Below are 57,671 nucleotides of genomic sequence, written 5' to 3'. Positions count from 1 at the left end.
TCACATCTTTTATATTTAAGCGGCTTCATTTTGGTTCTTCCTTTACCACCTCTGTAACATCTTGCATCCATTGCTGTCGCTAAATCATTTGCTCTTCTAAATGCAGATATGAATAACGGAACTAATATAGGAATCATTGATTTTGCTCTTTTAATTATATTTCCATTATCAAACTCTGCACCTCTTGCTGTCTGTGCTTTAATAATCTTATCGGTTTCCTCCATCAAAACAGGAATAAATCGTAGTGCAATCGACATCATCATAGCTATTTCATGTACTGGAATTCTGATGATATTCATAAAACCTAACGACTTCTCTAAACCATCTGTCAGATTATTCGGTGTAGTAGTAAGTGTCAAAAGTGATGAGCCAATAATCAGTAATACAAAACGCATACCCATTAATGCCGCTTTGACCAGGCCCTCATACGTCATCTTTATGAAACCTAATTCGAAAATGACTCTTCCCGGTGTAAAAAACACATTAAAAAATACACTAATGAATAAAATTACAAATATACTTCGAAGTCCTCTGAATATAAAGCCAAACGGAATCTTTGATATAATAATCACACCTACAAGAATCAAGGCACAAATACCGTAAGTTAAAGGATTTCCACATATAAAAAGCATTAATATAAATGCAAATGTTGCAAATAATTTAGTCCTCGGATCTAACTTATGAATCTTAGAGTCCGTCTGATAATATTGTCCAATTGTAATATCTCTAAGCATTATATTATTCCTTTCATTTCATCTAATGCCTCTTTTACCGTCAATGCATTTCCACTTACATTATAGTTTCTTTCTTTAAGCACATTCATAGCTTTTGTAACTTCCGGAACATCGAGACCGATTTGCTCAAGCTGCCCAACATATTTGAAAACATTTTTCTTAATATCATCAAATACAACTCTGCCGTCATTCATAACTATAAGACGTTCAACGTAATTTGCCATATCCTCCATATTGTGAGATACAATTATTATCGTCTTTGCCTTGTCTGTCTGTAAGCGTTTCAACGAATTTAAGAGATTATTTCTAGACATCGGATCTAATCCAGCTGTTGGTTCATCCAGAATAATTATTTCAGGATTCATTGCAAGTACGCCTGCGATGGCGATTCTTCTTTTCTCACCACCTGACAATTCAAATGGCGAATCATTATAGTAATTTTCGCCTATACCAAGCATTTCAAGCGCATCTTTAGCAGCCTTTTTAGCTTCTTCTTCACTCATTCCTTTGTTAAGCGGACCAAACATAACGTCTTTAAGCACAGTTTCTTCAAAAAGCTGGCTCTCAGGATACTGAAACACTAATCCGACATCAAGATGCAACCTCTTTTTGTCAAAAGACTTGTCCTGAATATTTTCACCTTTATATGTTACCTCTCCACCATTTGCCTTGATTAGTCCATTCATAACCTGTACAAGACTTGATTTACCTGAACCCGTATGACCTATGATTCCTATAAATTCATCATTATATATGTCTAAGGAAATGTCATCTAATGCCTTAACCTCCATAGAAGTATTTTCTTCGTATTTTAGGCATACATTCTTAAGACTTAGAATTGGTTCTATGCTTTTATTTCTGGTATCTTCTGTATCTTCTGTATCTTTTGTATCTTCTGTATCTTTTGCATCTTCTTTATCTTTTGCATCTTCTTTATCTGCTATATCTTTATCATTTTGGTTATTACTTATTTTTTCTATCTCTTTTACAAATTCATCAATCGTAAGAATATCGTACCTGCCGAATTTACCGCATTTATATAATTCGTATGACAATTCCATAATCTGTGGCATATCTAATTTCAATTTCTTAATCTGTTCTACATTGCTAAAGACTTCTCTAGGTGTTCCCTGCAATGCAATTTTACCATCATCTATTACCACAACTTTTTTAGCCATAATCGCTTCGTTCATATGATGGGTTATAAGAATTACAGTTATATTCTCATTTTCATTCAGACTTTTTATTATATCCATAACTTCTTTTCTGCCTTGTGGATCTAACATAGCAGTCGGCTCATCTAATACGATACATTTAGGCTTCATTGCTAATGATGAAGCTATTGCAACTCGCTGTTTTTGCCCTCCTGATAAATGATTTGGCGATTTCTTTCTGTATTTATACATATCGACTTTTGTAAGTGAATCTTTTATTCTGTCCCAGATTTTCTCGGTTTTAACACCCAGATTTTCAGGGCCGAAGCCAACATCTTCTTCAACAGTCACACCTACTATCTGATTGTCAGGATTTTGGAATACCATTCCACATTTTTCACGAATCTTCCATAATTCTTCAACGCTTTTCGTATCATCTCCGTCTATATAAATGTTACCCTCATCTGGTAATAATAGTGCATTCAGATGCTTTGCAAATGTAGACTTTCCCGAACCGTTATGCCCTAATATCGCTATAAAGTCACCCGGCTCAACTTCTATATTAAGGTCATCAAGAATCTTCTTTTCTTCGATAACTTCATTGTTTTCATTTTTAATTCTAACTTTGTATTTAACATTTCTAGCTTTAATTATGCTCATAGACACCTCTAGAGTAAAATCTTTATTATAAATATAAAAAGTATTGTAAATTTAAAATAGAGGAAGAAAAGTGTTCTTTCCTTCCTCTACATATATATATCATTTATTATACTAATTCAAGTACAACCTGCATTGCTGCATCACCTTTACGCTGTCCGATTTTGATGATTCTTGTGTATCCACCATTTCTATCAGCATATTTTGGTGCAATTTCGTCAAATAACTTCTGTGTTAAATCAACAGTTTTTGTATTCTTCTTCTTTCCAGCTGCATCTGTAGGAACTTCTTTAACTGCGTAAAGAACCTTCTGCATTTTTCTTCTAGCATGGAGTCTTGAAGGATTGTCTTTTTTGATTGTCTTGTCAACAAAATCTACTTTGTCAACTTTCTTTCCATCAACAACTTCCTTTACTCTCTTGCCATCTTTATCTTTAACATATACTTTAGCTTTAACTGTAACTTCTTCGTAGTTATCTTTTTCTTTAACTGCCATGGCGATTAAACTTTCAACTACTTTACGAACTTCTTTAGCTCTTGTTTCAGTTGTTTCAATCTTTCCATTTTCGATTAAAGCTGTTGCAAGACTTCTAAGCATAGCTTTTCTCTGTGCTGAAGTTCTTCCAAGTTTTCTATATCCTGCCATTTCTAATCTTACCTCCTTTACTTAGGAACATTCTCTAGTTGTCACTATCTTTTAAATGTAAACCTAATTCTTTCAATTTAGCATACACCTCATCAAGTGACTTACGTCCAAGATTTCTAACTTTCATCATATCATCTGCTGTCTTGTTAGTTAATTCCTGAACTGTGTTAATACCAGCTCTCTTCAAACAATTGTATGAACGAACTGATAACTCTAATTCATCAATGTTCATTTCTAACACTTTAACTTTCTCATTAACAACAGGCTCAGCCATAATGTCAACATTCTTAGCTTTGTCTGAAAGGTTAATAAAGTAATTTAAGTGTTCACTTAAAACCTTAGCTGCCAAACTAACTGCTTCGTCTGGAGCAAGTGTTCCGTTTGTATATACATCTAATGTAAGTTTGTCAAAATCAGTAATCTGCCCAACACGTGTATTCTGAATCTGCATATTTACTCTTTCTACTGGTGTGTAGATAGAATCGATTGCAATTACACCAATTGGTAATTCGTCATTTTTATTCTTATCAGCACTTACATATCCTCTGCCTTTAGTAATAGTTAATTCTGCATAGAATCTGCTATCTTTTCCACCACTTAATGTAGCTATAACTAAATCTTTGTTAAGAATCTCGATATCAGAATCTACCTGAATATCTGCTGCTGTTACAACGCCATCACCAACTTTTTCAATATATCCAACTACAGGAGCATCGCTTTCGCTATTGCTCTTGATAGCAAGACTCTTGATGTTCATGATAATCTCTGTAACATCTTCCTTAACACCAGGGATTGAACTGAATTCATGCAAAACACCGTCAAATTTAACCTGACTAACAGCTGCTCCTGGTAATGAAGAAAGCATAATTCTTCTTAATGAATTACCAAGAGTTGTGCCGTAACCTCTTTCAAGAGGTTCTACAACAAATTTACCATATTTATTATCTTCTGAGATTTCTGCTATCTCAACGTTAGGTATTTGAAAATCGAACACTAAAAAGCCCCTCCTTTTTCTGTTTTAGGAATTGCCTAAGCCTATTTCGAATATAATTCGACGATAAGCATTTCGTCAACTGGTACATCTATGATTTCTCTTGTAGGTATTTCTTTAACAACACCGCTAAGATTCTCATGATCTGCTTCTAACCATTCTGGAACTAATCTTCCGTCAGTTACCTCAAGAATATCTTTATATCTCTGAGAAGCTTTATGTTTCTCTTTAATTTCGATTGTATCGCCAGCTTTTACTAAATATGAAGGAATATTAACCTGTTTACCATTAACTAATACATGTTTATGGTCAACAATCTGTCTTGCTTCTTTTCTAGTTCTAGCATATCCCATACGGAATAACACATTATCAAGTCTAAGCTCAAGTAAAATCATAAGATTTTCACCTGTCATGCCGTTCATCTTCTGTGCTTTCGCATAGTAATTTCTAAATGGTTTCTCTAATACACCATAGATGAATTTTGCTTTCTGTTTCTCTCTTAACTGAAGACCATACTCACTCATCTTCTTGTTTGCTCTATTTAACTGTCTTTTTGATTTTTTATCTATTCCTAAATATACTGGATCTAATCCAAGTGATCTACATCTCTTAAGAACAGGAACTCTATTTACTGCCATCTATTTGCACCTCCTATTAGACTCTTCTACGTTTTGGTGGGCGGCATCCATTATGAGGAACTGGAGTAACGTCCTTAATACTAGTAACTTCAAGACCACATGCCTGAAGAGCACGAATTGCTGCTTCACGTCCTGATCCCGGACCCTTAACCATAACATCTACTGATTTTAAGCCATGTACCAAAGCTGCCTTTGTAGCAGTTTCCGCTGCCATCTGAGCTGCATAAGGAGTAGATTTCTTTGAACCTCTAAATCCTAGACCACCTGCACTTGCCCATGAAAGAGCATTTCCTTCATTATCTGTTAATGTTACGATTGTATTATTAAAAGATGATTGAATGTGCGCTTGTCCGCGTTCAACGTTTTTCTTTACACGCTTTTTTGTCACTTTTTTTGTAACTTTAGCCATTTTAAACTAACCTCCCTTATGGGTTCTTTCTATAATTTTTATCGGAATACAATATAATTCCTTGTTGCTATTGTTTCATCGAACAATACTTTCAATAAGAAGCTTTTCTTCTCATTACAACTGTTCTATATTCGTACATATTTAAGAATGATTATTTCTTCTTATTTGCAACAGTACGCTTTGGACCTTTTCTTGTTCTTGCATTTGTCTTTGTCTTCTGACCACGAACTGGAAGTCCCTGTCTGTGACGTTTTCCTCTATAACATCCGATTTCCTGTAATCTCTTGATGTTCATAGCGATTTCTCTTCTTAAATCACCTTCAACAGTCTGACTAGCGTCAATAACTTCACTAATTCTCTTAACTTCATCGTCAGTTAAATCTCTAACACGAGTGTTAGGATCAACATTAGCCTCTGCAAGAATACGATTAGAACTTACTCTACCAATACCGTAGATATAAGTTAATCCGATTTCTACACGTTTTTCTCTTGGTAAGTCAACACCTGAAATACGAGCCATGTGTATTACACCTCCATCATTAAAATCTTAATAAGTATCTCACCATACGTAGCCCGTTATAAATAACGTCTGAAATGTTGTACGCAGGTTTATTTCTTATTTCTTGTTTAAATTTTATATTTTAAGTAATGATACAACTAAGCCTAGTGTTTCACTACTGCAGCCGCATAACAAAATTACATATCAATTTGATATGCATCACAAACTGTCAAGCCTTAATTAGCCTTGTCTCTGTTTGTGCTTTGGATTTTCACAGATTACTCTGATGCTTCCTTTTCTTTTAATTACTTTGCATTTTTCACAAATTGGTTTAACTGATGATCTTACTTTCACAGTAAATCCTCCTTTCAAAAAAAGTCCGACTATTACTATAACATATGTTTTGGCAATAATCAAGCAATTTTTTAACTATATTTTTATTTATCTCTCCAGACTATTCTGCCCTTTGACAAATCATATGGAGATAATTCAATAGTTACCTTGTCACCTGGAAGTATACGAATAAAATTCATTCTTAACTTTCCACTAATATGAGCTAATACCTTATGACCATTTTCAAGTTCAACCTGAAACATTGCATTTGGTAATTTTTCTAATACAGTTCCTTCGATTTCAATTACATCAGCTTTAGACATTTCTAACGACCTCCTATTTTCTGCTTATAGCTTTTGATAGCTCTCTTTATATCTTCATCACGTAGGATAAGATTTGTTTCTAATTTTCGCTGCAGTTCTTCATCAATCTGATTGATGACCTGGATATGTTTTATTTTCTTCTTCTTAGGCTTATCTAATATTCTTGACTTACCATCAACTAAATAAACATATTCCTCTTCTTTATTAATTATGATAAATATTTCTTCTTTATCATGTCCTGCTTTTGATTTTGCAAATTCTCCTATTTTACATGTCGCCATCAAATAACCAGCCTTTCTGATTTTAACGCATTAACCACGTTTTGTCACTTAATTTTATCTATGAATTTCGCAAGGTTAAAATTTCCGGTTCACCCTTTGTAATCAATATGGTGTTTTCATAATGTGCTGCGAGCGATCTGTCTTTAGTTACCACAGTCCAGTCATCATCTAACCATTCAACTTCATAAGTTCCTGCACTTATCATAGGCTCAATTGCCAGTGTCATTCCTGCCTGGAGTCTTATTCCTCTGTTACGTTGTTTAAAATTAGGTATCTGTGGATCTTCATGCAAATGCGTTCCAATTCCATGTCCTACCAAATCTCTGACAACTCCATATCCGAAGCTTTCCGCATATTCACCGATAGCTGCTGATATTTCATGCAGATGGCATCCTTCTTTTGCAAATTTGATACCTTCGAAAAAGCTCTGTTTAGTCACTTCGATAAGACGTTTAGCCTCATTGCTGACCTCTCCTACCATATGTGTTCTTGCTGCATCTGAATGATATCCTTTATAGATAAGTCCCGCATCAAGACTCACAATATCGCCTTCTTTAAGTATCTTCTTCTTGCTTGGAATACCGTGAACTACTTCTTCATTAACTGATACACAGATTGCTGCCGGAAAGCCGTTATAATTCTTAAAGTTTGGAATACATCCAAAGCTTTTAATCATATCCTCACCGATTTTGTTTATCTCATAAGTAGAGATTCCTGGTTTTATAGCTTTACCCATCTCATCGTGTACAATTGATAACAACCTGCATGATTCTCTCATTAACTCAATTTCTTTTTGAGATTTTATTGATACTGCCATTTTATTAAGCTCCTAAAATCTTAACAATGTCAGTAAATACATCATTCATATCCTTTGTTCCATCAACTTCTACTAAAACTTTCTTATCGTTATAGTAATCAATTAATGGCTGTGTCTGTTCATGATATACTGCCAATCTCTTCTTGACTGTTTCAGGCTTATCATCGTCTCTTAAAATAAGTTCGCTGCCACATCTGTCACAAATTCCCTCTACTTTAGTTGGGATATGAACGATATGATATGTTGCTCCACAAGCTACGCAGGCTCTTCTTCCTGACATTCTTCTTACAATATTCTCATCTGGAACTTCTACATTGATTGCATAGTCAACCTTAGAGCCAAGTTTCTCTAAAGCGGCATCAAGACTTTCTGCCTGTGGTATAGTTCTTGGAAAACCATCTAATACGTAACCATTAGAACAATCTGCCTGACCTACTCTGTCAACTACTAAGTCAACTACTAATTCATCAGGTACTAAAAGGCCCTGGTCCATATAAGTTTTAGCTTTTTTGCCAAGTTCTGTTCCGTTTTTAATATTTGCTCTGAAGATATCACCTGTGGAAATATGTGGAATTGAATATTTGTCAGCTATCATTTTAGCCTGTGTTCCTTTTCCTGCTCCAGGAGCACCTAACATAATTATTTTCATATATTTACCTGTCTCCGCAAATTATGCGAAACGCCCTTAAGTATGAAAGAATGGGCTGTTTCCTTTATATTATTTTCTTTCTTACTTTTTGATTTCTATTGATTTATTATAGGTTTCTTTATAAAGCAATTTTGACAATGGAACGCAACTTATGCTGCGTTCCATTGCCTATTTATTAGTCTAACAAAAATCCTTTGTAATTACGAACTACCATCTTAGATTCAATGCTCTTGAGTGTCTCAAGAACAACACCTACGATGATAATAAGTGATGTACCGCCAAATGATACTTTAGCACCAGCTATTCCTGCAAATGCAATTGGAATTGTAGCTACAATAAGTAAGCCTACAGCACCTATAAATACAATGTAGTTTAATATATTATTTAAGTAATCCTGTGTTGGTTTACCAGGTCTGATACCAGGAATAAAACCACCTTGTTTCTTCATATTATCAGCAACTTCAATAGGATTGAATGTTATTGATGTATAGAAGTAAGCAAATGCAATTACTAATACAACATATACTAAATAACCAATTGAATATATTGGTTTAGAGAAATTCCACCATCTGCTTGATTCAAGGAAATATGTCCATTTAGGAGTCTTTCCTGAAACTAACTGGCAAATAACTATTGGGAATGAGAATAATGACTGTGCAAAGATGATTGGAATAACACCTGCTGTGTTAACTTTAAGTGGAATATGAGTTGAAGCTCCTCCAACTAATTTTCTACCCTGCATCTTCTTAGAATATTGAACAGAGATTCTTCTCTCTCCATCCTGTAGAAATACTACAAATCCTACAATCACTACTACTACACCAACGATTATTACTGCCGCTAAGAGTGAACCACCAACTGAGCTGGCATTCTTAACAAACTGCTCGAATAAGCTTGAAAAGTCGTTTGGTATTCTGGCAACGATATTTATTAATAAAATGATTGATATACCATTACCAACACCTTTTTCAGTAATATTTTCGCCTACCCACATAAGGAATGCCGAACCGCCAGTTAAAGCTGCAACTGCTATGACGATAGCTATAGCATACTCACCTTTTGACATTGTATTAATATCACCGAATAATCCTTTGTTACCAAAACTGATAGATGTTGCAAGTGCCTGTACAAGTGCAAGTCCAACTGTAAGATAACGAGTAATACTTACTATTTTCTTACGTCCTTCTTCACCATCTCTTTGCATCTCCTCTAATTTAGGAATTGCAATTGTTAAAAGCTGGATAATAATTGAAGAAGTGATGTATGGTGTAATATTAAGTGCAAATATTGACATCTGCTCAAAAGAACCACCTGTCATGGCATCAAAAAAGCCGAATGCACCATTCCTAAACTGTCCCATTACCTGGGATATAGATTTTGCTGTAGTGCCAGGTAAAGGCAACTGACAGCCTATCCTGACAACTATAAGCATTAAAAATGTATAAAAAAGTCTCTCTCTTATCTCTTTGACTTTAAATGCATCTCTAACTGTTTTTAGCATTAAATCACCTCACAGGTTCCACCAAGAGCTTCAATCTTCTGCTTTGCACCTTCACTAAATGCATTAACTTTGACTGTAAGTTTCTTAGTAATTTTTCCGTATCCAAGAATTTTAACACCATCTCTTGGATTCTTAATGATTCCAGTTTCTAATAATGTTTCAACAGTTACTACTGCGCCATCTTCAAATACTTCAAGTGCACTTACGTTAATGCCAACGATATCTTTAGAATTTCTATTTGTAAATCCTCTTTTAGGGATTCTTCTGTATAAAGGCATCTGACCACCTTCAAAACCTGGTCTAGGGCTTCCTGAACGAGCTTTCTGTCCTTTATGACCCTTTCCGGCTGTTTTGCCATTTCCAGATCCGTGACCACGACCTCTTCTAAAATTATCGCTTTGTTTTGAACCTTCAGCAGGTCTTAAATTTGATAATTCCATTGTCGCACCTCCTTATCTAAAACTAAATTTCTTCTACTTTAACTAAATGTCTAACCTGATCAACCATACCTCTAACAGCTGCATTATCTGGCATCTCAACTGTTTTATTAACTTTTCTTAAACCTAAAGCTTCAACAGTTTTCTTATGCTTTGGTATTGCACCGATTGTAGATTTTACAAGTGTGATTTTTAACTTATCTGCCATTTTAACTTCCTCCTATTAGCCTAAGATTTCTTCTACAGATTTACCGCGAAGTCTAGCTACCTCTTCTGGAGTCTTTAATTCAGCCAAACCAGCAATTGTTGCAAGAACAACATTCTGCTTATTGTTTGAGCCTAATGACTTAGTACGGATATTCTTAATACCTGCAAGTTCAAGTACGTTACGCGCAGGACCACCTGCGATAACACCAGTACCTTCTGGAGCTCTCTTCAATAATACTGAAGCACTTCCGAATTTTCCGATTGTATCATGAGGAATACTTAAGTTTTCATCAATTGCTACTGTAACAAGTTTCTTAATAGCGTCTTCTTTTCCTTTACGAATAGCTTCAGGAATTTCAGCAGCTTTTCCAAGTCCAGCACCAACGTGTCCTTTGCCGTCACCAACAACTACTAAAGCTGCAAATCTCATGTTACGTCCACCTTTAACAACCTTAGTAACACGCTTAATTGATACTACTTTTTCTTCCAATTCTAATTGACTAGCATCAACGATTGTACGTTTCATGTGTTTTCCTCCTTATATGGAATCTATAAATATTTAATTAGAATTCTAAGCCTGCTTCTCTAGCAGCTTCTGCTAATGCTTTGATTTTTCCCTGATATATAAAGCCACCTCTGTCAAAGACAACTGTTGTAATACCTTTTTCAATAGCTTTCTTTGCAATAACTGTGCCTAAATATGCTGCTGCATCAACGTTATTAGTCTTTTCAAGTTCAGCCTTTACATCTTTCTGAAGAGTAGAAGCTGATACTAATGTATTTCCGACTGTATCGTCAATAATTTGAGCATACATATGATTATTACTTCTAAACACAGCTAAACGTGGTCTTTCTGCAGTACCAGCGAAACGATTACGTAATCTTCTATGTTTACTTAAACGAACTTCTGTTCTTGATTTTTTACTAACCATGCCTGTCACTCCTTCAATTATTTCTTACCAGTCTTACCAACTTTACGTCTAATAACTTCATCAGCATACTTGATACCTTTACCTTTATAAGGCTCTGGTCTTCTCTTATCTCTGATTTCAGCAGCGAACTGGCCAACTTTTTCTTTATCGATACCTTTAACTGTTATCTTGTTTGTTCCTTCGACAACTGTCTCAAGACCTTCTGGATCTTCCATCTCAACTGGATGAGAGTAACCAAGTGATAACACTAATTTCTTTCCTTGTTTCTGAGCTCTGTAACCAACACCGTTGATTTCAAGAACTTTTTCATAACCATCTGTAACACCTTTAACCATATTAGCTATAAGTGTTCTTGTAAGACCATGAAGTGATTTCATCTTCTTTAAGTCATTAGGTCTTGTAACTACTACTTCTGAACCTTCAACTTTGATTGTCATCTCTTCAGGTAACACTCTTTCAAGTGTTCCCTTAGGTCCTTTTACAGTCACTTTATTATTTTCTGCCACATCAACAGTTACACCTGCTGGAATGGCGATAGGCATTCTTCCTATACGTGACATGCCGTGCACCTCCTATTTGGGATTAATATATTTTATTGTTTAAACAAACGCTATAAAGCGTTTGTTTATTACCATACAAATGCTAAAACTTCTCCACCTACGTTGAGCTTTCTAGCTTCTTTATCTGTGATTACACCATTATTTGTTGAAATAATAGCTACACCTAAACCATTAAGTACTCTTGGAAGCTCATCTTTGCCTGCGTATACACGAAGACCTGGTTTAGAGATTCTCTTGAGCCCTGTGATGATTTTTTCATTTTTATCTTTACCGTATTTTAATGTTACACGGATTGATTTAAAGTTTCCATCTTCAACTACTTCATATTTTTTGATATAACCTTCATTAAAAAGGATTTCAGCAATTGCTAACTTCATTTTTGATGCAGGGATATCTACTGTATCATGTTTAGCAGTATTTGCGTTACGGATTCTTGTAAGCATATCTGCGATTGGATCGTTTGTTGTCATGTTATGTTGCCTCCTTTCTAATTCGTCCTACCAACTTGCCTTTTTAACACCAGGTATCTGTCCTTTGTATGCTAATTCACGGAAACATACTCTGCAGATGCCGTATTTTCTTAAATAAGCATGTGGACGACCACAAATTCTACAACGTGAATATTCCTGAGTAGAGAATTTTGCTTTACGCTGTTGTTTTACTTTCATAGCAGTCTTAGCCATGGTATTACCTCCTAACTATTTTTGAAATGGCATATTGAATAATGTCAATAATTCGCGTGCTTCTTCATCAGTATTGGCTGTTGTAACAAATATAACATCCATACCTCTTACTTTATCTACCTTATCATATTCGATTTCAGGGAAGATTAACTGTTCTTTGATACCAAGAGCATAATTTCCACGACCATCAAATGCATTAGGATTTACACCTCTAAAGTCACGTACACGAGGTAATGCAAGATTTATTAAACGGTCAACAAATTCATACATTCTTTCTCCTCTAAGAGTAACTTTACAGCCTATTGCCTGTCCTTCTCTGATTTTGAAGTTAGCTACTGAATTCTTTGCTCTTGTAACTACTGCTTTCTGACCTGTGATTGTCTCAAGATCTTTAATAGCTGCATCTAAGAGTTTAGCATTGTCTTTAGCTTCGCCAACGCCCATATTTATAACAACTTTATCAAGTTTTGGAACCTGCATAATATTTTTGTATCCAAATTTCTTTGTCATCGCATCAACGATTTCGTTATTGTAAGTATCTTTAAGTCTACTCAACGTCTTAGTCCTCCTCTCTCAATTAATCGATAACTTCGCCAGTTGCTTTTGCAATACGAACTTTTTTACCATCTTTTTCAGTAAAGCCGATTCTTGTAACTTTACCTTTAACAACGTACATAACGTTTGAAATATCGATAGGACCTTCCTGGTTAACTATTCCGCCGTTCTGGTTCTGTGCACTAGGTTTTGTATGCTTTGTAACCATGTTGATACCTTCAACGAGTACTGTATTATCTTTTTTATTAACTGAAAGAACTTTTCCTTCTTTGTCTTTGTCTTTACCAGCGATTACTCTAACTAAATCGCCTTTTTTAATTTTACTTGTTGCCATGCCTACACCTCCTATAATACTTCAGGTGCTAAAGAAACAATTTTCATAAACTGTTTATCTCTTAGCTCTCTGGCTACTGGTCCAAATATACGTGTTCCTCTTGGGTTTTTATCATCCTTGATGATTACAGCAGCATTTTCGTCAAATTTTATATATGAACCGTCTTTACGACGTGCGCCTTTAACTGAACGAACTACTACGGCTTTAACAACGTCACCTTTTTTAACAACACCGCCTGGTGTTGCATCTTTAACAGTAGCAACGATTACATCGCCGATATTAGCATATCTTCTAGTAGAACCGCCCATTACTCTGATACAAAGTAATTCTTTAGCGCCTGTGTTGTCAGCAACTTTAAGTCTACTTTCCTGTTGGATCATAATAATACTCCTTTCTACTATCTTGCTTTCTCGATGATTTCAACAAGTCTCCATCTCTTATCCTTAGATAATGGTCTTGTTTCCATTACTTTTACTTTATCTCCAATACCACATTCGTTATTCTCATCATGTGCCTTTAATTTATAAGTTCTCTTAACGATTTTCTTATATAAAGGATGTTTTACGTGATCTTCTACAGCAACAACGATTGTTTTATCCATTTTGTCACTAATAACTTTTCCAACTCTTGTTTTTCTCAAGTTTCTTTCTTCCACAACAAAGTCCTCCTTTCATAGATTCATGGAATTACGCATCATTTTATTAAATTAGTTAGCTTTCTGTGCTATTATTGTCTGAATTCTAGCAATATTTCTTCTAACTTCTTTAATTCTGCTTGTGTTCTCTAACTGGTTTGTTGCGTTTTGAAATCTTAAATTAAAAAGTTCCTTTTTAGCAGCTACTAATTCATCATTTAATTCTGTAGCTGATTTTGTATTTAAATCTTCTACATATTTACTAATTTTCACTGTTATCACCGCCTTCTAAATCTGCTTTCGAAACGATTTTACACTTAACTGGCAATTTATGCATAGCAAGTCTTAATGCTTCTCTCGCTGTTTCTTCTGGTACTCCTGCGATTTCGAACATTACACGTCCTGGTTTAACTACTGCTACCCAGTACTCTAATGTTCCTTTTCCGGAACCCATACGTGTTTCAGCTGGTTTTGCTGTAACTGGTTTATCAGGGAATATCTTAATCCAAACTTTACCACCACGCTTAATGTAACGTGTCATTGCAATACGGGCAGCTTCTATCTGGTTTGATTTAATCCATGCTGGCTCTAAAGCGACGATACCGTATTCACCATTTGAGATTGTGTTTCCTCTTAAGGCTTTACCTCTCATTGAACCACGGAACTGTTTACGACGCTTAACTCTTTTAGGCATTAACATTATTTATCGCTCCCTTCCTTAACTTCTTTTACTGGAAGAACTTCGCCTTTGTAAATCCATACTTTAACGCCAACTTTACCATAAGTTGTGTCTGCTTCAGCGAATCCATAATCTATATCAGCACGTAATGTCTGAAGTGGAATAGTTCCTTCACTGTAGAACTCTGTACGAGCCATATCAGCACCGCCAAGACGACCTGAACAGCTAGTCTTAATTCCTTTAGCACCACTCTTCATAGTTCTTGACATTGTAGATTTCATAGCTCTTCTGAATGATACACGGTTCTCTAACTGAAGTGCAATGTTTTCAGCAACAAGCTGTGCATCTTTATCTGGTCTCTTAACCTCTTTAATGTCAACTACTAATTTCTTAGTTGTGAATTTCTGTACTTCTGCTTTAAGTTTTTCAATTTCAGCACCACCCTTACCGATTACGATACCAGGTTTTGCTGTATGAATGATTACTTTTAATCTATCAGATGCTCTTTCGATTTCAATCTTTGAAACACCTGCACTATATAACTTCTCTTTAAGGTATGTTCTGATTTTGTGATCTTCTACTAAGTTATCTGCGAAATCAGCTTCTGCATACCACTTTGAGTCCCAGTCTTTAATTACTCCGACTCTAAGGCCATGAGGATTAACTTTCTGTCCCATGCTATATCTCCTTTCCAATTCGATGAAAACGCATATTCAGATTATTTATCGCGTTTTTCAGTACCCAGGGTTATTATGCTCTTTCGTTAAGCACGATTGTGATGTGGCTCATTCTCTTTTCGATTCTGTAAGCTCTACCCTGTGCTCTAGGTCTGATTCTCTTCATTGTTGGTCCTTTGTTTGCGTAACACTCTTCAATGTAAAGATTGTCTGCGCTCATACCGTTATTATTTTCAGCATTTGCAATTGCTGATTTTAATAATTTTTCTATTACTGAAGACGCATATCTAGGATTGTATGTTAAAATACCAAGTGCTGACTGAACATCCTTACCTCTGATAGCATCTAATACGAAACATGCTTTCTGAACTGAGACTCTAGCATAAGATAACTTAGCTGATGGTCTAGTATCTTTATTTGCATTTCTTGCTCTCTTTATCTGGGATCTATGTCCTTTTGCCATGGATTTGACCTCCTTTCAAAATCTTTCAATTAACGAGCTTTACTCTTCTTCTCGTCTTTTCCATGTCCTCTATAAGTTCTAGTAGCAACGAATTCTCCAAGTTTATGTCCAACCATATCTTCTGTAACATATACTGGAACGTGTTTTCTACCGTCGTGAACTGCTATTGTATGTCCAACCATCTGTGGGAATATTGTAGAACGACGTGACCAAGTCTTGATTACTGATTTGTCACCTGATGCGTTCATAGCGTCTACTTTCTTAAGTAAACTTTCATCTGCAAATGGTCCTTTTTTTAATGATCGAGCCATAGGTGGAACCTCCTTTATTTCATGTTTTTGCCGTCTCTTCTTCTTACAATCATCTTGTTAGAAGATTTGTTCTTCTTTCTTGTCTTTAAGCCAAGAGCTGGTTTACCCCAAGGTGTACATGGACCCGGACGACCGATTCCTGTCTTACCTTCACCACCACCATGTGGATGGTCATTAGGGTTCATAACAGAACCACGAACTGTAGGTCTGATACCCATGTTTCTCTTACGACCTGCTTTACCGATTTTAACAAGGTCATGTTCGATGTTACCAACTGTACCGATTGTAGCTCTACAAATGATTGGTACCATTCTCATCTCGCCTGATGGTAATCTAAGTGTTGCATATTTGCCTTCCTTAGCCATAAGCTGTGCTGCATTACCAGCTGCACGAACTAACTGTCCGCCCTTACCTGGATATAATTCAATGTTGTGTACTTCTGTACCAACTGGGATTTCTGAAAGTGGTAAGCAGTTACCTACTTTAACTTCAGCTTCAGCACCGCTCATTACTGTCATTCCAACCTTTAATCCATTAGGAGCAAGGATGTATGCTTTTTCACCATCTGCGTAGCTGATTAATGCGATGTTTGCTGTTCTGTTTGGATCGTATTCAATAGCAACAACGTTTGCTGGAATACCATCTTTCTTTCTCTTAAAATCTATAATTCTATATTTTCTTCTTGAACCACCGCCACGATGTCTAACAGTGATTTTACCCTGGTTATTACGACCTGAATTCTTCTTTAAAGAAACTACTAACGATTTCTCAGGAGTTGCTTTTGTTATTTCAGCATTATCAAGAGTTGTCATATTTCTTCTTGAAGGTGTATATGGCTTAAATGTCTTAATTCCCATTGTGTTATCTCCTTTCAGATGTTTGTTATCACGCTTTACTGCGTATATTTTGTTTATTAAGATTAGTTAATCTTATAAACCTTCAAAGATCTCGATATCTTTGCTGTCTTCTGTTAACTGAACGATAGCTTTCTTAGTCTTAGCTGTCTTACCAACTGTTGTGCCTCTTCTACGGCTCTTTCCATCTAAGTTCATTGTGTTAACACTTTTTACCTTAGTTCCTTCAAACATTTTTTCAACTGCATCTTTAATCATTGTCTTGTTTGCATCTACGTGAACTAAGAATGTATATTTCTTATTTGTCATTTCATTCATACTTTTTTCTGAAATAACTGGTTTGAGGATTACATCATAGTATTGTACATTTGCCATTATGCGTACACCTCCTCGATTGTTGCTACAGCTGCTTTATCAATTACAACTGTGTCATATTTCATAATATCATAAACATTGATTGTATTTGTTAATGCTGTCTTAACTGTTGGAATGTTTCTTGCTGATAATACAACGTTTGAATCATTCTCGTTTAAGATAACTAATGCTTTATTAACTTTTAAGTTTGATAATGTATTAGCAAATGTCTTTGTCTTAACTTCATCCATCTTTAATGCATCAACAACGATAAATTTATTATCCTGCACTCTTGATGCTAAAGCAGACTTAAGAGCTATTCTTCTTTCTTTCTTATTCAATCTAAATGAATAATCTCTTGGCTTTGGAGCGAATACAACGCCGCCGCCTGTCCATTGTGGAGATCTTGTAGAGCCCTGTCTTGCATGACCTGTTCCTTTCTGTCTCCATGGTTTTCTTCCACCGCCACTAACTTCAGAACGTGTTTTAGCACTCTGTGTTCCCTGACGATTATTTGCAAGCTGGCTAACTACTGCCATGTGTACTAAGTGTTCATTTACTTCAACACCAAATACGGCATCATTAAGTTCGATATCTCCAACTTGATTTCCTTCCATATTGTAAACAGATACTTTTGCCATCTGTGTGTTCCTCCTTCCTTAGAAAAACCTATTTAGCAGATTTTACTGTTTCTTTAATTGTTACTAATGCTTTCTTAGGTCCTGGTACAGCACCTTTAACTAAAAGCAAGTTATTTTCTGTATCTACTCTTACTACTTCAAGATTCTGGATTGTAATCTGTTTTGAACCCATATGTCCTGGCATTCTCTTTCCTTTGAATACCTTACTTGGATCAGAACAAGCACCGTTTGAACCTGCATGTCTGTGGTACTTAGAACCGTGAGCCATAGGTCCTCTTGACTGTCCATGTCTCTTGATAGCGCCCTGGAATCCTTTACCTTTTGATATTGCTGTTGCATCGATTTTATCACCTGCAGCAAAAACATCAACTTTGATTTCGTCTTTTACAGAATATTCTTCAGCATTTTCAAATCTGAATTCTCTTACAAATCTCTTGTAAGCAACTCCTGCTTTATCAAACATTCCTTTTAATGGTTTGTTAACTAACTTTTCTCTCTTGTCAACAAAGCCAACCTGTACTGCACTGTATCCATCATTTTCAACTGTTTTAACCTGTGTAACTACACATGGTCCAGCCTGAAGTACAGTAACTGGTGTTAATACACCGTCTTCATTGAAGATTTGAGTCATTCCGACTTTTGTTGCTAAAATAGCTTTCTTCATTCTTTTTACCTCCTGGTTAAATCTACAGCGGTTTAAAGCATTTTGCCTTAAACATCCTAGAACAGCCAAATATAAGTGGAACACTATATTTTCGGAGTGTTACTTCTATATCTAAACCCTTCAGGATTATTACCTAACTTAATAAGATTTGATGAATTATTTATTTTTCATCTTAACATCGATATATACACCTGCTGGCATCTCTAATCTTGTTAATGCATCAACTGTCTTAGGTGATGGTGCAATGATATCGATAAGTCTCTTATGAGTTCTCTGTTCGAACTGTTCTCTAGAGTCTTTGTACTTGTGTACTGCTCTAAGAATTGTAACAACTTCCTTTTTAGTAGGAAGAGGTACTGGACCGCTAACCTGGTCACCTGTCTTCTTAACAGTTTCGATGATTTTTCCAGCTGACTGATCAATTAATTTGTGATCATAAGCCTTCAATGTGATTCTCATTACTTGACTTGCCATAAAAAAAGTCGCCTCCTTTTCGTACTTTGAAAATCAGTACGACAAGCGGTGACTGTACACTCTTCCGTGTGTGTCCCTCAAATTAATTTCAAAATGAGTTTCATCATCACGTTGTTTCCATATTCATAATGGACGATTATTTTGTACAGTGACTTGCCGTCAGTTTCCTAACTTGACATTCGCTCCACGGAAAACTTGCAACTAAGTGCAACAACCTCACGCTTCATAGCTATCATGCCACAGCATCTATTACTATAAACCATACTTTCCAAAAAATCAAGTACTTTTTTAATATTTTTTCAGTATTTTTTTTAACATTTTCTGGTCTATTTCATTACATTTCAAATATCTTTCCGTATTATTTTATCATGTTCTGCATTTCCCTAAGCATCTCTATATCACTCTGTTTAAGTTTAATATTAGATGCAAGTTTATGTCCGTCAGGTCTTGTTACATTAATTTCAATAATCGCATCTTCTACAAGTCCTTGATTGTATACAGCATTAAGAAACATTGGAAACTTAGGATGATTTTCCACGAATTTATCCTTTAACTTCTTTATCTTCATTAACATAGCAGGATTAAGCATATTATTACCTCGCATTTCTGATTTTATAATTTCAAAACATTTCTACTATAACCATTATTTCAGAATTTCGCAACACATTTTTCATTTTTCGACTCTTGCGGGTTTCTTCCTATTATAGTATACTTACAGACATCAAAACAAATTTGCGATACAAAAAACATATTAATATAGAAGAAACAGAATGGAGAATTTTATGTGGATTGCTAATAATTGGAAAGATTACGAAGTCTTAGATTGTTCTAATGGTGAGAAACTTGAACGTTGGGGTGATTATATTCTTGTCCGTCCTGACCCACAGGTTATCTGGGATACGCCAAAGACTCTGAAAGGCTGGAAGAAAATGAACGGACATTATCACAGAAGTTCACGAGGCGGTGGTGAATGGGAATTCTTTAATCTTCCTGAGCAATGGACAATCAATTATAAATCATTAACTTTTAACTTAAAACCTTTTAGTTTCAAACATACCGGTCTGTTCCCTGAACAAGCAACAAACTGGGATTGGTTTTCTGATTTGATATCTAAGGAGAAAATCAAAAGAGGCAATGATAACCCGGTCAAGGTTCTCAATCTATTTGCATATACCGGCGGTGCTACCTTAGCTGCTGCAGCAGCCGGTGCAAATGTCACACATGTGGATGCATCTAAAGGAATGGTAAACTGGGCTAAAGAAAATGCAGTTTCTTCTGGTCTTAAAGATGCACCTATCAGATGGCTAGTTGACGATTGCGTAAAATTTGTCGAAAGAGAAATCCGTCGTGGTAATAAATATGATGCAATAATAATGGACCCTCCATCTTATGGTCGAGGCCCTAAGGGAGAAATCTGGAAGATAGAGGATTCAATTCACTCATTTGTTAAACTCTGTACACAGATATTATCAGATAAACCTCTATTTTTCTTAATTAATTCCTATACAACAGGACTTGCACCATCTGTCCTTACTTATATGATTGAAATAGAAGTAGGCAAGAAATTCGGTGGTCACGTAGAAGCACAGGAGATTGGCCTGCCAGTTTCATCAAACGGTCTGGTTCTGCCTTGTGGAGCAAGTGGTCGTTGGAGTAGATAAGTTTCTCAAGGTTAGTAAACAAAAAACTCTGCAAAGCATATCAGTTATGTCATTAAACATATTACTTTGCAGAGTTTTTCTTATTATATTTTATATATTTTTACTTTTTATAAATTATCTTTACTTTATTTTATTATCTGATTGCATCCATTCCACCCATATATGGTCTTAATACTTCAGGTATTCTTACACTTCCATCTTCCTGAAGATTATTCTCAAGAAATGCAATTAACATTCTTGGTGGTGCAACAACTGTATTGTTAAGCGTGTGCGCAAAATATTTGTTACCATTCTCATCTTTTACTCTTATCTTAAGTCTTCTTGCCTGTGCATCACCTAAGTTAGAGCAGCTTCCTACTTCAAAATATTTCTTCTGACGTGGTGACCATGCTTCAACGTCGATTGATTTAACCTTAAGATCTGCTAAATCTCCTGAACAACACTCAAGAGTTCTTACAGGAATATCCATTGAACGGAATAAATCAACTGTGTTCTTCCATAATTTATCAAACCATTCTTTGCTCTCTTCAGGTTTACATACAACTATCATTTCCTGTTTCTCGAACTGATGTATTCTATATACACCTCTTTCTTCAAGGCCATGAGCACCTTTTTCTTTTCTAAAGCAAGGAGAATAGCTTGTAAGCGTCTTAGGTAATTCTGATTCAGGAGTAATTGTGTCAATGAATTTACCAATCATTGAATGTTCGCTTGTACCGATAAGATAAAGGTCTTCTCCCTCAATCTTATACATCATAGCATCCATTTCTGCAAAACTCATGACACCTGTAACAACGTCACTTCTAATCATAAAAGGCGGTACACAATAAGTAAAACCTCTGTTAATCATAAAGTCTCTTGCATATGCAATAACTGCTGAATGAAGTCTTGCTATATCACCCATAAGATAATAGAAACCATTTCCTGCAACCCTTCTTGCGCTGTCTAAGTCAAGTCCGTTGAATTTCTCCATAATTTCTGCATGGTATGGAACTTCGAAATCAGGAACAACAGGTTCACCAAATTTCTCTATTTCAACATTTTCTGTGTCGTTTTTACCAATTGGAACGCTAGGATCAATAATGTTAGGAATTACCATCATTATCTTAGTAACTTTCTCATTTAATTCAGCCTCTTTAGCTTCTAATTTCGCTAAATATTCTGATTTCTCAGTTACCTGTTTCTTAACTTCTTCTGCTTCCTCTTTCTTGCCCTGTGCCATTAATGCACCAATCTGTTTAGAAATCTTATTTCTATCAGCTCTCAATCCGTCCGCTTCCTGTTTAACTGCACGCGCTTTAGCATCTAATTCTATAACTTCATCTACTAATGGTAATTTACTGTCCTGAAATTTATTCTTTATATTCTGTTTTACAATATCAGGATTTTCTCTGACAAATTTTAAATCTAACATTTAAGTCCTCCATTCCGAGGTGTGTAACACCAACGTATCATATTCTTTCTTCTATAATTGCATAGTTTATGCGTAACTGTGTCTATTGTAGACTATTTCTCTTTATTTTTCAAGACACAAAGCTCTAAAAATTGCTATATTAATACTATATCCATCAGAATATAGAATATCGCTTGCGACATTCTCCGCCTGCGGTGGGTTGCCATAGCAACATTTTCGCTCCGCCGCAGTGCGATCCTCGCAGAGTGTTTTTTACTTACCAGGACAATTTCAACAAAATTTCCTAGTAAAAAATAAAAAGCCATTTACACATTTGTATTATACTTATGATAGTACATTCTAAATACATTTGTATAAATAGCTCTGATATTATTGATATTTATCTGTTTTCAATATTCTGTTGGCATTTTCTACTCTTTCATCGCTTGGTGGTTCTACGCCGTCAAGCTTATATGGTATGCCTAATTCTTCCCATTTTTGTATACCTAATGTATGATACGGAAGAACCTCAACCCTTTTAACATTAGAAAGTGTATCAATGAACTTGGATAACTCTTCTAGCTGGCTGTCTCTATCACTATATGATAAATCTCCTGTTTGTAATGTATCAGGAACAAGTACGTGTCTTATCCACATATCTTTACCAATTTCATCTAAATATCTGGCGCAATCTAATATATTGTCAACAGGATGGCCTGTAAGCTGCTTATGTCCAACTTTGTCGATATTCTTAATGTCTAGCATTACTAGATCAGTATATTTCATAAGTTCATTAAATTTACTTATAAATGGCTCTTCTCTTGTAAATGGATTAGCTGACGTATCAAGCGTTGTATGAATATCTTTATCCTTACAAAGTTTAAAGAATTCAATAAGAAAATCTATCTGAAGTAATGGTTCTCCACCACTTACAGTAATTCCTCCATTGAGTTTTTCGCCTTTCATCCAATATGTTTTATATCTGTATGCTCTTGCAAATAAATCTTTTGCTGTCCAGACTTCTCCGCCATTCATATTCCATGTTTCAGGATTATGGCAGAACTTACATCTCATTCTACAGCCTTGCAAAAAGACAACATATCTGACTCCAGGTCCATCTACAAGTCCAAATGTTTCTAACGAATGAACTCTACCTTCCATATTAACCTCCATTTCTAAAATTCATTTATTAAAAAAAGAGGGTTTTGAACTGTAGGTTCAAAACCCCTTTTCATACTATATAGTATATCCTATTTTTTAAAGTCTAGCATGACATGTTCTTGCGATTACATCATCCTGCTGTTTCTTTGTAAGGCTGATGAACTTAACAGCATAACCAGATACACGAATTGTAAAGTTAGCATACTCTTCTTTCTCTGGATGAGCCTGTGCATCAAGTAACTTATCCTTTGTAAATACGTTTACATTAAGGTGATGAGCACCCTGATTGAAGTATCCATCCATTACCTGTACAAGGTTATTAACCTGTTCTTCTTCGCTATGTCCAAGAGCATCCGGGTTAATTGTCTGTGTATTAGAAATACCATCAAGTGACCAATGATATGGAATCTTAGCAACTGAGTTAAGTGAAGCAACAAGACCATTCTGTTCTGCACCATAGCTTGGTGATGCACCAGGGCTGAATGGAGTGAATGCTGCACGTCCGTCAGGCATAGCACCTGTAGCTTCTCCGTATACAACGTTAGATGTAATAGTAAGAAGTGATGTTGTAGGTTCTGAATCACGGTATGTGTGACGACGTTTAATCTTCTCTAAGAATGTCTTTAATACCCAGATACCGATATCATCAGCACGGTCATCATCATTACCATATTTAGGGAAATCACCTTCAACTTCAAAGTCTTTTGTAACTCCTTCTTCATCACGGATTACTTTAACCTTAGCATATTTGATAGCACTAAGTGAATCAATAACATGTGAGAATCCTGCAATACCTGTTGCAAATGTACGACGTACATCTGTATCGATTAATGCCATCTCAGCTGCTTCATAGTAATATTTATCATGCATATAATGGATGAGGTTGAGTACGTTAACATAAATATCTGCTAACCAGTCAAGCCAGATTTCATATGCATCACGAACCATCTTGTAATCTTCTTCACCGCTAAGTACTTCCTTATCGATCTTCTGAAGCTTTGGTCCACACTGGATACGATGTTTCTCATCAAATCCACCATTGAATGCGTAAAGTAATGTCTTACCAAGGTTAGCTCTTGCACCGAAGAACTGGATTTCCTTACCTGTCTGTGTAGCAGATACACAGCAGCAGATTGAATAATCATCGCCCCATACTGGTTTCATTACATCATCATTCTCATACTGGATTGAGCTTGTCTCAATTGAGATATGAGCTGCATATTTCTTGAACTGTTCTGGTAATGCACTTGAATATAATACTGTAAGGTTTGGTTCTGGTGAAGGTCCCATGTTCTCAAGTGTGTGTAAGAAACGGTAGTCTGTCTTAGTAACCATTGAACGACCATCCATTCCAATACCACCAACTTCAAGAGTAGCCCATGTTGGATCTCCTGAGAATAACTGATTGTATGATGGAATTCTTGCGAATTTAACCATACGGAATTTCATTGTCATATGATCAATGATTTCCTGAGCTTCTGACTCTGTAAGAACACCGTTCTTTAAGTCACGTTCAAAATAGATATCAAGGAATGTAGATACACGTCCTACTGACATTGCAGCACCGTTCTGTGTCTTAATAGCTGCAAGATATCCAAAGTATAACCACTGACAAGCTTCTTTAGCATTCTTAGCTGGAGCTGAAATATCATAGCCATAAATCTTAGCCATTTCTTTCATCTGCTTTAATGCTGTAATCTGCATTGCAATTTCTTCACGAAGACGGATAACGTCATCATACATATTTCCGCAACCACAGTTCTTCTTGTCTGCTTCTTTCTGTGCAATAAGGTAATCAATACCATATAAAGCTACTCTACGGTAATCGCCAACGATACGTCCACGTCCATATGTGTCTGGAAGACCTGTTACAACGTGTGTTTTACGAGCTAATTTCATCTCATCTGTGTAAGCTGCAAATACTGCATCGTTATGTGTTGTAATATAATCTTCAAATACATGTTTAAGTTCTGGATTAATTTCATATCCATAGCTTTCTGCTGCCTGCTCTGCCATTCTGATACCACCATATGGCATAAATGCACGTTTTAATGGCTTATCTGTCTGGAGACCAACAACCTGTTCAAGATCCTTTAAACTTTCGTCAATATATCCTGGTCCGTAAGATGTGAGTCCTGATACAACTTCTGTCTCGCAGTCAAGAACACCACCCTTTTCACGTTCTTCTTTCTGCAATTTCTGCAAAGCTCCCCAAAGCTTATTTGTTGCTTCTGTTGGGTCTGCTAAAAATGATTCATCTCCATCATATGGTTTGTAATTCTTCTGAATGAAGTCACGAACGTTAACTTCTTCTTTCCAAATTCTTCCTTCGAAGCCTTCCCACTGTTCAAACTCTTTCATCGTGTTTTCCCTTTCTTTCAACTTTTTTTACTTGTGTCACGGTCGCTATTTTTATGACCATCTTTATAATACTTATTTCTGACAAAAAAATCAAGACATTTCTTGCAAATGTTCTTGGTTTTATACAATAATTTTGTATAAATTTAAGGACAAGAACGTTTTCAATGTTCTTGTCCTCATTTTATCTTGATTTTTATTAATTCAAAACATTATTTTGCAATTTCACCTGTAGTATTGGTTGAAATCTTACAAGGATTAAGCTCATAAATATTGGATACTCCCTGTCTTAATTTTGCTGAAATTGTTGATGCAAGAATAATCTTGATTGCATCGCCAGGTAAAAATGGAAATACACAAAATCCTAATGATACCTTAAGTGGGTTACCCGAGAGGATCATAAACCAGATTGTTCCTAATACATAACATAATGCAACACCAACAACCATTGCAAGTGCTATCTGATAAATCTTTCCCTTTGTATATTTAACAATAATTCCTGTTACCCATGCGCATACGATATATCCAACAATATATCCACCTGTAGAACCTGTAATTGCTGCAAAACCACCTTTAAAGCCTGCAAATACAGGAACACCAACTGCGCCAAGCAATACATATACTATCATTGATAATGCACCATATGCAGCGCCTAAAACTGCTCCGGCAATACATACTGAAAATAATGCAAGATTGATAGGTATCTGTGGCAAAGGTATCTGTATCTGAGAACAAATTGCCGTAAGTGCTGCGAATAATGCGCACATTGTGATTTTTAATGTTTTCTTTTTACTGTCCATAATATCCTCCGAAATATGATTTTTTATTTGTATCCGAAGGTGATTATATATCGGCGTTCTTATATTGTCAACCATTTTATTTTCTTAAAGGTTTACATTATTGATTTTATTATCAGTTAATAAATTCAAACTTCGCACAAACATAATATAATTAAATCATCTGTATTAAGCAAATTTGAATATATAAATATCAAATTTACTTTAATAGATGAATATTGGCTGCAATATGTATGTGCGAAGTTTGAGTTAATTTATTTATATAATTATCAGTAATGTAAACTTTTAGAAGCCCTCTTTAAGACGTTGTTTTCTTAACTCACTTCTCTTCTTGCCGGCTTCCCATTCTGCCTGTTCACTTAATGAATCTACTATAAGTCTTGGAACTTTCTTTCCTTTTCCATTTTCATCCACTGATACAAGTGTGAGATATGCTCTGTTTACAGGATATCTCATACCATCAAGTCCCTCAACGTAGGTATCTACCCTTACTTCCATCGACGAATTGCCAACATATGTAACACGACCTATCAGAATAACTATCTCGTGCTTGTACACACCTCTTATGAATCTTAAATTATCAACGGACGCAGTAACAACATTGTTCTGTGCATATCTGAGTCCAACTATTCCAGCTACCTCGTCTATCCATTCCATTAATCTTCCACCAAAAAGTCTGTCAGCGCCATTTAAATCTTCTGGTCTGACCTCTCTCATCTGTTCTACTATGGAATCTTCAACTCTCTTTTCCATAATATTTACCTCTTTTCTTATTATTTTAAATAGTTTTTCTTTAATTTTTTAATGCATTTTATTTAACTTTTTTCATTTATGTCGTATAAATCTATATAATAATACCAATCAAAACCGATTTATTCAACAGGTATGGCAAATTTCGTCACAAAATTATTCGAATCATTCGTCATTCCATAATCAATCAACTTCTCCGATTTTAAATAGCTTTTTATTCTCCACAATCATCTCTCCGTATTTATATTCTGTGATGTAAATTGATTTTTCAACAGTTTATATGCTGCTAAACATATTACGACAGATAATATTGAGCCTACCGGTGCAGCAAGTCCCATTGGCAACAACGTGTCCTTAAAACATTTAGAAGTAAGATAAGAACCCGGTACCCTCACGCATACAATCGATATAATGTTATGTATAAAACCTATGTATGATTTACCATAAGCTGCAAAATATCCACTAAAGCTGAAATGTATTCCTGCAAATATTGTGTCCCAGATATATCCTTTCAAATACTGTACACCAAGTGTAATAACCATCGCATCCGATGTAAACATTCTCAAAACTGATGATGTACAAAGCTGAACTATAAGTACGACAAATACACCATATATGCTCGTAATAATTGTAGCATATTTAAGCGTCTTAGCAGCTCGTTCATGTTTGCCCGCACCAATATTCTGTGCCGATAACGCTGAAACTGTAGCAAGCATTGACGATGGCACGATAAATAATGCACTGATTACTTTTTCAACAATTCCTACTGCCGCTGCGTCATCAAGACCTCTTCTATTAGCAATAACCGTAATAATTATAAATGCTATCTGTATACAGCCATCCTGAATCGCTACCGGAAAACCTACTTTTAGTATTTCTCCTAATATATTCTTCTTAACCTTGAAATCTTCCTTGCATAATCTGATTCCTGTGTCACGTTTCTTTATTGCTATCAAAGCAATAATTACACTTATAGTCTGTGCCAATGTTGTTCCAAGTGCAGCACCATTAGCTCCCATATCGAAATATCCAATAAAAAGATAATCCAAGGCAATATTAGCTACACAGGCTGTCCCTATGAAATACATCGGGCTCTTAGAATCTCCAAGTCCCCTGAAAATAGAACTTATAATATTATAAGCTGTAATAAATGGTATTCCAATAAAGCATATCGCTAAATATCCGGTAGTACCCTTAACTGCTTCCTCTGGTACATTCATAATTCCGACGATGGGCTTAACAAGAATTAGCAATGCCCCTGTCATTACAAATGCCAATATCATAAATAATACGATTGTGTTACCGATTACTCCTGATGTCTGCTTATGATTTCTGCTTCCAACAGCTCTTCCAATCATAACCGTTGCCCCCATAGCCAGTCCCACAATAATAACTGTAAGCATATGCATAACCTGGCTTCCGTTCGAAACCGCCGTTATACTGTCTACTCCATCAAACTGCCCTATAATAAATAAATCTGCCATTCCATATAATGTCTGCATAAAATATGACAATAAATATGGTAATGCAAAATATACTATTGTTTTAAATACACTTCCTGTTGTTAAATTCTTTTCCATTGTACCTGTATCTGTAAAACCAGTTTTCCTCCTTTAGTGATAATTCTATACCAAGATATAATTGCAATGTATAGATTGTAAAATAAGATTTTCTCCTTTAGAGGTGATTCTAAACCTTATAACAGTTGTAGAGTCAATGTTTTAACTCTATTTTGATAGTAATTTATTGTTAACCTGGCTTTCCTTACTCTTTCTTATATTAGAATTTATTTTCAGAACTATCAAATATATTATCACAACACCTAATGCTATAATAGCCGGAATATACGATTCATACCATTCTGCTGATATTACATATTCTGATGGATTATCCGGATTATATTTTACCTTTACCTTTTTGCCTTATGCTTTTCAGATATGGTACAACCTACACCTTGTATCTGCTATATCATTTTCGCATCCACAATTTAAACACTTCATACTAATCTCCATTTCTAAGTAACCTGTCACAAGGTGGTGATGAGAAATTCGCATGAGCGATTTCCTATCCGCCATAAAAGCTGTTTGTTTTTACTGTATGATATTATACAATATTTTATATTTATTTAATACCATTAAATATAGAACTTAAGATATAGTAATGTGGTGATTATGTATAATTTTCTAATCTAAAACAATAAGGTCTGACTTTTCATACTTATTATGACCTTGTAATTGTTTCTTATATTTCCAACACCTAATCGCATCATCTAATGATTTTCCCTTATTATCTGCGAAAAAATCTCTTATATATGTATTATATTCAAATTGCTTATCAATTTTTGTTGTTCCCTTTTTTCTATTTTTAGTTTTTTCTACCAATCATTTTTCATAGTTAATTTATTAATATCCTAAATGTGTCGTAAACGAATATTTTATGATACAAACCTCCAGTTTGTCTTCTTAAAAATTAAAAAAGACTCCCGAGAAAAATCTCGGAAGTCTCTATTTATATGCTTAATCGCAAATTATTCAATGATTGTAGCAACTTTACCTGAACCTACTGTTCTACCACCTTCACGGATAGCGAAACCAAGACCCTGCTCCATAGCGATTGGGTGAATAAGTTCAACTGTCATTTCTACGTTATCACCAGGCATGCACATTTCTGTACCTTCTGGTAATTCACAAACACCAGTTACGTCAGTTGTTCTGAAGTAGAACTGTGGTCTGTAGTTGTTGAAGAATGGAGTATGACGTCCACCTTCGTCTTTTGTTAATACGTAAACCTGAGCTGTAAATTTCTTATGACATGTTACAGTACCTGGTTTAGCAATAACCTGTCCTCTTTCGATATCTGTTCTCTGAATACCACGAAGAAGAGCACCGATGTTATCACCAGCCTGAGCTTCATCAAGAAGTTTTCTGAACATTTCGATACCTGTTACAACAGTCTTACGAACGTCATCATGAATACCAAGGATTTCAACTTCATCATTGATATGAAGAACACCTCTCTCTACTCTACCTGTAGCAACTGTACCACGACCTGTGATTGTGAATACGTCTTCTACTGGCATTAAGAATGGCTTATCTGTATCTCTCTGAGGATCTGGAATCCAAGAATCAACTGCATCCATAAGTTCCATGATCTTGTCGCCCCATTCGCCGTTAGGATCTTCAAGAGCTTTAAGAGCTGAACCCTGGATAATAGGTGTTTCATCACCTGGGAATCCATATTCATTTAATAAGTCTCTGATGTCCATTTCTACTAATTCAAGTAATTCAGCATCGTCAACCATATCACATTTGTTCATGAATACAACGATGTAAGGAACACCAACCTGACGTGAAAGTAAGATATGCTCTTTTGTCTGAGCCATAACACCATCAGTAGCAGCAACAACGAGGATAGCACCATCCATCTGAGCAGCACCAGTGATCATATTCTTAACGTAGTCAGCATGTCCTGGACAGTCAACGTGAGCGTAATGTCTCTTCTCTGTTTCATATTCAACGTGAGCTGTAGAGATTGTGATACCTCTTTCTCTTTCTTCTGGAGCTTTATCGATGTTCTCGAAATCAACTGCAGAATTTCCTGCAACTCTTGCAGCAAGTGTCTTTGTGATAGCTGCTGTTAAAGTTGTTTTACCATGGTCAACGTGACCGATAGTACCAATATTAGCATGTGGTTTAGTTCTTTCAAATTTAGCTTTAGCCATTTTGCGTAAATCCTCCTTACAAATCTTAATTTTTGCCCTATCGGGCTAGGCTATTTAAAATTATATTGCATAATGCTTATAATTTCAAGCATTATTTTAGCAATTTACTATTATCTTCCTCTAGATGAAATAATAGTATCCTGAACATTCTTAGGAGCCTGTTCATATTTTTCAAAGAACATTGAGTAGTTACCACGTCCCTGTGTATCTGAACGAAGAACTGTAGCATATCCGAACATTTCTGCAAGTGGAACATATGCTTTAACCATCTTACCTCCACTGATGTCTTCCATACTCTCAATACGTCCACGACGTGAGTTAAGACCACCGATAACGTTACCCATATATTCTTCAGGTGTTGTAACCTCAACCTTCATAATAGGTTCAAGAATTACTGGTGCAGCTTTCTGCATAGCATCTTTGAATGCCATAGAACCTGCAATGTGGAATGCCATTTCTGATGAATCGACTTCATGGTAAGATCCATCATAAACTGTAGCATGTACACCAACAACTGGGAATCCTGCAAGTGTACCAGACTGTGTAGCTTCTTCAATACCCTCACCAACTGCTGGGATATATTCCTTAGGAATAGCACCACCAACAACTGTTGATTCGAATTTGAATAATTCTTCTCCGTTGGCATCCATTGGCTCGAAGTGAACTTTACAATGACCATACTGACCACGTCCACCTGACTGTTTAGCATATTTGCTATCAACATCAACTGCCTTTGTGATTGCTTCTCTGTATGCAACCTGTGGAGCACCTACGTTAGCTTCTACTTTAAATTCACGAAGAAGTCTGTCAACGATGATATCAAGGTGAAGTTCACCCATACCAGCGATGATTGTCTGTCCTGTCTCTTTATCTGTATGTGCTCTGAATGTTGGATCTTCTTCAGCAAGTTTAGCTAAAGCTTCACCCATCTTACCCTGAGCATCTTTTGTCTTAGGTTCAATTGCAAGCTCAATAACTGGTTCTGGGAATTCCATAGACTCTAAGATTACAGGATGCTGTTCATCACAGATCGTATCACCTGTTGTTGTAACCTTAAGACCTACTGCTGCAGCTATGTCACCTGAGTAAACCTTATCAATTTCTTTTCTGTTGTTGGCATGCATCTGAAGGATACGTCCAACTCTTTCTTTCTTATTCTTTGTAGAGTTAAGTACATATGAACCTGAGTTTAGTGTACCTGAGTAAACTCTGAAGAATGCTAACTTACCAACGAATGGGTCAGTCATAATCTTGAATGCTAATGCTGAGAATGGCTCTTCATCAGAAGATTTAACTGTTACTTCATTGCCATCTTCGTCCTTACCTGTAATATCAGGTACGTCTGTTGGAGCTGGCATATATTCAATAATAGCATCAAGAAGTTTCTGAACACCTTTATTCTTATATGCTGTTCCGCAAAGACAAGGAATTGCATCACCTGAGATTGTTCCCTTTCTTAAAGCACCTTTAAGTTCAGCAATAGAAAGTTCTTCTCCCTCAAGATATTTTTCCATAATCTCTTCATCGAGTTCTGCACACTGTTCGATAAGTTTATCATGATATTCCTCTGCCTGATCTTTAAGATCTGCTGGAATCTCACCAATAACGATATCGTCGCCTTTATCGCCATTGAAAACATATGACTGCATCTCGAATAAGTCAATAACACCCTGGAATGAATCTTCTTTACCGATTGGAATCTGTATAAGTACAGGATTCTTTCCAAGTTTTGAAATAAGCTGATTACATGATCCGAAGAAATCTGCACCAAGCTTATCCATTTTATTCATGAAAGCCATACGTGGAACGCCATACTTGTCAGCCTGACGCCATACGTTTTCTGACTGTGGTTCAACACCATTCTGGGCATCGAATACACCTACAGCACCATCAAGTACTCTAAGTGAACGCTCAACTTCAACTGTGAAGTCAACGTGTCCTGGTGTATCAATAATATTAATACGATGTTCCGGAGCACCTGCTTTTTTCTTACCATTTTCTTCAATTGTCCAATGGCAAGTTGTTGCTGCGGAAGTAATTGTGATACCTCTTTCCTGCTCCTGGGCCATCCAGTCCATAGTTGCAGTACCTTCGTGTGTATCACCGATTTTATGATTTACACCAGTATAATAAAGTATACGCTCTGTTAATGTTGTTTTACCAGCATCAATATGAGCCATAATACCTATATTTCTAGTTCTCTCTAATGGATATTCTCTTCCAGCCAAGGTTCTTCCTCCTTAAATAATCCTATGCTGCAAAAATGTCTTTAATTCTATAATTAGAATCTGTAATGAGCAAATGCTTTGTTTGCTTCTGCCATTTTGTGCATATCTTCTTTTTTCTTAACTGATGCGCCTGTGTTATTTGCTGCATCAAGAATTTCACCTGCTAATCTGTCTTCCATTGTTTTTTCGCCTCTCTTACGTGAGAACAATGTAATCCAGCGAAGTGCTAATGCCTGTCTTCTGTCAGGTCTTACTTCGATAGGTACCTGGTATGTTGCACCACCAATACGTCTTGCTTTTACTTCAAGAAGTGGCATAATGTTGTTCATAGCCTCCTCGAATACTTCAAGTGCTGGCTTACCAGATTTTTCTTCTACCTGTGCAAATGCACCATATACTATTTTCTGAGCTACACCTTTCTTACCATCTAACATAATGTTGTTGATAAGTTTAGTAACCACTTTATTGTTGTATAATGGATCTGCTAATATGTCTCTTTTTTGAGTATGTCCTTTACGTGGCACGGTTCTTCCCTCCTTAAATATGTTGGTCAGTCTCTCTGACTGCCTTTTTGTTTAATTCATCGGTACTCACTTTTGTTGTGTTTCGTGCGGTAAAAAGTGTATTGTTGTAATTCAAATTACATATATGTCGAACATATAAACAATATTTCTAATTCCCGGCACTAAATTCATTCAACCTGTGATTATTCCTATTTTGCGTCCTTTGGTCTCTTAGCACCATATTTAGAACGAGCCTGGCGTCTCTTAGCAACACCTGCTGTATCAAGTGTTCCTCTTACGATATGATATCTTGTACCTGGTAAATCCTTTACTCTACCACCACGGATAAGAACAACACTATGTTCCTGAAGGTTATGTCCTTCACCTGGGATGTAGCTTGTTACTTCGATACCATTAGAAAGACGAACTCTGGCAATCTTTCTAAGAGCTGAGTTAGGCTTTTTAGGAGTAGCTGTTTTAACTGCTGTACAAACACCTCTCTTCTGTGGAGAAGCTGTATCTGTAGCTTTCTTCTGTAATGAGTTATAACCCTTTAAAAGAGCTGGTGCAGTTGATTTCTTTTCAGCTGTCTGTCTTCCTTTTCTTACTAACTGGTTAAATGTAGGCATTATTTTCACCTCCTGATTAGAATATTGTTTATAGATTTTATCTATGCCTAAGCCTTATACAAGGCTAAAGCGTACAAATCATGGTATCTTATGTTCATATTGATTAATTATATCCTAAAAGAATTTTCTTAATCAGAACATAGTCTTCCCGTATGCACGCTTTTTCATTATATCTATGTAATTTTATAATGTCAAGGTAAATTTTGAAAAATTTCTTTTTATTTCAGCTTTTATTTCAGCTTATTTTCACTTCTAGCTTTATTTAACTTAAACTTATTTCTACCCTGACTTTCTGCCTTTTTATTTTGCATTACTTTTCAAATATTCTATAGCCATCATCGCTCTTTAATAATATCTGACCGTCTGTCCCTGCTTTTATGCTGCATTTACCAAAATCAGATGCATTTTCTTCCTGACATTTATTTATATCTGACACAACATTATCAATCTCTATAACTTCATTATTATTTGAATTATCATATGAAGTTTGTCCGATTTCAGTATAAATTTCACCATTATATTTAATATTTCGAATCTTGATAAAATTAACAACATTCTGCGAAGAGTCAGTATATGTACTTGTATCTAAGCCATTTTCTGCCACATAACGATATAGAAGCACATTCTTTGTATATTCTAATGCCTTACTTGCGATTTCATTATCCGAATATAATTCTCCTAATGACGGTTTTAAATCTGCTTTGACATCTGATATGAATTTCGAAATACTTTCTGCATAATAAGAACCATCTTCTGCTTCTTCTAATTTAGTTACAGTATATCCACCATTCTGTTTACTGATATGGCAGACTCCCTGCTTAGCTTCCCCGCCTCTTGTAATTAACTGATTATCGGATATGGCATAATGTTCTATATAAAAGTTACCATACAGCTTTATATCCGCTTCATCTGTTTTATCAACATAATAAATAACTGGAGCAGCTATTAATTTCTCATCTTTGGCAGATGTAGTGTCAACACTTTCAAAATAATTATCAATTGCTTCTATATAGTTACTCATATCTCCTGAAGCTTTATTCAGTGTAACCTTTGTACCATCAGCAGCTTCATTCTTATCTTCTTTACCATTTTCATCGTTCTTTACATCTTTATCTTCATTTGCCGAATTGCTTTCTATCGTATTGTCAATTGCATTATCATTTTTATTCTTGTTACTGTCATCTGATGATTTGCCTGAACATGCGCTAAACATAAGTACGCAGCAAATTGTTCCTACTGCTAAAATCTGTTTTCTCATTCTTTTCCTCCTGTTACCTCTTCGTATACCTGATTATCCCAAATGCTACAGCAAATGCCGCAATTCCAATTTCAATAAGAATTCTCATTTTCTCTCCATTACTCTTTTCTCTGCTAATCTCTGATGCAGTTGCGGTATTATTCATATCTGTCTGTCCTGATTGTATTTTTTTACCTTTCTTCACAATAAGATTGGCTGATTTATTAATCTGTGAGCCTGTTGCATCTTTAAGATAATACATAATTGTATATGTACCTTCTTTATTAAAGTCGTAACTACCCATAATAATTATATTCTTAGTTACGTCGTTCCCACATATATCATAACCTTTTATATTCTGAAATAAATCTGCCTGCTCGCCTGCCGTAATCTCAATATCCCTTACGCCCTCTATTCTTGCGGAACTGTTCTTCCACGGATTATTCTCATCGCTGTCTGTAGGGTCCCAATTAGTGAATTTACTCTGGTTGTTTAACTTAATTGTTTCTGGTTTACCCAATGGTCCCGGATTATTTACTTCACTGTAGAATACAACTGTATTACCAATTTTACAATTCTCATATATCCATTTTGCATCTGCTGTACATAGCCAGACATTTTCTACAGAATTCCCACTTCCAATTTCATTGAATCTTGCCATATCAAGAGTATCTTTGCTCTCTGCCGTATATGAACTTGAACATATCGATATACCATTTGATAATTCCATTACATACTGCGAATATGTACCATCACTCATCTTCTTCCATTCCTGTTGTCCTGTAATCGAATATGTCTCATCAAGCTTCACAATTGTATCATCTGTCGAACAGCTAAATGCCTTAACTGCCACATTATATTCTCCGTTACCTCCTTTTTCATATACTGTAATGCAGCCTGAAGCAACATTTACCTTAAGCATATAGTCGCCCTGTTCTGCATATGTTTTCCTATTCATAAACATCACAAGACAGATTACCATAATACATAAACCAACTAATCCACTACTTCTTTTGATTCTCACTTTTTTCTCCATTCCGCAGTTTCTAAATTCTATTTCTAAACTCTAATAGAACACATTCCGCCCACACAGGTATATATTTCTACTTATATAATAGCATTTTATCCGGTTATTTGTCTAGTATAACGTTTTCTTATTACCATACCTACTGATACTATAGCAAGAAAGAATAACAATTGTATACCAATACATTCCATAAGTTCTCCCATATTACTGCCAATTCCTGACTCGAACATTTCAGAAATACATCTATTCGCTTTAATATACCAATATACCGGTAAGAATTCTGCGACCTTAATAACGCCGTCACTTATGTATTCAATAGGTACAAATGCACCTGATATAAAGCTGAACCCTAATGCAACCACATTAATTGCCGCTGCTCTTCCGCCTTTTGATTTGATTGTTGTACTGATAAGGAAGCCTATTCCTGCTGCCACCATGGCCAGACATAACATATTACCAAGTCGCATAATATTTATCTTATTAATCATTTCTCCTCTAAATATAGCTATGTTTATAATAACATTTATAAAATATACGATAATCATATAGAACAGGCTGTAACATACAAGACTTAAATTCTTCTTAGTATTACTTACAGGTGACACATTTATCCGGTCAGCTATGTTTTTTCTGAAAAATGTAGACAACACTTCTGCAACGCCCCATATTATGCAGGCTAATATAACATATGCGCCGAAATTAAAATTATTTTCAATACGGTTAGTTCCACTATCTTTATTATTATTCATTTCAACATTAATATGACTCTTCATGTTGTCATTTGTCTTGTTAATAATTTCACCAATACTTTTTTCAGAACTATATTGTACATAATACGTCTTATATGTAGTCATATACTGATTTATAAGATTCTCAGCATAAACCGCACTATATGCATCGGGTACTTTTTTACTCTCTAACGAAACATTTTTACCAGCCATTAAATCATTTTCATAATTTCGTGGAATAATTACAATATACTCAGCAACTCTTTCAAATAATGCATCTTCCATACCCTCTTCCGTCTCAATTATATCTACGGCTTTCATATTTTCTTTCAAAAATGTGGTTAGTCCTTTAGATAACTCGCTATTATCATTATCAATAACTGCAACTTTTATATTCTCATTTACATAACCTGTACTTTTATTATTACTGCCTACCTGTGTATTAATTAAGGAAATCATCAGAAATATTCCTACATACATAGCAATAAGTGGTATCTTGGTTTTAAATATTTTTATGAATGATTTAAAAGACATAATACAAACTCCATTCCGCAGACGTTTACGTAGGAGGAATCGCGAGCAAAATTTCAAATTTTGCTCTGTGATAGAAGCTAAATGTGACGTCTGCGACACATTTAGCTGTGCGAAAAGCAATCGCATCGGCATTACTTTTCGCACTATCCTCATTTCTTTGCAACTTGTTGCGAAGAGGCAGTCAGAAATTCGCGTAGGCGATTTCTGACTTGCCATAAGTGCTAAATGTGATGCTTAAGTCACATTTAGCTGTGTGAAAAGCAATCGCATTGGCATTACTTTTCGCACTATCCTCTACTTTCTCGCATCATTTTCTTATCCTGAACTGTCAGAACTGTAATCGTTCCAATAGCAAATAACACTGTCATCATTATTAATATAATAATGTTTTCATAGTATTTTGATAAATCTGTATAATAGTATAATTTATAATAGCTTTCAGTAATTAAGTTGACCGGGTTAATTCTGTCAATTATGTAAGCGTGCTGTTTTACGAAATACTGAACTTCATTGCTCATCATTCCCGCAAGGAATGAACATATCATTGAAATACCAATTACCATATTATTCTTGAATTCAACACTTTTTTTTGTTATCGATGCAAAGAAATAGCCAAAGCTAAGTCCCATTGTTCCACCGACAATCGTTGTAAATATAATTAATCCCGTACGGTTTCCAAAGTCGATTCCAAGTGCAAATCTTATAAAAGCAAGAACAAGTAATACTATTACGTCATTCATTAACATATCTACCAGAAAATAGCTCAATAACTGTTTCATCTTACTTACAGGTGCTACAGTATTTCTCTTAGCAAGTGCTGACTGGTTAGTCTGTAAATAATTCATCGCAACACAGCCTGTTGCCGCACCATACATGCATACCATTCCAAGTATTGAATAAAAGTTTTGCAAAACTGTATCTGCCTTACCTCTTTTATTGCTGACATCTTTAATATAACTTGTGGAATCATTTATCGTCTCTAACAGATTTGGCGGAATATTTCCATTATTCTCCCTGGCAACTTCTGTAAACAACTTCTCTTTCTGTATGGCAATGTCGAAAAATTTCTTAACTATTGTCTGTTTTGTACCATTTTTTTTAAATACGACATTGCATTCGCCATTGAAATATATATATGCTGATACCTTGTTATCGTCTAATAACTTCTCAGCTTCTTCCTTACTTACATACTGTGTAACGAATATCTTATCACTGTCCACACTTTCTTTGTCATCAGCAGATACATTCTCAATAATTGATGCCATAACCTTTTCTTTCTCAAATTCCGCGTCATCTACGACAGCAATATCCACAGCTTCAAACTTTTCTCCATTTGCAATATCCCTTAAACCTGCATAAAACATTACCGATAATATCATAGGGAAAAACAATAACCAGAATATACTTTCCTTAGACCTTAACTGACATAAAAATCTGTATTTTATCATCTGACTAAACATTGTCTCTCAACTCCTTGCCCGTAATTTCTAAGAATACATCATTAAGACTAGGTTCTTTTGAAGTAAGATTTCTAATCTTTACATTGGCTTCCTGAATATAATTAACGATTGTATTAAGACTGTGTTTACCCTTCTTAGATACAATCTTTATGCTATTTCCCTGAACTACACATTCCTTTATATTACTGTTTTCATTAATACGTTTTACAAGACTGTCAGGAACCTCTGATACTACAATCTCTATTTTCTCTTCGACACCAATCATATCTTTTATCTCTTCCTTAGTTCCCTCTGCAATAATTTTACCTTTATCCATTATTGCAACCCTGCTACAAATCTGTTCTATCTCGTCCATATAATGTGATGTATAGAGAATTGTTGCACCTTGCTTATTTAACTTCTCTATTCCCTCTAAAATATTATTTCTACTCTGAGGGTCAACCGCAACTGTAGGCTCATCCATTATTATGAACTTAGGCTTATGTGCGATTCCACAGGCAATATTTAATCTTCTAAGCAGACCACCCGATAATTTCTTAGGTCGGAACTTTCTAAAATCCTGTATTCCTACGAACTCCATAGCTTCTTCTACATATTGTTTGCAAAGCTTCTTATCCGGTATGTACAGGCTGCAAAAATACATTATATTTTCTTCTACTGTAAGTTCTTCGAAAACTGCCACGTCCTGCAGCACAATTCCGATATCTTTCTTAATGTCATATGCTTTCATATCCATATTTTTACCAAATATCTTAATACTTCCTTTATCATACGGAATCAGGGAGAGCATACAGCTTATGGTTGTGGTCTTGCCCGAGCCATTCGGCCCGAGTAATCCAAATACCTCCCCTTCTTCTATCTCTAAATTTATTCTGTTAACTGCTGTTAATTCACCATATTCTTTCAATAATCCGTCAATTTCTACAACTTTACTCATACTAATCTCCATTCTGAGCGACTTATTGCACGAGACAATTTGAAATTCACTCAAATGATTTCTCATCTGCCATAATCACTATCTGCTTTCGCTCCAAAACAAATAGATGTGCGAAAATAAAATCTTTAATCTATGTTCATTATTATAAATGTTTATTTAGACTTTTTATAGTGACTTTTGAAATATATTCAAATATTTTGCAATGACATTTGTCACATTTACGAAATGAATATATCTATGCTATAATAAATATAGCATTTAATAAACTCAGACTTCGCAGATACAAGTTAGAATTATATTATCTGTGACAAGTAAATTTGCATATATAAATATAGTAACTTTTGTATAAATTGCTAATTTGTAGATATCATTTTTCGGCTCTTTCGATTATTTGTATTCATTCAAAGTCCATACACTTAAACCGATGTGTTCGTCTATAACACACACTTGATTTATGACGTATCGTGTGCGCGTTAATGTCGTCAGATGCAAAGGTCGGTGCAGCAAATCTATATGGAGGTAATTGCATTTGGAAATATTAATAGATTATATAATTTTATTTTTCTGCTCAACAATTCTTATGCTGACAGTATCTTATAGTGCAACTGCAATCATTCCAATCTGTATTGCAATAATTTTAGTATGTATGTCGATTTATTTTGATAAATTTCCGATACGACTATTGTTATATTTCACATTTTGTGTATTATCACTTGTATATCCACAGCTTATGTTCTATTCGTCACTTATTCTATACAGTTTCTTTAATACACCTTATATGTATGTGTGTCTGCTATACTGTGGAGTATTCAACTATAACTATAACCATACTGATGTAGGTGTATTTAAAATGGTTATTCTTATATTTATAATAGTTATGTCCTACATATTAAAATATAGGACGAATAAATACTTAGATGAGCGTGAGCATTTTCAGAAAGTCAGAGAGAGTCTGGATACCAATTATTCAAAACTTAATGTGATTAATCACGAATTGCTTGAGAAACAGGATTATGAAATCACAAATGCAACTCTTAACGAAAGAAACCGAATTGCCAGAGAGATACACGACTCGGTAGGTCATATACTATCAAGTTCAATTCTTCAGATTGCGGCATTGACGTCTATTACTAAGGATGAGACAACTAAAGAATATCTTCAGAATATTAATAAGACACTTACTGATGGAATGAACAGTATCCGTTCAAGCATACATAATATTCATAATGAATCTATTGATTTGAATTTAAAATTAAAGGAATTGACGGACGGCTTCGATTTCTGTAAAATTGAATATAGTTATGATATTCAGGATGACTTCTCAATCAAGGCAAAGTATGCAATCATATTTATCATAAAGGAAGCCCTGACTAATATAATTAAACATTCGAATGCAACTCTGGTTAAAATATCAATTATCCAGAACCCTGCTTTTTATAAAATTGATATTCACGATAACGGAACTAACATAAATGCCACCCAGACTAAAAAGAGTCAGGGAATGGGAACTATAAGCATTTATGATAGAATCTCATCACTGAATGGAACGATAAATATTACTAAAACTGATGGTTATCGTATATATATTACATTTCCAATTGATAATAAAAACTAATTTAGACGGGGCGACTTATCGCCCGGAAATGAGGCAATATGTCAAAAGAATTCAATCTTGTTATTGCAGATGATGACAAACTTGTTTGCCAGGCGCTTAATCTTATTGTTAATTCCAGCGATAATATTAACGTAATTGCTACCGGTAATAATGGTCATGATGCAATAAATCTATACAAAATTCACAAACCGGATGTAATACTAATGGACATAAGAATGGGCGAATTTACAGGATTAGATGCTGCAGAAGAAATTTTAAAATCGGACAAAAACGCAAAAATCCTGTTTTTGACAACCTTCGCAGACGAAGAATATATTGCAAGAGCTTTACGTCTTGGCGCAAAAGGTTACCTTTTAAAACAGAATTTTGACAGTATTGTTCCTTCTATTATTGCAGTCATGAATGGGCAACGTGTATTCGGTGATGAAATAATAAGCAAATTGCCGGATATCTACTCAACGTCTATTCCAAACTTTTCAAACTACGGACTTACCGAAAGAGAAACTGAAGTAGTCACAAAAATTGCAGAAGGCCTGAGCAACAAAGAAATATCTGATATTCTCTTTCTAAGTGAAGGAACAATCCGTAATTATATCAGTGTTATTTTAGAAAAGCTTAATCTAAGAGACAGAACACAGATTGCCATATTCTATTACAAGAATACTTAAATATGCTATTAATTTAATTATTATATTTTTTCTTTTTCAACACCGTTAAAATAATAATATCAATTATTGAAAATCTATTATAGATATATAGTAGCAGAATGGAGATTTATATGAATTTAAATATATTTATACAGACAATTCTAAATTTTTCTATAGAACTTGTCATTATTTGTATTATTGCATTTGCCTTTCTTCAGTCAAAGCATGATTTATCATTTATAAGGCTCTCTTTATCATCTATTTTTTTATTATCAAATATCATTTTAGAAACATATCTTAATAATCATATTTTATTCACACTAATTTCAATGTTCAATATTTTTCTTATTATACTTATTATAACTCGTGAATCACTTGCTCACAGCTTTTATCTTTTTGTGCTTTCATACTGCTCTGCTTTAATAATTCAGCTACTTATTGCAATACCATTTAACTATTTTTTAAAATCTCCTAATAATAATATATATATGATTCTAGGTAACATTATTACACTTATAATTGCTTTTATTGTGTATAAATTCGTACCAGTCCATTACATCTACAATTTTATATTATCTAATACTTTATATAGACTTATTATGTACAATATACTTATTATGTCTTTATTCTTTATATGTTTGTACAGAATAAATCTCTCTGATGCCTTAATTTTGTTTCCTGTAGTAACCATTTATATATCTCTTATAATTATCATTAATATAATATATATATCAACAAAACTCCGGGCCCAGACACAAAGCGATATTATACAGGCATATAATGAATATCTTCCTGTTATAGAGCAATTAATAACTGAAGTTCGTGAACGGCAGCATCAATATGATAATGATTTATCTGCCCTTAATTGCCTTTTAGTTACTTGCAATGATTATGATTCTCTCTCTGCCGAACTAAAAAAAAATATTAAATCTCTTTCAATTGATATGGCACCTTCATTTTTATTATCATTCAATCTAAAACTTATGTCAGGTTTTCTATATAGTGAATATGCAAAGGCCACTAACCAAAATATACAACTGTCATTTGATATAAAAAATTATAATATCCATACAATTGTACCTGAATACGTTTTAACTCAATTAATAGGAATACTTTTTGATAATGCAATTGAAGCCTCCACATGTAATGATAAAATCTTCTTAGAAATTAATTCTGTAAATAATAGGTTTATATTCTCAATTGCTAACCCTGGAATTAATATTACACCTGATTTCTTATCTGATATATTTAAAAATGGGTATTCATCCAAAGATGAATCTTCTAAAAATAGAGGCATTGGCTTATACATGCTCAAAAAAACACTTGATAAATATCATGGTAAAATATATGTATCTAATGAGATAATAAATAGTAAAACCTATATCCGTTTTAAGATTGAAGTTTAGCCCTTGTCGCAATAAACATAAATATTACACCAATAAATGTACATATACAGCCAAACAGAATAACAGAATTTATATTAAAATAACATAACAATTTTCCACTAACTACCGAGCCAGGAACAGCTCCAATATTCACCGATGCAAATACTGCAGATATCTCTAATAACCTTTTTGTTCCTCCTCTCGACATTCGATACTGTCATTCCGGTTACACCAATTTTGCAAAGTTTTGTCGTAATTCTTCGAACTTTTCACGTCTGGTTACAATTGTCATTATAGCATACTTCTTCTTTACTAATTGTGTATTACCTGTTATTTTTCACATACTAATCCTCAATTGCAGCAACTGGTTCAGAAAAATTCTTTCAAATCCCAATTCACTCCCAATATTTTGCGAATATGGTATAAATGTCTGGAATATTGACTCATCTCTATCTGATATGGAAATTGCCGAATATGCAATTAAAAAGACTGAGGATTTCTTTAATTCTATTAATCTTCCAAAAAACCTTAGAGAACTTGGCATTAATGATAAATCTAATTTCCATATAATGGCTGAAAAGTCCCTTAGAGATGGTGCCGGAAATACATATTTCCCATTATCATTAGAAGATATACTTGAAATACTTGATAATGCTTATTAGGTATATGCTATCAATTGAGTAAACTTATAGCCCACAAATGTCTGATATTCTCCGACTTCTGTGGGCTATATTTATAAATAATATTTATATATTTATCTTACTTACAGTATTCTATTCTTCTGAATTCTCTGTAGCATCTTCTGATACACTTATCTCATCAGCTTCTGATACATTGATTTCATCATTATCTTCTGAAATAACAATATCGTCATCTTCTGATAATATTATGTCATCATCTTCTGATACATTAATTTCACTCATATCTGTATCAAGTTTAACATTTCTGTATCTCTTCATACCTGTTCCAGCTGGAATAAGTTTACCAATGATAACATTTTCCTTAAGACCGATAAGTGGATCTTCCTTACCATTAATTGCTGCTTCTGTAAGAACTTTTGTTGTCTCCTGGAATGAAGCTGCAGATAAGAATGAGTTTGTAGCAAGGGAAGCTTTAGTAATACCAAGCATTACCTGTTTACCCTCTGCTGGTGTCTTACCCTCTGCAATAAGTTTCTCATTAACTTCATTGAAGTCTAATACATCAACCTGTGAGCCTGGTAAGAAATCACTGTCTCCGTTTGATTCAACTCTGATCTTCTTAAGCATCTGTCTAACAATAACTTCAATATGTTTATCGTTAATCTCAACACCCTGAAGTCTGTAAACTCTCTGAACTTCACGAATCATATAATCCTGAACTGCACGAACACCTTTAATTCTTAAGATATCGTGTGGGTTTACACTACCTTCTGTAAGTTCATCACCTGCTTCAAGAACTATGCCATCCTGAATACGTGCTTTAATTCTTGAACCATAAGGTATAAGATATGCTTTCTGTTCGCCTGTTTCTTCATTTGTAATAATGATTTCACGTTTCTTCTTAGTGTCTTTAACTTCAACCTTGCCACCAAATTCTGCGATAATTGCAAGTCCCTTTGGTTTTCTGGCTTCAAATAATTCCTCGACACGAGGAAGACCCTGTGTAATATCTCCACCGGCAACACCACCTGTATGGAAAGTACGCATTGTAAGCTGTGTACCAGGTTCACCGATTGACTGTGCTGCGATAATACCAACAGCTTCACCAACCTGTACTGCCTGACCAGTAGCCATATTTGCACCATAACATTTAGCACATACACCGATGTGGCATTTACATGTTAAAATTGTACGAATCTTAACTGATTCTCTGCCTGTTGCTACAACCTTAGCTGCACGCTTAGGTGTAATCATATGATTAGCTTTAACAATTACATTACCTTCTGCATCTGTAATTGTCTCTGCTGCATAACGACCTGTAATTCTTTCTTCAAGACTCTCTGTAACTTCTGCTCCCTCCTGGAAACCTGTGATTTCCATATAAGGAATGTCTTTACCCTCGCTACAATCGACTTCTCTGATAATTAAATCCTGCGATACATCAACAAGACGTCTTGTTAAGTATCCTGAATCGGCTGTACGAAGAGCTGTATCTGAAAGACCTTTTCTGGCACCATGTGCTGAAATGAAGTATTCCAGAACATCAAGACCCTCACGGAAGTTAGATGTGATAGGTAATTCAATTGTCTTACCTGTTGTATCAGCCATAAGACCACGCATACCTGCTAACTGTTTAATCTGTTTATCAGAACCACGAGCACCTGAGTCAGCCATCATATAAATGTTATTATAATCATCAAGACCTGCCATAAGTGCTTTCTGAATCTTATCATCGGCTATCTGCCATGTCTTGATTACTTCTTTATATCTTTCTTCGTCTGTAATGAAACCACGACGGAAGTTCTTAGTAATCTTCTCAACTGTTTCCTCTGCTTCTTTAAGAAGTGGAGCTTTCTCCTTAGGAATAGTCATATCTGAAATTGAAACTGTCATAGCAGCTCTTGTTGAATACTTGTAACCCATTGCTTTGATGTCATCAAGTACCTCTGCTGTCTTTGTAGCACCATGAATATTGATAACTTTCTCAAGGATACCTTTTAATTCCTTCTTCTTGACAAGATAATCAACTTCAAGTTTAAGATAATCTTCTTTAGATTCTCTCTTTGTTAATCCTAAGTCCTGTGGAAGTATTTCGTTGAAAATACATCTACCAAGTGTGGTATTAATAATACCAGTTATCTCTTCTCCATCAGGAGTTGTTCTTGTAACTCTTATAAATATCTTAGCATGAAGTGTTATTGCACCATTCTCATATGCAAGTATTGCTTCATTAATACTCTTGAATATCTTACCCTCACCTTTTGCACCAGGTCTCTCCTGTGTTAAATAATAGATACCAAGTACCATATCCTGTGATGGAACTGCAACAGGACCACCATCAGATGGTTTTAAGAGGTTATTTGGTGATAAAAGCAAGAATCTACATTCTGCCTGTGCCTCTACTGATAATGGAAGATGCACAGCCATCTGGTCACCATCGAAATCGGCGTTGAACGCTGTACAAACAAGTGGATGAAGCTTAATAGCTTTACCCTCTACAAGAATTGGTTCAAATGCCTGAATACCAAGTCTATGAAGTGTAGGTGCTCTGTTAAGCATTACAGGATGTTCTTTAATAACGTCCTCTAATACATCCCAAACTTCTGTCTGGAGTCTCTCAACCATCTTCTTAGCACTCTTAACGTTATGTGCTGTTCCATTAGCTGTTAACTGACGGATTACAAATGGTTTGAATAATTCGATTGCCATTTCCTTAGGAAGACCACACTGGTAAATCTTGAGTTCAGGTCCTACTACGATAACTGAACGTCCTGAGTAGTCAACACGCTTACCAAGGAGGTTCTGACGGAAACGTCCCTGTTTACCTTTTAACATATCTGAAAGAGATTTTAATGCTCTGTTACCAGGGCCTGTAACAGGACGGCCACGACGACCATTATCGATTAATGCATCAACAGCTTCCTGTAACATTCTCTTTTCATTTCTAACGATAATCTCTGGAGCTCCTAATTCAAGAAGTCTCTCAAGACGGTTATTTCTGTTAATAATTCTTCTGTATAAATCATTTAAGTCTGATGTAGCGAAACGACCACCATCAAGCTGTACCATAGGACGTAAATCTGGTGGAATTACAGGAATAACTTTTAAAATCATCCATTCAGGTTTGTTACCTGATGCCCTGAATGCTTCAACTACTTCAAGTCTCTTAATAATCTTGGCTCTCTTCTGTCCTGAAGATTCATTTAAAGCTACCTTAAGCTCTTCTGACTCTTTCTCAAGGTCGATTGCCGAAAGCAATTCATCAATTGCTTCAGCTCCCATACCTACTCTGAATGTATCACCATATTTATCATATGCCTCTCTATATTCTTTCTCTGAGAGAACCTGTTTGTACATTAATTCAGTTTCGCCTGCATCAAGTACAATATATGATGCAAAATATAAAACTTTCTCAAGTACTCTTGGTGATAAATCAAGGATAAGTCCCATTCTGCTAGGAATACCTTTAAAATACCATATATGTGATACAGGTGCAGCTAATTCGATAGAACCCATACGTTCTCTACGAACACTTGCCTTTGTTACCTCAACACCACATCTGTCACAAATAACACCTTTATATCTGATTTTCTTATATTTACCACAATGACATTCCCAGTCTTTGCTTGGTCCGAATATTTTCTCACAGAACAAACCATCTCTTTCAGGTTTTAATGTTCTGTAGTTAATTGTCTCAGGTTTCTTAACTTCTCCTCTTGACCATTCTCTGATTTTCTCAGGAGATGCAAGACCAATTCTGATTTTGTCAAATGTCATTTGCTGATACGTATCTTTATTTGTTTCAGGCATCTAAGACACTCCCTTCTATTCTGCATCATAAGAATCATCATCTGATTCTTCAATCATAATATCTTCATTTTCTTCTGCTTCGACATCTTCAATTCCGTCATCACCGATTCTCTGTTCCTGATAACCCATTTTAGCGAAATCTTCATTTCCCTGATTGTAATTTCTGTTATCATCAGACATAACTGAATTGTATGAAATACTTGCTTCGTCAACATTTTCTTTCATCTCAACTTCTGTATTATCTTCTCTGAGAACCTTAACATCAAGTGCTAATGACTGAAGTTCTTTTAATAATACCTTGAATGACTCTGGAATACCAGGTTCAGGAATATTAAGACCTTTAATAATTGCTTCATATGTCTTAACACGACCTACAACGTCATCGGACTTAACTGTAAGTATCTCCTGAAGTGTGTAAGATGCACCATATGCTTCAAGTGCCCAAACTTCCATTTCACCGAAACGCTGTCCACCGAATTGGGCTTTACCACCAAGTGGCTGCTGTGTAACAAGTGAGTAAGGACCTGTTGAACGTGCATGAATCTTATCATCTACTAAATGGTGAAGTTTTAAGTAATGCATATGTCCGATTGTAACTTTACCATCGAAGAATTCACCTGTACGTCCATCTCTTAACTGTACTTTACCATCTCTTGAAATTGGAACGCCTTTCCACTCTTCACGATGTGCTCTGTTATCATACAAATACTGCATAATTTCAGGATCAACTGTGTCTTTATATTTAGCTTCAAACTCTTCCCATGTTGTGTTAACGTAATCATTAGCCATGTCAAGAGTATCCATAATATCATTTTCTTTGGCGCCATCGAATACTGGTGTTGAAATGTTAAAGCCTAATGCCTTTGCTGCAAGACTTAAATGAATCTCTAACACCTGTCCGATATTCATACGTGATGGTACACCTAATGGGTTAAGCACGATATCAAGTGGTCGGCCGTTTGGTAAGAATGGCATATCTTCTACTGGTAATATTCTCGAAACGACACCCTTGTTACCATGACGTCCGGCCATCTTATCACCAACAGAAATTTTTCTCTTCTGTGCAATGTAGATACGAACTGTCTGATTAACACCTGGAGCTAACTCATCACCATTTTCTCTTGTAAATACCTTAGCATCTACAACGATACCATATTCACCATGTGGAACCTTAAGAGATGTATCTCTTACTTCTCTTGCTTTCTCACCAAAGATTGCTCTAAGTAATCTTTCTTCAGCTGTAAGTTCTGTCTCTCCCTTAGGAGTAACCTTACCAACAAGAATATCTCCGGCTCTAACTTCAGCACCTATTCTTATGATACCTCTTTCATCAAGGTTCTTAAGTGCATCATCACCAACACCTGGAACATCTCTTGTGATTTCTTCTGGTCCTAATTTAGTATCTCTTGATTCTGCTTCATATTCTTCAATATGAACTGATGTGTATACATCATTCTGAACAAGTTTTTCACTAAGAAGAACGGCATCTTCGTAGTTGTAACCCTCCCATGTCATGAAACCAATAAGAGGATTCTTACCTAATGCGATTTCTCCATTAGCTGTAGAAGCACCATCTGCAATTACCTGACCTGCTTCAACGTGTTCACCCTTGAATACGATAGGTTTCTGGTTATAGCAGTTACTCTGGTTACTTCTTGAGAATTTAATTAATTTATATGTTTCTAATGACTTATCGTCATCATATCTTATTGTTATATCTTTAGATGTAGAACGCTCTATAGTACCCGCACGTTTAGCAAGTACACATACACCTGAGTCAACAGCAGCCTTATGTTCAATACCTGTTCCTACAACTGGTGCTTCAGTCGTTAAAAGTGGAACTGCCTGACGCTGCATGTTAGATCCCATTAATGCTCTGTTAGCATCATCATTTTCAAGGAAAGGAATCATTGATGTTGCAACTGAGAATACCATCTTAGGAGAAACGTCCATTAAGTCTACCACTTTCTTCTGGAATTCAGATGTTTCTTCTCTGTATCGTCCGGAAATATTTGTATTAACAAAATGTCCGTCTGCATCTAATGGCTCATTAGCCTGAGCTACTACATAATTATCTTCTTCATCTGCTGTAAGATATACAACCTCATCTGTTACAACAGGGTTAAGTGGATCTGTCTTATCAAGCTTTCTATATGGTGCTTCAATAAATCCGTACTCATTAATTCTTGCATATGTTGCTAATGAGTTAATAAGACCGATGTTAGGACCTTCAGGTGTCTCAATAGGACACATTCTACCATAATGCGAGTAGTGAACATCTCGAACCTCGAATCCGGCTCTATCTCTTGAAAGACCACCTGGACCAAGTGCTGATAAACGTCTCTTATGAGTTAACTCACCAAGAGGGTTGTTCTGATCCATGAACTGTGACAACTGTGAACTTCCGAAGAATTCTTTAACAGCAGCTGTTACAGGTTTAATATTAATAAGTGCCTGTGGTGAAATATCAGCCATATCCTGAGTTGTCATTCTTTCACGAACAACTCTCTCCATTCTTGATAAACCGATTCTATACTGGTTCTGTAATAATTCACCTACTGCACGAATACGTCTGTTACCCAGATGATCGATATCATCTGATGTACCAATATCTGCTTCCAAATGCATATTATAGTTAATAGAAGCAATAATATCTTCTTTTGTTATATGTTTAGGAATTAATTCATTAATGTTTCTCTTAATTGCATCCTTTAAGTCTTCTTCAGTTTCATTTTCTGAGAGAATCTGTGCTAAAACAGGATAGAATACATCTTCTGTAACACCAAGTTCTGTACAATCAAAATCTACGTATGCATTAATATCTACCATCATATTAGAGATAACTTTAACGTTTCTCTCTTCACCCTGTATCATTACATATGGTACAGCAGCGTTCTGAATCTTAACTGCTAATTCTTCCGTAACAGTTGTTCCAGCTTCAGCAAGGACTTCACCTGTGTTTACATCTATAACTTCTTCACTAAGGATATGTCCTTTTATTCTATTCTTAAGGGCTAATTTCTTATTAAATTTATAACGTCCCACTTTTGCTAAATCATATCTTCTAGCATCAAAGAACATACTAGAAATAAGGCTTTCCGCGCTCTCCACAGCTAGCGGCTCGCCTGGACGGATTTTTTTATATAATTCCAAAAGACCATCCTGATAATTATCTGAAGTGTCTTTTGTAAAGCTTGCTAAAATCTTTGGTTCTTCACCAAATAAGTCGATAATTTCTGCGTTTGTACCATAACCTAATGCTCTGATTAATACTGTAACAGGAACTTTTCTGGTTCTGTCAACACGCACATAAAATACATCATTAGAGTCTGTTTCATACTCTAACCATGCACCTCTGTTTGGAATTACAGTACATGAATATAATTCTTTACCTAATTTATCATGTGCAATTCCATAATAGATGCCAGGAGAACGAACTAACTGGCTTACGATAACACGTTCAGCACCGTTAATTACAAATGTTCCAGTAGCAGTCATCAATGGTAAATCACCCATGAATATTTCATGTTCACTGATTTCTCCAGTTTCTTTCTTATTGAGTCTTACTTTAACTTTAAGTGGTGCAGCATATGTTGCATCTCTTTCCTTGCATTCCTCAATCGAATACTTTGCTTCATCTTCACACAACTGAAAATCTACGAATTCTAAGCTTAAATGCTCTGTAAAGTCTTCAATTGGTGAGATGTCGTTAAACACTTCTTTTAGTCCATCAGTTAAAAACCATTTATATGAATCCTTTTGGATTTCAATAAGGTTAGGCATCTCAAGAACCTCTTTCTGTCTTGAGTAACTCATTCTAACACTTTTTCCTGATTTAACCGGACGTATTCTGTATTGCTCCATCGACATTCACCCCTTGCATCATAATAATATATTAAGAACAGGTTTGGAGTCCCTATTCTCACAGGTATCGTTATTTAGGCACAAAAAGCCTACTACACATAAAAGTGCATTTTCCATTTTAACACAGTAGATTTTCTGTGTCAAGAATTTTTTGTTAGAATTTTCCTAGTAATCAAAAAAGGCTACCACATATGTGATAGCCTCTCTTATAAATTCAAAATTCACGCTAAATTATTTTAATGTAATTGTAGCACCAACTTCTTCGAATTTAGCTTTAAGATCTTCAGCTTCTTCTTTAGAAGCAGCTTCTTTGATAACCTTTGGAGCTGATTCAACAACATCTTTAGCTTCTTTTAATCCTAAACCTAAAGCTGTCTTAGCAAGTTTGATAACGTCCATCTTCTTCTCGCCATATGATGTTAATTCTACGTCAAATTCAGATTTCTCATCTGCTGCTGCACCTGCTGCACCTGCTGCTGCTACTACAACACCTGCTGCTGCAGAAACACCAAATTCTTCTTCACAAGCTTTAACTAAATCGTTTAATTCTAAAACTGTCATACCTTTGATTACTTCAATAATTTCCTGAGTTGTCATCTTTTATTCCTCCATATTTAAAATGTTTTTAATTGTGCAGACCAATAAAGGTCTTTCTCGTTTTAATTCAAATTCAAATCAGATACAAACTGCGACGCTATTATGCAACTGTTTCTTCTTTTTCAGCAATCTGCTTAATAACACGAGCAAAGTTTGTAATAGGTGACTGAATGCTTCCAAGGAATTTTGAAAGAAGTTCTTCTCTTGATGGGATTGTTGCGATAAGCTTGATTCCATCAGCATCATAATATGTTCCTTCAACTACTCCTGCTTTAAGTTCAAGTGCTTCAGCATCTTTAGCAAAGTTGTATAAAACTCTTGCTGGAGCTGTAGCATCTTCATTAGATACTGCTATTGCTGTTGGTCCTTCTAAATGTTTGCTTAATTCTTCAAACTCAGTTCCTTTAACAGCAAAGTTAATCATTGTGTTCTTGTATACTTTGTATACAACACCTGCTTCTCTTAACTGTTTACGAAGAGCTGTGTCCTGTTCAACAGTAAGTCCACGATAATCAACTAATACGGCTGATTTTGCATCTTTAAGCAATTCAGAAATCTCATCAACAATAGGTTTCTTTATTTCTACTTTAGCCATGAATTTTGCCTCCTTATATTAGTAGTGTTTAAAAAGACAAAAGATTATAACATAGAGTCCATATATATCACATATATATCACATATAAATCATGCAAGAAATCATTTCGTTGCATTTACCATATAAGTAAGTCCCAACAAATTGTTTTCTTAACAATAAAAACCTCTTTGTCAAAGCGCGCTCAGACAAAGAGGTATAAATACTCAATGAGTTATTTTAAAATCCTCGGCGGGCAAATACTTTGAGTACCTTGCGATACACCTGCTGTCTTCGGTCTTTAAACACAATGTGTATGTTAACACACATAAAATATATTGTCAATCAATTTTTAACTTTATTTCTGCTAAATGATAAAGTGTATATTTTATTAATTAGCCTGAAATCTTAGCTACGTTTAACTTAACACCAGGTCCCATTGTAGATGTAAGAGTAATACTCTTTAAATACTGACCTTTTAATGTGCTAGGTTTTGCTTTATTGATTGCATCAATAAGCGTCTGGAAGTTGTCCGCTAACTGTTCTTCTGTAAATGAAGCTTTTCCAATTGGCACATGGATAATATTTGTTTTGTCAAGTCTGTATTCAATCTTACCAGCTTTAATATCCTGAACAGCTTTTGTAACGTCCATTGTAACTGTACCAGCTTTTGGGTTAGGCATTAAACCTTTTGGTCCAAGTACACGACCTAAACGACCAACAACACCCATCATATCTGGTGTAGCAACTACAACGTCGAAATCAAACCAGTTATCATTCTGAATCTTTGGAATAAGTTCTTCAGCACCAACATATTCTGCACCTGCTGCTGTAGCTTCATCAGCCTTAGCACCTTTAGCAAATACAAGTACTCTTACTTTCTTACCTGTACCATGTGGTAATACAACAGCTCCTCTGATCTGCTGATCTGCATGACGTCCGTCACAACCTGTTCTGATATGAGCTTCGATTGTCTCATCAAATTTAGCAGTTGCTGATTTCTTTACTAAAGCTACAGCTTCTGCTGAGTCATATAAAGTAGCGCGATCAATTGCTTTCGCAGCTTCTAAGTATTTTTTTCCTCGTTTCATTCTAAAACCTCCTAGTGGTAATAGCGGAAGACTCCTCCCACTTCTTCATTCTAATTTTCTTAATCTTCTACAACGATACCCATGCTTCTAGCTGTTCCAGCTATCATGCTAATTGCAGCTTCTACTGATGCTGCATTTAAGTCTGGCATCTTTAATTCAGCGATTTTCTGAACCTCAGCTTTTGAAATCTTTGCAACTTTATTCTTGTTAGGAACACCTGAACCTGACTGAATCTTGCAAGCTTTCTTTAATAATACTGCTGCAGGTGGGGTTTTTGTAATGAAGCTAAAGCTTCTGTCTGCATAAACAGTAATAACTACAGGAATAATCATTCCTTCCTGATCTGCTGTTCTAGCGTTAAATTCTTTTGTAAACTGTACGATGTTTACACCATGCTGTCCAAGTGCTGGACCAACTGGTGGTGCTGGTGTTGCTTTGCCAGCTGCGATCTGTAATTTAATGTATCCTTCTACTTTCTTAGCCATTATGGCACCTCCTAAAATTGTGGTATTATCGGAAGAAAATATCCTCCCACTTGATTACTCGCAGATAAATGCGAATTTAATCCATCTTCTTTACATCTGTGAAACTTATTTCTACTGGTGTTTCACGACCAAACATGTCAACATTGATTGTAACGATCTGTTTGTGATGGTCAATACGTTTGATTACACCAACTGTATTTTCCCAAACACCGCTTGTGACTGTAACCGTATCACCTAAATCAAAATCAACAACTACTTCATCGACCTTGATTCCGAGTGGTTTCATCTCAGCTTCTGTCAAAGGAACCGGCTTAGATCCTGGTCCTACAAATCCTGTAACACCTCTGGTATTTCTAACAACATACCATGTGTCATCGTTCATTATCATATTAATAAGAACATATCCAGGAAACATTTTCTTAGAAACCTGTTTCTTAGCACCGTTTTTCACTTCGACAACGTCCTGCATAGGAACTGTAACTTCTAAAATCTGATCTTGAAGTTTTCTGTTTTCAATTGTTTTTTCAATGTTAGCCTTTACCTTATTCTCGTAACCTGAATAGGTATGAACTACATACCAATTTGCTTCTGACATCTAATCACCTTTTCTTTCTAGACAATAAAATCGAGACCGATTTGAATTAACATATCAATTATCTTGATTAATATACCTAGTATCAAAGACACTACAACTACTGCTGTAGTCTGCTTAGCAACAGATATTTTGTCAGGCCAGATTATTTTCTTGAATTCAGCTGAAAGACCTTTGAACCAACTCTTCTTTGGAGCTTTTTCCGATGTTTTAGCTTCTCCCATAGTTACCTCTTTCCTAATCAATTTGACTATTTTGTTTCTTTGTGTAATGTGTGAGCTTTACAAAACTTACAATACTTCTTTGTTTCCATTCTGTCAGGGTGTGTCTTCTTGTCTTTAGTCATATTGTAATTACGCTGTTTACACTCTGTACATGCCAATGTTATCTTTACGCGCACAACTGCCACCTCCACTTTAATTTCTACGCTTCGTGCTTTAATTTTTATTCTATTTTACAAGTGAATCTGAAAATAAAGCAAAAAAAAAAGACTTCTTCCATCGCTACACTAATATATCATAGTAAAAAGGCTACGTCAACAATAAATTTAATTTTTTAGTTTTTTTACTGTTGATTTACATTTTTAAAAAAGTTATAATAAGGTAAATAATAGGCTTTAATTGACTCGGAGGTGATTTTTTATGATAGGAAGTGTATATGATTATTACTTAACTACATATGCAAGCAGACCCGCCACTAAGAGCGACACTCATAAGAAGAGTGAGCTTCGTAGCGTCTATAATAATATTGTGAAAATCAGCAAAAAATCCCCTTTATATAAGGTAAGTGTTTCTGAAAATATTCAGAAATTCGCCATTGACCTAAAAGAAAATGCAAGAACATTATCGACAGATGCCAATAATCTGTTTGAAAAGAGCTTAGAATCTGAAAAAAGCCAGAAATATGTATCAGATAACGAAGATGTAGTCCAGGTTAAAACATTAGATACTTCTAATGATATAAACACAAATGATACTAATGCTAATGATATAAATATAAATAATACTAATACCAATGATATAAACATAAATGATACTAATATAGATTTAACAGTTTCTTCAAATGCAGATATTACTAATCCTGATCCAGATTCAGATAATATCTCTGATACCAAATCGGTCAACACCGCATTTGCAAGCCACTATAATATAGAAGTCCTAAATCTGGCAACACCACAGATTAATACTTCTGATTATCTAAATAATGATGATTTAGACATTCCTAAGGGTGCTCATTCATTCGAGGTAAATGTCGGTGACAGTGCATATGAATTTCGTTTTAATGCCACCAAGGATGACACTAACAAAACAGTTTTAGAGAAATTATCAAGGCTTATCAACCGCTCAAATATTGGTCTGACATCTAAGATGTTATACAGCGGTAATAATTCCGCCCTTGAGATTACATCTAATGCTACAGGACTTGGTTTTACCCCTGAGATATTCAGTATTGCTCCCGGTGAAAATTCTCCATATGACAAGGTCGTGTCTAAGCTTGGACTTAATAATGTGTCATCATATCCGACTAACGCTAACTTCTTATTGAATGGAATGGAGAAAACGACATCGTCTAACACATTTACAATTGGCAAATCTTTAGAAATAACTTTAAATGGCATCTCTAAGAAGGGACAGGCTACATCTATCTCCCTGAATGACGATTTAGATTCAGTTATTTCTTCAATTAATGATATGATTTCAAGCTATAATAATCTGTTAGATTTATCTAATAATTCTAACGAGGGCAGCGACGATGCAGCAATACTTAATAAAGAGATACATAAAACTACCAGACAATACGCTTCTAATCTTGAAAATATCGGTATTACCATTAACGAAAATGGTAAAATGACATTTGATGAGGCATTATTTATCCAGACAGCCAATGAAGATGATTTAGATAAATCCTTAGCTTCGCTTAATTCCTTCAGGCAGGCAATTGTCTCAAGAGCTGATGACATATCGATTAATCCAATGAAATACGTTGACAAGGTTATGATTTCGTATCCTAATCCGATTCATTCATTTGCTAATCCATATATGACATCGATTTATACAGGTATGATGTTTAATGGATATATATAGCAGATATTCATCAGATACATATTATATATTTAACTTATCACAAATATAACAGACATTTTGCGACAAGTCGCTCC

General features: G+C 35.2%; 66 protein-coding genes and 1 other annotated feature (1 of these 67 running past the window's edge). Of the genes, 6 read left to right on the top strand and 60 right to left on the bottom strand.

Annotation, left to right across the window (positions count from 1 at the left end):
- The 35 genes from OCV48_RS08770 to OCV48_RS08600 form a co-directional block, all read right to left on the bottom strand.
- On the bottom strand, window positions 1-734 hold the 5' portion of the coding sequence (locus OCV48_RS08770) for an energy-coupling factor transporter transmembrane component T family protein (protein WP_147591685.1). It extends 76 nt beyond the left edge of the window; the window shows 734 of its 810 coding nt (coding positions 1-734); it begins with the start codon at window positions 732-734; its stop codon lies off the left edge, out of view.
- Complete coding sequence (locus tag OCV48_RS08765) at window positions 734-2,548, bottom strand: energy-coupling factor transporter ATPase (RefSeq protein ID WP_147591684.1); 1,815 nt, start codon at window positions 2,546-2,548, stop codon at window positions 734-736. The genes OCV48_RS08770 and OCV48_RS08765 overlap by 1 nt, the downstream gene beginning before the upstream one ends.
- A gap of 106 nt (window positions 2,549-2,654) precedes the next feature.
- Complete coding sequence (locus OCV48_RS08760) at window positions 2,655-3,191, bottom strand: bL17 family ribosomal protein (RefSeq protein ID WP_021983213.1); 537 nt, start codon at window positions 3,189-3,191, stop codon at window positions 2,655-2,657.
- Between the two features lie 34 nt (window positions 3,192-3,225).
- Window positions 3,226-4,185 carry a DNA-directed RNA polymerase subunit alpha gene (locus OCV48_RS08755; RefSeq protein ID WP_021983212.1) on the bottom strand — a complete coding sequence of 320 codons (960 nt, stop codon included), beginning with the start codon at window positions 4,183-4,185 and terminating at the stop codon, window positions 3,226-3,228.
- Window positions 4,186-4,226: 41 nt separating this feature from the next.
- The gene (gene rpsD / locus OCV48_RS08750; RefSeq protein ID WP_021983211.1) at window positions 4,227-4,820 is read right to left on the bottom strand and encodes a 30S ribosomal protein S4; all 594 of its coding nucleotides are present in this window, start codon (window positions 4,818-4,820) and stop codon (window positions 4,227-4,229) included.
- Window positions 4,821-4,836: 16 nt separating this feature from the next.
- Window positions 4,837-5,229, bottom strand: coding sequence for a 30S ribosomal protein S11 (gene rpsK / locus OCV48_RS08745; protein ID WP_147591683.1), 393 nt, complete (start codon window positions 5,227-5,229; stop codon window positions 4,837-4,839).
- A gap of 151 nt (window positions 5,230-5,380) precedes the next feature.
- Window positions 5,381-5,749 carry a 30S ribosomal protein S13 gene (gene rpsM, locus OCV48_RS08740; RefSeq protein WP_021983209.1) on the bottom strand — a complete coding sequence of 123 codons (369 nt, stop codon included), beginning with the start codon at window positions 5,747-5,749 and terminating at the stop codon, window positions 5,381-5,383.
- 219 nt (window positions 5,750-5,968) lie between these two features.
- A complete protein-coding gene (gene rpmJ, locus OCV48_RS08735) occupies window positions 5,969-6,082 on the bottom strand; it encodes a 50S ribosomal protein L36 (protein ID WP_073992704.1) in 114 nt (37 codons plus the stop codon).
- 83 nt (window positions 6,083-6,165) lie between these two features.
- Entirely contained in the window at window positions 6,166-6,384 is a 219-nt protein-coding gene (infA, locus tag OCV48_RS08730) for a translation initiation factor IF-1 (protein WP_021983208.1), read from the bottom strand.
- A gap of 2 nt (window positions 6,385-6,386) precedes the next feature.
- Window positions 6,387-6,665 (bottom strand): KOW domain-containing RNA-binding protein, encoded by a 279-nt coding sequence (locus OCV48_RS08725; protein ID WP_021983207.1) that lies wholly within the window; start codon window positions 6,663-6,665, stop codon window positions 6,387-6,389.
- Between the two features lie 58 nt (window positions 6,666-6,723).
- Entirely contained in the window at window positions 6,724-7,482 is a 759-nt protein-coding gene (map, locus tag OCV48_RS08720) for a type I methionyl aminopeptidase (RefSeq protein WP_147591682.1), read from the bottom strand.
- A 4-nt stretch (window positions 7,483-7,486) separates the two neighbouring features.
- Window positions 7,487-8,131, bottom strand: coding sequence for an adenylate kinase (locus tag OCV48_RS08715; RefSeq protein WP_147591681.1), 645 nt, complete (start codon window positions 8,129-8,131; stop codon window positions 7,487-7,489).
- 175 nt (window positions 8,132-8,306) lie between these two features.
- Window positions 8,307-9,632 carry a preprotein translocase subunit SecY gene (gene secY, locus OCV48_RS08710; RefSeq protein WP_147591680.1) on the bottom strand — a complete coding sequence of 442 codons (1,326 nt, stop codon included), beginning with the start codon at window positions 9,630-9,632 and terminating at the stop codon, window positions 8,307-8,309.
- Window positions 9,632-10,072, bottom strand: coding sequence for a 50S ribosomal protein L15 (rplO, locus tag OCV48_RS08705; RefSeq protein ID WP_021983203.1), 441 nt, complete (start codon window positions 10,070-10,072; stop codon window positions 9,632-9,634). The genes secY and rplO overlap by 1 nt, the downstream gene beginning before the upstream one ends.
- A gap of 22 nt (window positions 10,073-10,094) precedes the next feature.
- Window positions 10,095-10,277, bottom strand: a complete 183-nt coding sequence (rpmD, locus tag OCV48_RS08700; protein WP_021983202.1) for a 50S ribosomal protein L30 — start codon at window positions 10,275-10,277, stop codon at window positions 10,095-10,097.
- Window positions 10,278-10,292: 15 nt separating this feature from the next.
- The gene (gene rpsE / locus OCV48_RS08695) at window positions 10,293-10,802 is read right to left on the bottom strand and encodes a 30S ribosomal protein S5 (RefSeq protein WP_021983201.1); all 510 of its coding nucleotides are present in this window, start codon (window positions 10,800-10,802) and stop codon (window positions 10,293-10,295) included.
- Window positions 10,803-10,839: 37 nt separating this feature from the next.
- Window positions 10,840-11,208 carry a 50S ribosomal protein L18 gene (rplR, locus tag OCV48_RS08690; protein ID WP_021983200.1) on the bottom strand — a complete coding sequence of 123 codons (369 nt, stop codon included), beginning with the start codon at window positions 11,206-11,208 and terminating at the stop codon, window positions 10,840-10,842.
- A 17-nt stretch (window positions 11,209-11,225) separates the two neighbouring features.
- Complete coding sequence (gene rplF, locus OCV48_RS08685) at window positions 11,226-11,768, bottom strand: 50S ribosomal protein L6 (RefSeq protein WP_021983199.1); 543 nt, start codon at window positions 11,766-11,768, stop codon at window positions 11,226-11,228.
- Between the two features lie 68 nt (window positions 11,769-11,836).
- Window positions 11,837-12,238: a 30S ribosomal protein S8 gene (gene rpsH / locus OCV48_RS08680; RefSeq protein ID WP_021983198.1), complete on the bottom strand. Its 402-nt coding sequence runs from the start codon at window positions 12,236-12,238 to the stop codon at window positions 11,837-11,839.
- Window positions 12,239-12,265: 27 nt separating this feature from the next.
- Window positions 12,266-12,451 carry a type Z 30S ribosomal protein S14 gene (locus OCV48_RS08675; protein WP_021983197.1) on the bottom strand — a complete coding sequence of 62 codons (186 nt, stop codon included), beginning with the start codon at window positions 12,449-12,451 and terminating at the stop codon, window positions 12,266-12,268.
- A 15-nt stretch (window positions 12,452-12,466) separates the two neighbouring features.
- Window positions 12,467-13,006, bottom strand: a complete 540-nt coding sequence (gene rplE / locus OCV48_RS08670; RefSeq protein ID WP_021983196.1) for a 50S ribosomal protein L5 — start codon at window positions 13,004-13,006, stop codon at window positions 12,467-12,469.
- A gap of 22 nt (window positions 13,007-13,028) precedes the next feature.
- Window positions 13,029-13,340 carry a 50S ribosomal protein L24 gene (gene rplX, locus OCV48_RS08665; RefSeq protein ID WP_021983195.1) on the bottom strand — a complete coding sequence of 104 codons (312 nt, stop codon included), beginning with the start codon at window positions 13,338-13,340 and terminating at the stop codon, window positions 13,029-13,031.
- An 11-nt stretch (window positions 13,341-13,351) separates the two neighbouring features.
- Complete coding sequence (gene rplN, locus OCV48_RS08660) at window positions 13,352-13,720, bottom strand: 50S ribosomal protein L14 (RefSeq protein WP_021983194.1); 369 nt, start codon at window positions 13,718-13,720, stop codon at window positions 13,352-13,354.
- 17 nt (window positions 13,721-13,737) lie between these two features.
- Entirely contained in the window at window positions 13,738-13,995 is a 258-nt protein-coding gene (gene rpsQ, locus OCV48_RS08655) for a 30S ribosomal protein S17 (RefSeq protein ID WP_021983193.1), read from the bottom strand.
- Window positions 13,996-14,046: 51 nt separating this feature from the next.
- Window positions 14,047-14,247, bottom strand: coding sequence for a 50S ribosomal protein L29 (gene rpmC / locus OCV48_RS08650; RefSeq protein ID WP_021983192.1), 201 nt, complete (start codon window positions 14,245-14,247; stop codon window positions 14,047-14,049).
- Window positions 14,237-14,674, bottom strand: coding sequence for a 50S ribosomal protein L16 (gene rplP, locus OCV48_RS08645; protein WP_021983191.1), 438 nt, complete (start codon window positions 14,672-14,674; stop codon window positions 14,237-14,239). Before rplP ends, rpmC begins: the two co-directional genes overlap by 11 nt.
- Window positions 14,674-15,330, bottom strand: a complete 657-nt coding sequence (rpsC, locus tag OCV48_RS08640) for a 30S ribosomal protein S3 (protein ID WP_021983190.1) — start codon at window positions 15,328-15,330, stop codon at window positions 14,674-14,676. The genes rplP and rpsC overlap by 1 nt, the downstream gene beginning before the upstream one ends.
- 73 nt (window positions 15,331-15,403) lie before the next feature.
- On the bottom strand, window positions 15,404-15,793 hold the full coding sequence (gene rplV, locus OCV48_RS08635) for a 50S ribosomal protein L22 (protein WP_021983189.1): 390 nt from the start codon (window positions 15,791-15,793) through the stop codon (window positions 15,404-15,406).
- Between the two features lie 29 nt (window positions 15,794-15,822).
- Window positions 15,823-16,104 (bottom strand): 30S ribosomal protein S19, encoded by a 282-nt coding sequence (rpsS, locus tag OCV48_RS08630; RefSeq protein ID WP_021983188.1) that lies wholly within the window; start codon window positions 16,102-16,104, stop codon window positions 15,823-15,825.
- Between the two features lie 14 nt (window positions 16,105-16,118).
- Window positions 16,119-16,961, bottom strand: coding sequence for a 50S ribosomal protein L2 (gene rplB, locus OCV48_RS08625; protein ID WP_021983187.1), 843 nt, complete (start codon window positions 16,959-16,961; stop codon window positions 16,119-16,121).
- Window positions 16,962-17,033: 72 nt separating this feature from the next.
- Window positions 17,034-17,333, bottom strand: coding sequence for a 50S ribosomal protein L23 (rplW, locus tag OCV48_RS08620; RefSeq protein WP_021983186.1), 300 nt, complete (start codon window positions 17,331-17,333; stop codon window positions 17,034-17,036).
- Entirely contained in the window at window positions 17,333-17,953 is a 621-nt protein-coding gene (gene rplD / locus OCV48_RS08615) for a 50S ribosomal protein L4 (protein ID WP_021983185.1), read from the bottom strand. The genes rplW and rplD overlap by 1 nt, the downstream gene beginning before the upstream one ends.
- A 28-nt stretch (window positions 17,954-17,981) precedes the next feature.
- Complete coding sequence (gene rplC, locus OCV48_RS08610) at window positions 17,982-18,617, bottom strand: 50S ribosomal protein L3 (RefSeq protein WP_021983184.1); 636 nt, start codon at window positions 18,615-18,617, stop codon at window positions 17,982-17,984.
- A gap of 156 nt (window positions 18,618-18,773) precedes the next feature.
- Window positions 18,774-19,091 (bottom strand): 30S ribosomal protein S10, encoded by a 318-nt coding sequence (rpsJ, locus tag OCV48_RS08605; protein ID WP_021983183.1) that lies wholly within the window; start codon window positions 19,089-19,091, stop codon window positions 18,774-18,776.
- A 358-nt stretch (window positions 19,092-19,449) separates the two neighbouring features.
- Window positions 19,450-19,680: a hypothetical protein gene (locus OCV48_RS08600; protein ID WP_021983182.1), complete on the bottom strand. Its 231-nt coding sequence runs from the start codon at window positions 19,678-19,680 to the stop codon at window positions 19,450-19,452.
- A gap of 193 nt (window positions 19,681-19,873) precedes the next feature.
- On the opposite strand from OCV48_RS08600, the gene OCV48_RS08595 reads away from it, so the two are divergent.
- Window positions 19,874-20,752 carry a class I SAM-dependent methyltransferase gene (locus tag OCV48_RS08595; protein ID WP_021983181.1) on the top strand — a complete coding sequence of 293 codons (879 nt, stop codon included), beginning with the start codon at window positions 19,874-19,876 and terminating at the stop codon, window positions 20,750-20,752.
- Window positions 20,753-20,885: 133 nt separating this feature from the next.
- Here OCV48_RS08595 and serS read toward each other — a convergent pair whose 3' ends face one another.
- The 16 genes from serS to OCV48_RS08515 all read right to left on the bottom strand — a co-directional run bounded on the left by serS (window position 20,886) and on the right by OCV48_RS08515 (window position 40,215).
- Window positions 20,886-22,166: a serine--tRNA ligase gene (gene serS / locus OCV48_RS08590; protein WP_021983180.1), complete on the bottom strand. Its 1,281-nt coding sequence runs from the start codon at window positions 22,164-22,166 to the stop codon at window positions 20,886-20,888.
- A gap of 369 nt (window positions 22,167-22,535) precedes the next feature.
- Window positions 22,536-23,306 carry a pyruvate formate-lyase-activating protein gene (pflA, locus tag OCV48_RS08585; RefSeq protein WP_021983179.1) on the bottom strand — a complete coding sequence of 257 codons (771 nt, stop codon included), beginning with the start codon at window positions 23,304-23,306 and terminating at the stop codon, window positions 22,536-22,538.
- A 96-nt stretch (window positions 23,307-23,402) separates the two neighbouring features.
- A complete protein-coding gene (gene pflB / locus OCV48_RS08580; RefSeq protein WP_147591679.1) occupies window positions 23,403-25,667 on the bottom strand; it encodes a formate C-acetyltransferase in 2,265 nt (754 codons plus the stop codon).
- A 209-nt stretch (window positions 25,668-25,876) separates the two neighbouring features.
- Window positions 25,877-26,464, bottom strand: a complete 588-nt coding sequence (locus OCV48_RS08575) for a biotin transporter BioY (protein WP_147591678.1) — start codon at window positions 26,462-26,464, stop codon at window positions 25,877-25,879.
- Between the two features lie 282 nt (window positions 26,465-26,746).
- A complete protein-coding gene (locus OCV48_RS08570; RefSeq protein ID WP_147591677.1) occupies window positions 26,747-27,214 on the bottom strand; it encodes an acyl-CoA thioesterase in 468 nt (155 codons plus the stop codon).
- Between the two features lie 224 nt (window positions 27,215-27,438).
- The gene (locus OCV48_RS08565) at window positions 27,439-28,791 is read right to left on the bottom strand and encodes an MATE family efflux transporter (RefSeq protein ID WP_147591676.1); all 1,353 of its coding nucleotides are present in this window, start codon (window positions 28,789-28,791) and stop codon (window positions 27,439-27,441) included.
- Between the two features lie 603 nt (window positions 28,792-29,394).
- Entirely contained in the window at window positions 29,395-29,592 is a 198-nt protein-coding gene (locus tag OCV48_RS08560) for a hypothetical protein (protein WP_394803257.1), read from the bottom strand.
- Between the two features lie 146 nt (window positions 29,593-29,738).
- A complete protein-coding gene (gene tuf, locus OCV48_RS08555; protein WP_147591675.1) occupies window positions 29,739-30,932 on the bottom strand; it encodes an elongation factor Tu in 1,194 nt (397 codons plus the stop codon).
- 110 nt (window positions 30,933-31,042) lie between these two features.
- A complete protein-coding gene (gene fusA, locus OCV48_RS08550; RefSeq protein ID WP_021982548.1) occupies window positions 31,043-33,160 on the bottom strand; it encodes an elongation factor G in 2,118 nt (705 codons plus the stop codon).
- Window positions 33,161-33,213: 53 nt separating this feature from the next.
- Window positions 33,214-33,684 carry a 30S ribosomal protein S7 gene (rpsG, locus tag OCV48_RS08545; protein WP_021982549.1) on the bottom strand — a complete coding sequence of 157 codons (471 nt, stop codon included), beginning with the start codon at window positions 33,682-33,684 and terminating at the stop codon, window positions 33,214-33,216.
- A 188-nt stretch (window positions 33,685-33,872) separates the two neighbouring features.
- Window positions 33,873-34,292, bottom strand: coding sequence for a 30S ribosomal protein S12 (rpsL, locus tag OCV48_RS08540; RefSeq protein ID WP_021982550.1), 420 nt, complete (start codon window positions 34,290-34,292; stop codon window positions 33,873-33,875).
- 310 nt (window positions 34,293-34,602) lie between these two features.
- Window positions 34,603-35,550 carry a hypothetical protein gene (locus OCV48_RS08535; RefSeq protein ID WP_021982551.1) on the bottom strand — a complete coding sequence of 316 codons (948 nt, stop codon included), beginning with the start codon at window positions 35,548-35,550 and terminating at the stop codon, window positions 34,603-34,605.
- 13 nt (window positions 35,551-35,563) lie between these two features.
- The gene (locus tag OCV48_RS08530) at window positions 35,564-36,553 is read right to left on the bottom strand and encodes an immunoglobulin-like domain-containing protein (protein WP_021982552.1); all 990 of its coding nucleotides are present in this window, start codon (window positions 36,551-36,553) and stop codon (window positions 35,564-35,566) included.
- A gap of 98 nt (window positions 36,554-36,651) precedes the next feature.
- Entirely contained in the window at window positions 36,652-37,818 is a 1,167-nt protein-coding gene (locus tag OCV48_RS08525) for an ABC transporter permease (RefSeq protein ID WP_021982553.1), read from the bottom strand.
- Between the two features lie 287 nt (window positions 37,819-38,105).
- Window positions 38,106-39,278, bottom strand: coding sequence for an ABC transporter permease (locus OCV48_RS08520; RefSeq protein ID WP_021982554.1), 1,173 nt, complete (start codon window positions 39,276-39,278; stop codon window positions 38,106-38,108).
- Window positions 39,271-40,215 carry an ABC transporter ATP-binding protein gene (locus OCV48_RS08515; protein WP_147591672.1) on the bottom strand — a complete coding sequence of 315 codons (945 nt, stop codon included), beginning with the start codon at window positions 40,213-40,215 and terminating at the stop codon, window positions 39,271-39,273. The genes OCV48_RS08520 and OCV48_RS08515 overlap by 8 nt, the downstream gene beginning before the upstream one ends.
- A gap of 529 nt (window positions 40,216-40,744) precedes the next feature.
- On the opposite strand from OCV48_RS08515, the gene OCV48_RS08510 reads away from it, so the two are divergent.
- From OCV48_RS08510 to OCV48_RS14130, 4 genes are all read left to right on the top strand, one after another.
- Window positions 40,745-41,830 (top strand): sensor histidine kinase, encoded by a 1,086-nt coding sequence (locus tag OCV48_RS08510; protein ID WP_021982556.1) that lies wholly within the window; start codon window positions 40,745-40,747, stop codon window positions 41,828-41,830.
- 38 nt (window positions 41,831-41,868) lie between these two features.
- Entirely contained in the window at window positions 41,869-42,498 is a 630-nt protein-coding gene (locus OCV48_RS08505) for a response regulator transcription factor (protein ID WP_021982557.1), read from the top strand.
- A gap of 110 nt (window positions 42,499-42,608) precedes the next feature.
- Window positions 42,609-43,883, top strand: coding sequence for a sensor histidine kinase (locus tag OCV48_RS08500; RefSeq protein ID WP_262559447.1), 1,275 nt, complete (start codon window positions 42,609-42,611; stop codon window positions 43,881-43,883).
- 437 nt (window positions 43,884-44,320) lie between these two features.
- Window positions 44,321-44,524 carry an iron-containing alcohol dehydrogenase gene (locus OCV48_RS14130; RefSeq protein WP_147591670.1) on the top strand — a complete coding sequence of 68 codons (204 nt, stop codon included), beginning with the start codon at window positions 44,321-44,323 and terminating at the stop codon, window positions 44,522-44,524.
- 111 nt (window positions 44,525-44,635) lie between these two features.
- On the opposite strand, the gene rpoC is transcribed toward OCV48_RS14130, so the two are convergent.
- The 9 genes from rpoC to rpmG all read right to left on the bottom strand — a co-directional run bounded on the left by rpoC (window position 44,636) and on the right by rpmG (window position 55,913).
- Complete coding sequence (rpoC, locus tag OCV48_RS08490; protein ID WP_147591669.1) at window positions 44,636-48,313, bottom strand: DNA-directed RNA polymerase subunit beta'; 3,678 nt, start codon at window positions 48,311-48,313, stop codon at window positions 44,636-44,638.
- Window positions 48,314-48,328: 15 nt separating this feature from the next.
- Window positions 48,329-52,177, bottom strand: a complete 3,849-nt coding sequence (rpoB, locus tag OCV48_RS08485) for a DNA-directed RNA polymerase subunit beta (protein ID WP_021982561.1) — start codon at window positions 52,175-52,177, stop codon at window positions 48,329-48,331.
- A gap of 231 nt (window positions 52,178-52,408) precedes the next feature.
- Window positions 52,409-52,774 (bottom strand): 50S ribosomal protein L7/L12, encoded by a 366-nt coding sequence (rplL, locus tag OCV48_RS08480; RefSeq protein WP_021982562.1) that lies wholly within the window; start codon window positions 52,772-52,774, stop codon window positions 52,409-52,411.
- Window positions 52,775-52,874: 100 nt separating this feature from the next.
- The gene (gene rplJ / locus OCV48_RS08475; RefSeq protein WP_021982563.1) at window positions 52,875-53,369 is read right to left on the bottom strand and encodes a 50S ribosomal protein L10; all 495 of its coding nucleotides are present in this window, start codon (window positions 53,367-53,369) and stop codon (window positions 52,875-52,877) included.
- Between the two features lie 147 nt (window positions 53,370-53,516).
- Window positions 53,517-53,661, bottom strand: a sequence feature (ribosomal protein L10 leader region).
- A 79-nt stretch (window positions 53,662-53,740) separates the two neighbouring features.
- Window positions 53,741-54,436, bottom strand: coding sequence for a 50S ribosomal protein L1 (gene rplA, locus OCV48_RS08470; protein ID WP_021982564.1), 696 nt, complete (start codon window positions 54,434-54,436; stop codon window positions 53,741-53,743).
- Window positions 54,437-54,495: 59 nt separating this feature from the next.
- A complete protein-coding gene (gene rplK / locus OCV48_RS08465; protein ID WP_021982565.1) occupies window positions 54,496-54,921 on the bottom strand; it encodes a 50S ribosomal protein L11 in 426 nt (141 codons plus the stop codon).
- Window positions 54,922-54,997: 76 nt separating this feature from the next.
- Entirely contained in the window at window positions 54,998-55,516 is a 519-nt protein-coding gene (gene nusG, locus OCV48_RS08460; protein ID WP_021982566.1) for a transcription termination/antitermination protein NusG, read from the bottom strand.
- A 17-nt stretch (window positions 55,517-55,533) separates the two neighbouring features.
- A complete protein-coding gene (secE, locus tag OCV48_RS08455) occupies window positions 55,534-55,737 on the bottom strand; it encodes a preprotein translocase subunit SecE (protein WP_021982567.1) in 204 nt (67 codons plus the stop codon).
- Window positions 55,738-55,763: 26 nt separating this feature from the next.
- Window positions 55,764-55,913: a 50S ribosomal protein L33 gene (rpmG, locus tag OCV48_RS08450; RefSeq protein WP_021982568.1), complete on the bottom strand. Its 150-nt coding sequence runs from the start codon at window positions 55,911-55,913 to the stop codon at window positions 55,764-55,766.
- A gap of 241 nt (window positions 55,914-56,154) precedes the next feature.
- Between rpmG and fliD the strand changes: the two genes are divergently transcribed.
- On the top strand, window positions 56,155-57,597 hold the full coding sequence (gene fliD, locus OCV48_RS08445; RefSeq protein WP_147591668.1) for a flagellar filament capping protein FliD: 1,443 nt from the start codon (window positions 56,155-56,157) through the stop codon (window positions 57,595-57,597).
- Window positions 57,598-57,671 lie beyond the last annotated feature (74 nt).

Source organism: Bovifimicola ammoniilytica (assembly GCF_025567085.1).
Taxonomy (GTDB): domain Bacteria; phylum Bacillota; class Clostridia; order Lachnospirales; family Lachnospiraceae; genus Bovifimicola; species Bovifimicola ammoniilytica.
This window is presented reverse-complemented; position numbering and strand designations above follow the sequence as displayed.

What these genes read in the sequence shown, in the direction of transcription:
- OCV48_RS08765 (WP_147591684.1), bottom strand. Translation starts at nt 2,548, where the DNA reads ATGAGCATAATTAAAGCTAGAAATGTTAAATACAAAGTTAGAATTAAA.
- OCV48_RS08760 (WP_021983213.1), bottom strand. Translation starts at nt 3,191, where the DNA reads ATGGCAGGATATAGAAAACTTGGAAGAACTTCAGCACAGAGAAAAGCT.
- rpsD (WP_021983211.1), bottom strand. Translation starts at nt 4,820, where the DNA reads ATGGCAGTAAATAGAGTTCCTGTTCTTAAGAGATGTAGATCACTTGGA.
- rpsK (WP_147591683.1), bottom strand. Translation starts at nt 5,229, where the DNA reads ATGGCTAAAGTTACAAAAAAAGTGACAAAAAAGCGTGTAAAGAAAAAC.
- rpsM (WP_021983209.1), bottom strand. Translation starts at nt 5,749, where the DNA reads ATGGCTCGTATTTCAGGTGTTGACTTACCAAGAGAAAAACGTGTAGAA.
- infA (WP_021983208.1), bottom strand. Translation starts at nt 6,384, where the DNA reads ATGTCTAAAGCTGATGTAATTGAAATCGAAGGAACTGTATTAGAAAAA.
- OCV48_RS08725 (WP_021983207.1), bottom strand. Translation starts at nt 6,665, where the DNA reads ATGGCGACATGTAAAATAGGAGAATTTGCAAAATCAAAAGCAGGACAT.
- map (WP_147591682.1), bottom strand. Translation starts at nt 7,482, where the DNA reads ATGGCAGTATCAATAAAATCTCAAAAAGAAATTGAGTTAATGAGAGAA.
- OCV48_RS08715 (WP_147591681.1), bottom strand. Translation starts at nt 8,131, where the DNA reads ATGAAAATAATTATGTTAGGTGCTCCTGGAGCAGGAAAAGGAACACAG.
- secY (WP_147591680.1), bottom strand. Translation starts at nt 9,632, where the DNA reads ATGCTAAAAACAGTTAGAGATGCATTTAAAGTCAAAGAGATAAGAGAG.
- rplO (WP_021983203.1), bottom strand. Translation starts at nt 10,072, where the DNA reads ATGGAATTATCAAATTTAAGACCTGCTGAAGGTTCAAAACAAAGCGAT.
- rpmD (WP_021983202.1), bottom strand. Translation starts at nt 10,277, where the DNA reads ATGGCAGATAAGTTAAAAATCACACTTGTAAAATCTACAATCGGTGCA.
- rpsE (WP_021983201.1), bottom strand. Translation starts at nt 10,802, where the DNA reads ATGAAACGTACAATCGTTGATGCTAGTCAATTAGAATTGGAAGAAAAA.
- rplR (WP_021983200.1), bottom strand. Translation starts at nt 11,208, where the DNA reads ATGGTTAGTAAAAAATCAAGAACAGAAGTTCGTTTAAGTAAACATAGA.
- rplF (WP_021983199.1), bottom strand. Translation starts at nt 11,768, where the DNA reads ATGTCACGTATAGGAAGAATGCCTATCGCCATTCCAGCAGGTGTAACT.
- rpsH (WP_021983198.1), bottom strand. Translation starts at nt 12,238, where the DNA reads ATGACAACAAACGATCCAATCGCAGATATGCTTACAAGAATCCGTAAC.
- OCV48_RS08675 (WP_021983197.1), bottom strand. Translation starts at nt 12,451, where the DNA reads ATGGCTAAGACTGCTATGAAAGTAAAACAACAGCGTAAAGCAAAATTC.
- rplX (WP_021983195.1), bottom strand. Translation starts at nt 13,340, where the DNA reads ATGGCAACAAGTAAAATTAAAAAAGGCGATTTAGTTAGAGTAATCGCT.
- rplN (WP_021983194.1), bottom strand. Translation starts at nt 13,720, where the DNA reads ATGATCCAACAGGAAAGTAGACTTAAAGTTGCTGACAACACAGGCGCT.
- rplP (WP_021983191.1), bottom strand. Translation starts at nt 14,674, where the DNA reads ATGTTAATGCCTAAAAGAGTTAAGCGTCGTAAACAGTTCCGTGGTTCA.
- rpsC (WP_021983190.1), bottom strand. Translation starts at nt 15,330, where the DNA reads ATGGGACAGAAAGTTAATCCTCATGGCCTTAGAGTCGGAGTAATTAAA.
- rplV (WP_021983189.1), bottom strand. Translation starts at nt 15,793, where the DNA reads ATGGCAAAAGGACATAGATCCCAGATAAAGAGAGCAAGAAATGCAAAT.
- rpsS (WP_021983188.1), bottom strand. Translation starts at nt 16,104, where the DNA reads ATGGCTCGATCATTAAAAAAAGGACCATTTGCAGATGAAAGTTTACTT.
- rplB (WP_021983187.1), bottom strand. Translation starts at nt 16,961, where the DNA reads ATGGGAATTAAGACATTTAAGCCATATACACCTTCAAGAAGAAATATG.
- rplW (WP_021983186.1), bottom strand. Translation starts at nt 17,333, where the DNA reads ATGGCAAATGTACAATACTATGATGTAATCCTCAAACCAGTTATTTCA.
- rplD (WP_021983185.1), bottom strand. Translation starts at nt 17,953, where the DNA reads ATGGCAAAAGTATCTGTTTACAATATGGAAGGAAATCAAGTTGGAGAT.
- rplC (WP_021983184.1), bottom strand. Translation starts at nt 18,617, where the DNA reads ATGAAGAAAGCTATTTTAGCAACAAAAGTCGGAATGACTCAAATCTTC.
- rpsJ (WP_021983183.1), bottom strand. Translation starts at nt 19,091, where the DNA reads ATGGCAAGTCAAGTAATGAGAATCACATTGAAGGCTTATGATCACAAA.
- OCV48_RS08600 (WP_021983182.1), bottom strand. Translation starts at nt 19,680, where the DNA reads ATGCTTAATCCTGCTATGTTAATGAAGATAAAGAAGTTAAAGGATAAA.
- OCV48_RS08595 (WP_021983181.1), top strand. Translation starts at nt 19,874, where the DNA reads ATGTGGATTGCTAATAATTGGAAAGATTACGAAGTCTTAGATTGTTCT.
- serS (WP_021983180.1), bottom strand. Translation starts at nt 22,166, where the DNA reads ATGTTAGATTTAAAATTTGTCAGAGAAAATCCTGATATTGTAAAACAG.
- pflA (WP_021983179.1), bottom strand. Translation starts at nt 23,306, where the DNA reads ATGGAAGGTAGAGTTCATTCGTTAGAAACATTTGGACTTGTAGATGGA.
- pflB (WP_147591679.1), bottom strand. Translation starts at nt 25,667, where the DNA reads ATGAAAGAGTTTGAACAGTGGGAAGGCTTCGAAGGAAGAATTTGGAAA.
- OCV48_RS08575 (WP_147591678.1), bottom strand. Translation starts at nt 26,464, where the DNA reads ATGGACAGTAAAAAGAAAACATTAAAAATCACAATGTGCGCATTATTC.
- OCV48_RS08570 (WP_147591677.1), bottom strand. Translation starts at nt 27,214, where the DNA reads ATGGAAAAGAGAGTTGAAGATTCCATAGTAGAACAGATGAGAGAGGTC.
- OCV48_RS08565 (WP_147591676.1), bottom strand. Translation starts at nt 28,791, where the DNA reads ATGGAAAAGAATTTAACAACAGGAAGTGTATTTAAAACAATAGTATAT.
- tuf (WP_147591675.1), bottom strand. Translation starts at nt 30,932, where the DNA reads ATGGCTAAAGCTAAATTTGAAAGAACTAAACCACATGCTAATATTGGT.
- rpsL (WP_021982550.1), bottom strand. Translation starts at nt 34,292, where the DNA reads ATGCCTACATTTAACCAGTTAGTAAGAAAAGGAAGACAGACAGCTGAA.
- OCV48_RS08535 (WP_021982551.1), bottom strand. Translation starts at nt 35,550, where the DNA reads ATGAGAAAACAGATTTTAGCAGTAGGAACAATTTGCTGCGTACTTATG.
- OCV48_RS08525 (WP_021982553.1), bottom strand. Translation starts at nt 37,818, where the DNA reads ATGTCTTTTAAATCATTCATAAAAATATTTAAAACCAAGATACCACTT.
- OCV48_RS08520 (WP_021982554.1), bottom strand. Translation starts at nt 39,278, where the DNA reads ATGTTTAGTCAGATGATAAAATACAGATTTTTATGTCAGTTAAGGTCT.
- OCV48_RS08515 (WP_147591672.1), bottom strand. Translation starts at nt 40,215, where the DNA reads ATGAGTAAAGTTGTAGAAATTGACGGATTATTGAAAGAATATGGTGAA.
- OCV48_RS08505 (WP_021982557.1), top strand. Translation starts at nt 41,869, where the DNA reads ATGTCAAAAGAATTCAATCTTGTTATTGCAGATGATGACAAACTTGTT.
- OCV48_RS08500 (WP_262559447.1), top strand. Translation starts at nt 42,609, where the DNA reads ATGAATTTAAATATATTTATACAGACAATTCTAAATTTTTCTATAGAA.
- OCV48_RS14130 (WP_147591670.1), top strand. Translation starts at nt 44,321, where the DNA reads ATGGAAATTGCCGAATATGCAATTAAAAAGACTGAGGATTTCTTTAAT.
- rpoC (WP_147591669.1), bottom strand. Translation starts at nt 48,313, where the DNA reads ATGCCTGAAACAAATAAAGATACGTATCAGCAAATGACATTTGACAAA.
- rpoB (WP_021982561.1), bottom strand. Translation starts at nt 52,177, where the DNA reads ATGGAGCAATACAGAATACGTCCGGTTAAATCAGGAAAAAGTGTTAGA.
- rplL (WP_021982562.1), bottom strand. Translation starts at nt 52,774, where the DNA reads ATGACAACTCAGGAAATTATTGAAGTAATCAAAGGTATGACAGTTTTA.
- rplJ (WP_021982563.1), bottom strand. Translation starts at nt 53,369, where the DNA reads ATGGCTAAAGTAGAAATAAAGAAACCTATTGTTGATGAGATTTCTGAA.
- rplA (WP_021982564.1), bottom strand. Translation starts at nt 54,436, where the DNA reads ATGAAACGAGGAAAAAAATACTTAGAAGCTGCGAAAGCAATTGATCGC.
- rplK (WP_021982565.1), bottom strand. Translation starts at nt 54,921, where the DNA reads ATGGCTAAGAAAGTAGAAGGATACATTAAATTACAGATCGCAGCTGGC.
- nusG (WP_021982566.1), bottom strand. Translation starts at nt 55,516, where the DNA reads ATGTCAGAAGCAAATTGGTATGTAGTTCATACCTATTCAGGTTACGAG.
- secE (WP_021982567.1), bottom strand. Translation starts at nt 55,737, where the DNA reads ATGGGAGAAGCTAAAACATCGGAAAAAGCTCCAAAGAAGAGTTGGTTC.
- fliD (WP_147591668.1), top strand. Translation starts at nt 56,155, where the DNA reads ATGATAGGAAGTGTATATGATTATTACTTAACTACATATGCAAGCAGA.